The sequence below is a fragment of the Bacillus swezeyi genome (genome assembly GCF_001969815.1).
GTDB classification, from domain to species: domain Bacteria; phylum Bacillota; class Bacilli; order Bacillales; family Bacillaceae; genus Bacillus; species Bacillus swezeyi.
Genome location: NZ_MRBK01000015.1, coordinates 1 through 57,671 on the forward strand (window position 1 = coordinate 1; position 57,671 = coordinate 57,671).

General features: G+C 44.8%; 54 protein-coding genes and 1 pseudogene. 37 read left to right on the forward strand and 18 right to left on the reverse strand.

What is annotated here, in order from left to right; genetic code table 11:
• The 10 genes and pseudogenes from BTA30_RS23900 to BTA30_RS14235 form a co-directional block, all read left to right on the forward strand.
• A partial coding sequence (locus tag BTA30_RS23900; protein ID WP_142243711.1) for an ATP-binding protein occupies positions 1-657 on the forward strand: 657 nt, incomplete at its 5' end.
• Between the two features lie 58 nt (positions 658-715).
• Positions 716-1,343, forward strand: a pseudogene (rlmD, locus tag BTA30_RS14195) (23S rRNA (uracil(1939)-C(5))-methyltransferase RlmD); the annotation flags it as partial.
• A 246-nt stretch (positions 1,344-1,589) separates the two neighbouring features.
• Entirely contained in the window at positions 1,590-3,455 is a 1,866-nt protein-coding gene (locus BTA30_RS14200) for a beta-glucoside-specific PTS transporter subunit IIABC (RefSeq protein WP_076761969.1), read from the forward strand.
• 5 nt (positions 3,456-3,460) lie between these two features.
• Complete coding sequence (locus tag BTA30_RS14205) at positions 3,461-4,927, forward strand: glycoside hydrolase family 1 protein (protein ID WP_076761970.1); 1,467 nt, start codon at positions 3,461-3,463, stop codon at positions 4,925-4,927.
• 29 nt (positions 4,928-4,956) lie between these two features.
• On the forward strand, positions 4,957-5,805 hold the full coding sequence (locus tag BTA30_RS14210; protein ID WP_076761971.1) for a PRD domain-containing protein: 849 nt from the start codon (positions 4,957-4,959) through the stop codon (positions 5,803-5,805).
• 269 nt (positions 5,806-6,074) lie between these two features.
• Positions 6,075-6,236 (forward strand): hypothetical protein, encoded by a 162-nt coding sequence (locus tag BTA30_RS23905; RefSeq protein WP_239693549.1) that lies wholly within the window; start codon positions 6,075-6,077, stop codon positions 6,234-6,236.
• A gap of 517 nt (positions 6,237-6,753) precedes the next feature.
• On the forward strand, positions 6,754-8,175 hold the full coding sequence (locus BTA30_RS14220) for a sodium:solute symporter family protein (RefSeq protein ID WP_076761973.1): 1,422 nt from the start codon (positions 6,754-6,756) through the stop codon (positions 8,173-8,175).
• 47 nt (positions 8,176-8,222) lie between these two features.
• Entirely contained in the window at positions 8,223-9,380 is a 1,158-nt protein-coding gene (locus tag BTA30_RS14225) for a sialidase family protein (RefSeq protein ID WP_411813145.1), read from the forward strand.
• A gap of 47 nt (positions 9,381-9,427) precedes the next feature.
• Positions 9,428-10,174: an SDR family NAD(P)-dependent oxidoreductase gene (locus BTA30_RS14230; protein WP_076761975.1), complete on the forward strand. Its 747-nt coding sequence runs from the start codon at positions 9,428-9,430 to the stop codon at positions 10,172-10,174.
• Between the two features lie 200 nt (positions 10,175-10,374).
• Positions 10,375-11,358 carry an AraC family transcriptional regulator gene (locus BTA30_RS14235; protein ID WP_076761976.1) on the forward strand — a complete coding sequence of 328 codons (984 nt, stop codon included), beginning with the start codon at positions 10,375-10,377 and terminating at the stop codon, positions 11,356-11,358.
• On the opposite strand, the gene BTA30_RS14240 is transcribed toward BTA30_RS14235, so the two are convergent.
• From BTA30_RS14240 to BTA30_RS14255, 4 genes are all read right to left on the reverse strand, one after another.
• Positions 11,353-12,930, reverse strand: a complete 1,578-nt coding sequence (locus BTA30_RS14240) for an alpha-L-rhamnosidase-related protein (RefSeq protein ID WP_076761977.1) — start codon at positions 12,928-12,930, stop codon at positions 11,353-11,355. The genes BTA30_RS14235 and BTA30_RS14240 overlap by 6 nt on opposite strands.
• 19 nt (positions 12,931-12,949) lie before the next feature.
• The gene (locus tag BTA30_RS14245) at positions 12,950-14,314 is read right to left on the reverse strand and encodes a glycoside-pentoside-hexuronide (GPH):cation symporter (protein ID WP_076761978.1); all 1,365 of its coding nucleotides are present in this window, start codon (positions 14,312-14,314) and stop codon (positions 12,950-12,952) included.
• Between the two features lie 298 nt (positions 14,315-14,612).
• Positions 14,613-14,816, reverse strand: a complete 204-nt coding sequence (locus BTA30_RS14250; RefSeq protein ID WP_076761979.1) for a hypothetical protein — start codon at positions 14,814-14,816, stop codon at positions 14,613-14,615.
• Positions 14,817-14,938: 122 nt separating this feature from the next.
• On the reverse strand, positions 14,939-15,808 hold the full coding sequence (locus tag BTA30_RS14255; protein WP_076761980.1) for a DMT family transporter: 870 nt from the start codon (positions 15,806-15,808) through the stop codon (positions 14,939-14,941).
• Between the two features lie 135 nt (positions 15,809-15,943).
• Between BTA30_RS14255 and pdxR the strand changes: the two genes are divergently transcribed.
• The 8 genes from pdxR (at position 15,944) to BTA30_RS14295 (ending at position 25,877) form a co-directional block, all read left to right on the forward strand.
• Positions 15,944-17,380: a MocR-like pyridoxine biosynthesis transcription factor PdxR gene (gene pdxR, locus BTA30_RS14260; RefSeq protein WP_076761981.1), complete on the forward strand. Its 1,437-nt coding sequence runs from the start codon at positions 15,944-15,946 to the stop codon at positions 17,378-17,380.
• Positions 17,381-17,508: 128 nt separating this feature from the next.
• The gene (locus BTA30_RS14265; protein WP_076761982.1) at positions 17,509-18,426 is read left to right on the forward strand and encodes a DMT family transporter; all 918 of its coding nucleotides are present in this window, start codon (positions 17,509-17,511) and stop codon (positions 18,424-18,426) included.
• A 111-nt stretch (positions 18,427-18,537) separates the two neighbouring features.
• The gene (locus BTA30_RS14270; protein ID WP_076761983.1) at positions 18,538-19,257 is read left to right on the forward strand and encodes a YebC/PmpR family DNA-binding transcriptional regulator; all 720 of its coding nucleotides are present in this window, start codon (positions 18,538-18,540) and stop codon (positions 19,255-19,257) included.
• Positions 19,258-19,660: 403 nt separating this feature from the next.
• On the forward strand, positions 19,661-19,855 hold the full coding sequence (locus BTA30_RS14275; RefSeq protein ID WP_158027631.1) for a type 2 periplasmic-binding domain-containing protein: 195 nt from the start codon (positions 19,661-19,663) through the stop codon (positions 19,853-19,855).
• A gap of 111 nt (positions 19,856-19,966) precedes the next feature.
• Entirely contained in the window at positions 19,967-21,424 is a 1,458-nt protein-coding gene (gene yfmT, locus BTA30_RS14280) for a benzaldehyde dehydrogenase (RefSeq protein WP_076761985.1), read from the forward strand.
• A gap of 465 nt (positions 21,425-21,889) precedes the next feature.
• Entirely contained in the window at positions 21,890-22,291 is a 402-nt protein-coding gene (locus BTA30_RS24445; RefSeq protein WP_370510587.1) for a methyl-accepting chemotaxis protein, read from the forward strand.
• A 172-nt stretch (positions 22,292-22,463) separates the two neighbouring features.
• Positions 22,464-23,888 (forward strand): SLC13 family permease, encoded by a 1,425-nt coding sequence (locus BTA30_RS14290; protein ID WP_076761987.1) that lies wholly within the window; start codon positions 22,464-22,466, stop codon positions 23,886-23,888.
• A 99-nt stretch (positions 23,889-23,987) separates the two neighbouring features.
• A complete protein-coding gene (locus BTA30_RS14295; protein ID WP_076761988.1) occupies positions 23,988-25,877 on the forward strand; it encodes an ABC-F family ATP-binding cassette domain-containing protein in 1,890 nt (629 codons plus the stop codon).
• Between the two features lie 190 nt (positions 25,878-26,067).
• Here BTA30_RS14295 and BTA30_RS14300 read toward each other — a convergent pair whose 3' ends face one another.
• The gene (locus BTA30_RS14300) at positions 26,068-26,964 is read right to left on the reverse strand and encodes a LysR family transcriptional regulator (RefSeq protein ID WP_076761989.1); all 897 of its coding nucleotides are present in this window, start codon (positions 26,962-26,964) and stop codon (positions 26,068-26,070) included.
• Positions 26,965-27,093: 129 nt separating this feature from the next.
• Between BTA30_RS14300 and BTA30_RS14305 the strand changes: the two genes are divergently transcribed.
• Positions 27,094-27,759 carry a DJ-1/PfpI family protein gene (locus BTA30_RS14305; RefSeq protein WP_076761990.1) on the forward strand — a complete coding sequence of 222 codons (666 nt, stop codon included), beginning with the start codon at positions 27,094-27,096 and terminating at the stop codon, positions 27,757-27,759.
• Positions 27,760-27,798: 39 nt separating this feature from the next.
• Here BTA30_RS14305 and folE2 read toward each other — a convergent pair whose 3' ends face one another.
• A complete protein-coding gene (gene folE2 / locus BTA30_RS14310; protein ID WP_076761991.1) occupies positions 27,799-28,701 on the reverse strand; it encodes a GTP cyclohydrolase FolE2 in 903 nt (300 codons plus the stop codon).
• A 186-nt stretch (positions 28,702-28,887) separates the two neighbouring features.
• On the opposite strand from folE2, the gene BTA30_RS14315 reads away from it, so the two are divergent.
• The 7 genes from BTA30_RS14315 to BTA30_RS14345 all read left to right on the forward strand — a co-directional run bounded on the left by BTA30_RS14315 (position 28,888) and on the right by BTA30_RS14345 (position 36,501).
• Positions 28,888-30,090 carry a GTP-binding protein gene (locus BTA30_RS14315; RefSeq protein ID WP_076761992.1) on the forward strand — a complete coding sequence of 401 codons (1,203 nt, stop codon included), beginning with the start codon at positions 28,888-28,890 and terminating at the stop codon, positions 30,088-30,090.
• Between the two features lie 202 nt (positions 30,091-30,292).
• Positions 30,293-31,063: a 6-carboxyhexanoate--CoA ligase gene (bioW, locus tag BTA30_RS14320; RefSeq protein ID WP_076761993.1), complete on the forward strand. Its 771-nt coding sequence runs from the start codon at positions 30,293-30,295 to the stop codon at positions 31,061-31,063.
• Positions 31,060-32,406 carry an adenosylmethionine--8-amino-7-oxononanoate transaminase gene (gene bioA, locus BTA30_RS14325; protein ID WP_076761994.1) on the forward strand — a complete coding sequence of 449 codons (1,347 nt, stop codon included), beginning with the start codon at positions 31,060-31,062 and terminating at the stop codon, positions 32,404-32,406. Before bioW ends, bioA begins: the two co-directional genes overlap by 4 nt.
• Positions 32,381-33,559 (forward strand): 8-amino-7-oxononanoate synthase, encoded by a 1,179-nt coding sequence (gene bioF / locus BTA30_RS14330; protein ID WP_411813142.1) that lies wholly within the window; start codon positions 32,381-32,383, stop codon positions 33,557-33,559. Before bioA ends, bioF begins: the two co-directional genes overlap by 26 nt.
• Complete coding sequence (gene bioD / locus BTA30_RS14335; RefSeq protein WP_076761995.1) at positions 33,556-34,263, forward strand: dethiobiotin synthase; 708 nt, start codon at positions 33,556-33,558, stop codon at positions 34,261-34,263. Before bioF ends, bioD begins: the two co-directional genes overlap by 4 nt.
• Positions 34,260-35,261 (forward strand): biotin synthase BioB, encoded by a 1,002-nt coding sequence (gene bioB, locus BTA30_RS14340; RefSeq protein ID WP_076761996.1) that lies wholly within the window; start codon positions 34,260-34,262, stop codon positions 35,259-35,261. The genes bioD and bioB overlap by 4 nt, the downstream gene beginning before the upstream one ends.
• 43 nt (positions 35,262-35,304) lie before the next feature.
• On the forward strand, positions 35,305-36,501 hold the full coding sequence (locus tag BTA30_RS14345) for a cytochrome P450 (protein ID WP_076761997.1): 1,197 nt from the start codon (positions 35,305-35,307) through the stop codon (positions 36,499-36,501).
• A 43-nt stretch (positions 36,502-36,544) separates the two neighbouring features.
• On the opposite strand, the gene BTA30_RS14350 is transcribed toward BTA30_RS14345, so the two are convergent.
• The gene (locus tag BTA30_RS14350) at positions 36,545-37,381 is read right to left on the reverse strand and encodes an ion transporter (RefSeq protein ID WP_076761998.1); all 837 of its coding nucleotides are present in this window, start codon (positions 37,379-37,381) and stop codon (positions 36,545-36,547) included.
• 161 nt (positions 37,382-37,542) lie between these two features.
• On the opposite strand from BTA30_RS14350, the gene BTA30_RS14355 reads away from it, so the two are divergent.
• Positions 37,543-37,965: a MerR family transcriptional regulator gene (locus BTA30_RS14355; RefSeq protein WP_076761999.1), complete on the forward strand. Its 423-nt coding sequence runs from the start codon at positions 37,543-37,545 to the stop codon at positions 37,963-37,965.
• 60 nt (positions 37,966-38,025) lie between these two features.
• Positions 38,026-39,210, forward strand: a complete 1,185-nt coding sequence (locus BTA30_RS14360; RefSeq protein ID WP_076762000.1) for an MFS transporter — start codon at positions 38,026-38,028, stop codon at positions 39,208-39,210.
• A gap of 42 nt (positions 39,211-39,252) precedes the next feature.
• Here BTA30_RS14360 and BTA30_RS14365 read toward each other — a convergent pair whose 3' ends face one another.
• Entirely contained in the window at positions 39,253-40,809 is a 1,557-nt protein-coding gene (locus tag BTA30_RS14365; protein WP_076762022.1) for an ABC-F family ATP-binding cassette domain-containing protein, read from the reverse strand.
• Between the two features lie 150 nt (positions 40,810-40,959).
• Between BTA30_RS14365 and BTA30_RS14370 the strand changes: the two genes are divergently transcribed.
• On the forward strand, positions 40,960-42,090 hold the full coding sequence (locus BTA30_RS14370; RefSeq protein ID WP_076762001.1) for a DEAD/DEAH box helicase: 1,131 nt from the start codon (positions 40,960-40,962) through the stop codon (positions 42,088-42,090).
• A gap of 25 nt (positions 42,091-42,115) precedes the next feature.
• On the opposite strand, the gene curA is transcribed toward BTA30_RS14370, so the two are convergent.
• On the reverse strand, positions 42,116-43,132 hold the full coding sequence (curA, locus tag BTA30_RS14375; protein ID WP_076762002.1) for an NADPH-dependent curcumin/dihydrocurcumin reductase: 1,017 nt from the start codon (positions 43,130-43,132) through the stop codon (positions 42,116-42,118).
• 65 nt (positions 43,133-43,197) lie between these two features.
• Complete coding sequence (locus BTA30_RS14380; protein WP_076762003.1) at positions 43,198-43,569, reverse strand: DUF3212 family protein; 372 nt, start codon at positions 43,567-43,569, stop codon at positions 43,198-43,200.
• 196 nt (positions 43,570-43,765) lie between these two features.
• On the opposite strand from BTA30_RS14380, the gene BTA30_RS14385 reads away from it, so the two are divergent.
• From BTA30_RS14385 to BTA30_RS14395, 3 genes are all read left to right on the forward strand, one after another.
• The gene (locus BTA30_RS14385) at positions 43,766-44,113 is read left to right on the forward strand and encodes a YflT domain-containing protein (RefSeq protein WP_076762004.1); all 348 of its coding nucleotides are present in this window, start codon (positions 43,766-43,768) and stop codon (positions 44,111-44,113) included.
• Between the two features lie 109 nt (positions 44,114-44,222).
• Entirely contained in the window at positions 44,223-45,659 is a 1,437-nt protein-coding gene (locus tag BTA30_RS14390; RefSeq protein ID WP_076762005.1) for an anion permease, read from the forward strand.
• Between the two features lie 58 nt (positions 45,660-45,717).
• A complete protein-coding gene (locus BTA30_RS14395; RefSeq protein WP_076762023.1) occupies positions 45,718-46,305 on the forward strand; it encodes a VanZ family protein in 588 nt (195 codons plus the stop codon).
• A 7-nt stretch (positions 46,306-46,312) separates the two neighbouring features.
• Here the strand turns inward: BTA30_RS14395 and BTA30_RS14400 are convergent, their stop codons facing one another.
• Positions 46,313-47,095 carry an MBL fold metallo-hydrolase gene (locus BTA30_RS14400; protein ID WP_076762006.1) on the reverse strand — a complete coding sequence of 261 codons (783 nt, stop codon included), beginning with the start codon at positions 47,093-47,095 and terminating at the stop codon, positions 46,313-46,315.
• Between the two features lie 138 nt (positions 47,096-47,233).
• Between BTA30_RS14400 and BTA30_RS14405 the strand changes: the two genes are divergently transcribed.
• The 3 genes from BTA30_RS14405 (at position 47,234) to BTA30_RS14415 (ending at position 51,113) form a co-directional block, all read left to right on the forward strand.
• Positions 47,234-48,025: an MBL fold metallo-hydrolase gene (locus BTA30_RS14405; protein ID WP_076762007.1), complete on the forward strand. Its 792-nt coding sequence runs from the start codon at positions 47,234-47,236 to the stop codon at positions 48,023-48,025.
• A 210-nt stretch (positions 48,026-48,235) separates the two neighbouring features.
• Positions 48,236-49,879: a M14 family metallopeptidase gene (locus tag BTA30_RS14410; RefSeq protein WP_076762024.1), complete on the forward strand. Its 1,644-nt coding sequence runs from the start codon at positions 48,236-48,238 to the stop codon at positions 49,877-49,879.
• A gap of 133 nt (positions 49,880-50,012) precedes the next feature.
• Positions 50,013-51,113, forward strand: coding sequence for a nitric oxide synthase oxygenase (locus tag BTA30_RS14415; RefSeq protein WP_076762008.1), 1,101 nt, complete (start codon positions 50,013-50,015; stop codon positions 51,111-51,113).
• 241 nt (positions 51,114-51,354) lie between these two features.
• Here the strand turns inward: BTA30_RS14415 and BTA30_RS14420 are convergent, their stop codons facing one another.
• The 3 genes from BTA30_RS14420 to BTA30_RS14430 all read right to left on the reverse strand — a co-directional run bounded on the left by BTA30_RS14420 (position 51,355) and on the right by BTA30_RS14430 (position 52,652).
• On the reverse strand, positions 51,355-51,993 hold the full coding sequence (locus tag BTA30_RS14420; protein ID WP_076762009.1) for an SdpI family protein: 639 nt from the start codon (positions 51,991-51,993) through the stop codon (positions 51,355-51,357).
• A complete protein-coding gene (locus BTA30_RS14425; RefSeq protein ID WP_076762010.1) occupies positions 51,990-52,274 on the reverse strand; it encodes an autorepressor SdpR family transcription factor in 285 nt (94 codons plus the stop codon). The genes BTA30_RS14420 and BTA30_RS14425 overlap by 4 nt, the downstream gene beginning before the upstream one ends.
• Positions 52,275-52,379: 105 nt before the next feature.
• Positions 52,380-52,652: an acylphosphatase gene (locus tag BTA30_RS14430; protein WP_076762011.1), complete on the reverse strand. Its 273-nt coding sequence runs from the start codon at positions 52,650-52,652 to the stop codon at positions 52,380-52,382.
• 109 nt (positions 52,653-52,761) lie between these two features.
• Here BTA30_RS14430 and BTA30_RS14435 point away from each other — a divergent pair, with 109 nt between their 5' ends.
• Positions 52,762-53,412 (forward strand): MOSC domain-containing protein, encoded by a 651-nt coding sequence (locus BTA30_RS14435; protein WP_076762025.1) that lies wholly within the window; start codon positions 52,762-52,764, stop codon positions 53,410-53,412.
• Positions 53,413-53,454: 42 nt separating this feature from the next.
• On the opposite strand, the gene BTA30_RS14440 is transcribed toward BTA30_RS14435, so the two are convergent.
• The 4 genes from BTA30_RS14440 to ltaS form a co-directional block, all read right to left on the reverse strand.
• Positions 53,455-53,586 carry a YflJ family protein gene (locus BTA30_RS14440; RefSeq protein WP_076762012.1) on the reverse strand — a complete coding sequence of 44 codons (132 nt, stop codon included), beginning with the start codon at positions 53,584-53,586 and terminating at the stop codon, positions 53,455-53,457.
• A 134-nt stretch (positions 53,587-53,720) separates the two neighbouring features.
• On the reverse strand, positions 53,721-53,876 hold the full coding sequence (locus BTA30_RS23430) for a hypothetical protein (protein ID WP_094777342.1): 156 nt from the start codon (positions 53,874-53,876) through the stop codon (positions 53,721-53,723).
• 87 nt (positions 53,877-53,963) lie between these two features.
• Positions 53,964-54,716: a type I methionyl aminopeptidase gene (gene map, locus BTA30_RS14445; RefSeq protein ID WP_076762013.1), complete on the reverse strand. Its 753-nt coding sequence runs from the start codon at positions 54,714-54,716 to the stop codon at positions 53,964-53,966.
• Between the two features lie 129 nt (positions 54,717-54,845).
• Positions 54,846-56,807 (reverse strand): lipoteichoic acid synthase, encoded by a 1,962-nt coding sequence (gene ltaS, locus BTA30_RS14450; protein ID WP_076762014.1) that lies wholly within the window; start codon positions 56,805-56,807, stop codon positions 54,846-54,848.
• 259 nt (positions 56,808-57,066) lie between these two features.
• On the opposite strand from ltaS, the gene BTA30_RS14455 reads away from it, so the two are divergent.
• Positions 57,067-57,444, forward strand: coding sequence for a DnaJ family domain-containing protein (locus BTA30_RS14455; RefSeq protein ID WP_076762015.1), 378 nt, complete (start codon positions 57,067-57,069; stop codon positions 57,442-57,444).
• Positions 57,445-57,671: the final 227 nt, after the last annotated feature.

Consider the following 57,671-nt stretch of genomic DNA (forward strand, 5'->3'; position numbering starts at 1 on the left):
TTGTATGGTAATGTGATTCCTGATCATATAGATCCTTTAATCAAACGCATTCATTCTAGAATAAACAATATAAAAAAATACATAGATTTAAAAGAAAAACTTCCTGAACAAAAGTTCTTACAAATTGTATCTCTCAAAAATTTAAATCAAGATGCTAAAAAAATACTGTCATTACTTATTTCTAAAATGTATTTTGACCAACATAAACGAAATAACTTAGATAACAAAAAAAGCTTTCACTTAATTATTGATGAAGCACATAATGTCTTGTCTACTCAATCAGCAAGAGAGCATGAAAACGGGAAAGATTATAGATTAGATTTATTCGAAGAAATCATTAAAGAAGGGCGTAAATTCTCTTTTTTCTTAACACTCTCAAGTCAAAGGCCGGCTGATATTTCACCAACTATATTATCGCAAGTTCACAATTTTTTCTTACACAAGTTGGTAAATGAAAGGGATTTACAAATAATTGATAACTCTATCTCGACAATAGATAAAATTTCCAAATCGATGCTTCCGATTTTAGCACAGGGTGTCTGTATTGTTTCAGGAACAGCAATATCGATGCCAATTACGGTAAGTGTTGATTTTATTGAAGATATTCGATTAAGACCAAAAAGTGATACAATTTCACTTACCGATTATTGGACATAATCAATCATCATTTTTAAAACATGCAGATGAGCCTTTCAACGGTTGGGGTTTTTTTGTCGTTCAAGCGATCTGCAAACAATTCGGCATCAGAGCATACAATGAAAAACGTCACAAAGGCTGGCTCACTCAGACATATTATGGTCAGATACGGTGTCGTGACAGGGGGAATGATGGTCGCTTCATCATAAGAACAAGCGACTTCCCACACAAACCAAAGATTATCGAAGACTCACAGCGGCATTCCCACGTGTCCAAATCGATCGTCCAAAACATCAACCCGTAAAAAATAAACGTCATCTGGGGAGAAGAATACATTTACGACACATTCGGGGCATCAAATTCGCTACCTCCGCCAGATCGTTTTACCAAACTAACCCCGAGCAGACAAAAGTGCTTTATGACAAAGCGCTTGAAGATGCCGAACTGAACGGCGAAGAAACCATGATTGACGCGTATTGCGGCATCGGCACGATTCCTCTATTTTTGGCGAAGCAGGAAAAGAATGTCTACGGCGTTGGGATTGTCCCGAAAGCGATCGAGGATGAGAAGCGGAGACCGTGATTCCGAAGTGGTATGAAGAAGGCATTAAGGCTGACACGCTTATGGTTGATCCGCCGCGTAAATGCTGTGACGAGGCTTTGCTACGGAAGATGATTGAGATAAAGCCGAAGCGTGTAGTTTATGTGATCGCCATTGAGAATAAATTGTAGGCCATTCGACCAAGAAATTTACTTCTTTTAAAAAAACAAAATAAATGTTGACGCTTTCATAAAACCGATATATACTTTAATCAAATCCAATATTAATAAATTAGACATGTGACTGGTCATGCAGGCAGGATCTAAAACCGATAAATTTTTTAATTTGTCGGTTTAGGTCCTTTTTTTATTGCCTAAATATAGGTCTCATGTTTCAGAAAAGGGGGAGAAACAATGAATTACACACAAACTGCAAAAGACGTATTGCAGCATGTAGGCGGTAAAGAGAATATTGCCCACTTGGAGCATTGTTCGACACGACTCCGTTTTACATTGATTGATCAAAACAAGGCGAATGTACCGGCACTTGAGAAAACACCAGGTGTCATCGCCGTCCGTATGTCGGGCCAATGCCAGGTTGTAATTGGAAACGATGTCATCGAAGTCTATGAGAAATTGACCGGTCTTCTCGGCGGATCACCTTCTGGACATAATGGGTCTTCCAATCAGCCAAAGGAAAAGCGAAAAGTGGGGACTGTACTATTAGACTTCATTGTTGGTGTTTTTCAACCGCTTGTTCCAGCCATTGCGGGCGGAGGGATTTTAAAATCGTTTCTCCTCCTCTTCTCGTTATTCGGATTAATTGATGCCAAAGGGCAAACGTATCAGATATTAAATATGGTTGGTGATGCGCCGCTTTACTTCCTGCCATTGCTAGTAGCCGTGACGACAGCCAATAAACTGAAAGTGAATCCGCTTGTTGCATTATCGGCAGTCGGCGCTCTTATTCTGCCAAACATGACGGCTATGCTGACAGAAGGCGCTCAATTATTTTCATTCGATGTGAAAAATATTGCGTATGCCTACCAGGTGTTTCCGGCGATTTTATCTGTCCTGTTGTATGCACAGATGGAAAAATTGTTTACTCGTATTTCGCCAAAACCAATTCGTATCTTCTTCGTACCGATGATGTCATTGGTTATTACAGTTCCGATCACTCTCCTGTTGCTGGGACCAATCGGTTTTACAGCAGGGCAAGGCTTCACAGCACTCATCCTTGCTATGTTTGACAAAGTAGGCTGGGTTGCGGTTGCGATCCTGGCAGCAGTCCTTCCATTTATGGTCGCATCGGGGATGCACAAAGCGATGGTGCCATACGCTGTAACGACAATGGGCAATCTCGGAAAAGAAGCACTCTACTTGCCTGCATCACTTGCACACAATATCGCTGAAAGTGGGGCGTGCTTCGCAGTTGCCCTTCGTACAAAAGATAAAGTGCTTCGTTCAACTGCCATTTCTGCAGGGATTTCAGCATTTTTTGGCATTACCGAACCGGCATTATACGGGGTGACATTACAAAATAAACGTGTGCTTGGCAGTGTCATGATCGGTTCTTTCATCGGCGGTATCTTCATCGGACTTGTCGGACTTCAAGCGTTTGTTCTTGTTGGACCTGGTCTTGCAAGTATGTCGATGTTTATATCTGACGAGCTTCCACGCAACTTCATGTTTGCAGTGATTGGTTTTGCCATCTCATTTGTTGTTGCGTTTGCTGCTGCCTTTATTTTAGGAAAGGATCGAAAGACAGAAGAAACGGAAAAAGAAGCAGAGCAAGGTGCTTTCGCTGAAAAACTTGGCGAAGATGAGACATTCAAAAGTCCAGTCATCGGTCAAATGATTTCACTATCTGATGTAGAAGATGACATATTTTCTTCAAAGGTAATGGGAGAAGGAATTGCCATTATTCCTTCAAAGGGTGAACTATATGCACCGGTAGATGGCGAGGTTTCCCTTCTCTTTGAAACAAACCATGCGCTCGGTATGAAAACAGCAAACGGAGTTGAGGTTCTTTTCCACATTGGAATTGACACCGTTCAGCTAGAGGGCAAGTTCTTTAAACCATTGGTGCAAGCAGGAGATCAAGTCAAAGCAGGTGATCTGCTCATTCAATTCGACCTGGAAAAAATCATAGAAGCAGGTTATGATCCAGTTACACTAGCAGTTATTACGAATACGGATCAATATGATATAAAAGTAACGCAATTAAAAGAGGTCAATCGTCAAGATATGTTGATGGTTGTCACAAAATTAGGAGGGTAATCATAATGACAACGACAAAAGGATTTCCGAAAGATTTTTTATGGGGCGGTGCGATTGCCGCAAACCAGGCAGAAGGAGCTTGGAATGTTGATGGAAAAGGACCGTCTGTTGCAGATATTGCCATGTACCGTTCGAATTTGAGTGTGGAAGATTATGAAGGACACCTTGCTGTTTCTTCTGAAAACATTGAACGTGCAATGAAAGACCCAGACGAGAAAAAATATCCGAAGCGCAGAGGTATTGACTTTTACCATCACTATAAAGAAGATTTGGCTCTCTTTGCAGAAATGGGTTTTAAAACATTGCGTATATCGATTGCATGGAGCCGAATTTTCCCGACGGGAGAAGAAGCTGAGCCAAACGAGAAAGGTCTTCAGTTTTATGACCGTCTGTTTCAAGAAATGAAAAAACATAACATTGAACCGATCGTGACTCTGTCACATTATGAAATGCCATTAGCACTTAGTGTGAAATACAACGGATGGGTTGAAAGAAAAGTGATCGACCTCTTTGTGAAGTTCGCCAATGTGTGTTTTGAACGCTATAAAGATGTTGTGAAATATTGGCTTACCTTTAATGAAATTGACAGTATACACCGCCATTCTTTCATTACAGCGGGAATCATTCCTGACCGCTGTCCAGAGGGGAAAATAGAAGAAACTGTTTATCAAGCATTGCATCATCAATTTGTGGCATCCGCTCTTGTGACAGCAGATTGTCATCGCATCATTCCAGACAGTCAGGTGGGATGTATGCTAACGAAACTTACGACATACCCGCACACTTGTCATCCGAATGATGTTGAACGCGCACTGAAGCAAAACCTAGATAACTATTTCTATGCAGATGTTCAAGTGTTTGGCGAATATCCGCCATTGATCAAACACATGCTAGAACGAAAAAATATCAATATTAAGATGGAAGCGAACGATCTTGCCATTTTGAAAGAAAATACGGTAGACTTCATTTCATTTAGTTACTATATGTCCCTGACAGAATCTGCACAGGAAGGGCTGGAAAAAACAGATGGCAATACGATTCGCGGTGTGAAAAATCCATATTTGCCTGCAACAGATTGGGGTTGGCAAATCGATCCGGTTGGCTTAAAGATTTCGCTCATTGAATTGTATGATCGCTATCAAAAACCTCTCATTATTGTGGAGAACGGCATGGGTGCTAAAGATGTTGTCGAAAGCGATGGATCTATCCATGATGATTATCGTATTAACTATTTCAGAGAGCACTTCCGTCAGATGAAAGAAGCCATTGAAGAAGGTGTTGATCTCTTTGGATATACCAGCTGGGGATCCATTGACATTATTAGTGCGGGAACATCTCAAATGTCCAAACGATATGGGTTTATCTATGTTGATCAAGATGACGATGGCAACGGGACATTGGAGCGCTCACGCAAAGATTCATTCTACTGGTATAAGAAAGTGATTGAGACAAATGGAGAAGTGTTAGACTAAAAAACCGCATTCATGAAAAGGTGATGGCGATGTTTAAAATAAAAAAAGTTTTAAACTCGAGTGTGGTACTGGCTGTAGATCAGAACCAACAGGAGATGGTTTTATTCGGCAGGGGCATCGGTTATGGGCAAAAGCCAGGGAACAGGATTGAAGAAAAACAAGCTGATCAAGTGTTTATGCCAGTAGACAATATGAAGGCAAAGGAATTTCTCCAACTGTTGGATTCAATACCGCAAGAATTTATTGAATTGACACAGCAAATTGTTCATTATGCAGAAGAAAAGTTAAAAACAAAGCTAAATTCCGGCGTATACTTCACATTAATGGATCACTTGAATTTTGCAGTAGAACGTTATAAAAAGAACATCAATATTACAAATCGTGTCTACTGGGAAATTAAAAACTACTATACGGAAGAGTTTGAGGCAGGGAATTATGCGCTACGGCTCATCAATGAAACAATAGGGATCCAATTACCGAAAGAGGAAGCGGCAAATATTGCATTCCACTTAATTAATGCATTAGGTGAAGAAACAGAATCAAAAAATGGAATGAAGTATGCAAAAATGATCGGGAGTATTGTGAATCTTGTCCGTTACACATTAAACATGAAATGGGATCAAGAAAATATCCATTACAGCCGATTTATCACACACGTTAAATTTTTTGTTGAAAGATTTTACGCTGATAAACTGCTGGCAGATCAGGAGAATGAATTGTTTGAGCAAATTGCTAATTTATATCCGCAAGCAATGGATGTAGCTTTCAAAATTAAGGATTATATCAAGCAGGTACACGGAAACGTCATTCCGAATGATGAACTAACGTATTTGGCTGTCCATATCCATCGATTGATTTCTTATCAACAATTAAAATAAATGATAATAGAACCACTTGCCTTTGTGGAAGGCGAGTGGTTTCTTGTTTTTGAAAAGAAGGAGCGTTTCCTGTTTATGTTCCAATAGGGCGTTCCGAAATGCCTGTGTCAGTTATGATTGAATAATGTGTATCCTGCTAACATGAAACATAACATCCTTTCATATTTGAGAGTCCTTCCAATAGTTTTAAGCATATCAAAACTTTAACATTTGGAGGGGGAAATATCATTTATGAAAACGTGAAGAGCATTAAAGACGACATCTATTCGTTGGACGAGATGAATGATTTAGACGGTGTTTATGACCTTGCTTTGCTCATATCAAATCATTTTGAAAGCATAGGAGAAGGAAGTATGGCTGCTTCTCTTATTCAAGATGAAAAGTGTATGTTGGATATGGGAACAGGCGGCGGGAGTTTTTATCTAAATTAAGTAATTTCAAAAGAAATTGACAATTCGTTTTGAAAAACGCCTTTTTGTTAAAGGATGTCCTTGACATAAAAATGATGGGAAAATCAGTAAGTCAATTGAGGATCAGAATCGAGGTGTTTCATTTTAAAACACCTATTACATTTTCATGGGTTTTTAAAATTTTTTCACCATTTAGTGTTGATAAAATAAACACAAAGGTTATATAATCATATTTGAAAGCACATACAAAAATAATGTGTTTTAAAAATAAACAATTGAACTGGCTTAGGAAAGCGGACGGCATACTTGCGGATTTAATAAGACCGAAAAGTCACTTAAGGGGGGGAAAGCGATTGAATCTATGCGCTAAGAGCGAGCGTGAAAAACCCGGATTGTGGATATACATAAAGCTTATCATAGGGCAAGATTGAAAGCGCTTTATTCGGAGGGCGCATCAGCAACCGTAATTCAGTTGTTAAATATTCAGTGATTCTTAGACTAATCGCTTTGTTGAATTGCAACCAAAGGGGGAAACGTAATGGGAGGATTAAGTACTTCAAGCATCACGTTTATATTGGCGGTCATTGTCGTGTATATCCTGTTTACAACGTGGCTGACGTTCAGGCTTCGTAGCAAATCGAATGCGGAATTTAATAATGCGGCAAAATCGCTGCCTGCGATTGTAGTCGGGATTTTGTTGATGTCTGAGTTTATCGGCACGAAGTCGACGGTCGGTACGGCCGAGTCGGCTTTTACTGAAGGGATTGCTTCTTCGTGGTCGCTTGTTACTGTGACAATCGCATTTTTTCTCTTTTCTTTCTTTTTAGTCAATAAGTTTTACGGAACCGGAAAGTTTACGATATCCAGCATCATCGAACAAAAATTTGGCAAGTCGACGAAGGTGGTCGTATCCGTCATTATGATCGGCGCCCTCCTGTTGGTGAATCTAGGAAACTATCTCAGCGGGTCTGCCGCCATCTCTTCATTGCTCGGTCTTCCTCTTATGACATGCGCCATCATTACGGCTATCGTCAGCACGTTTTACTTTGCATTTGGCGGGATGAAGGGAATGGCATGGGTAACCATTCTTCATTCACTTGTAAAATATGCCGGTGTGATGATAACGGTTGGGATTGCGCTGTATCTTTGCGGCGGTTTCAACCCGGTCATGGAAAACCTTCCAAAGCATTATTTTACTTGGGATGGAACGATCGGCGCGGGCACGATTTTCGCATGGCTGATCGGCAATATGGGCGCTATCTTTTCAACTCAGTTTATCATTCAAGCCATCACTTCATCGAAAAGCGCCAAAGCGGCTAAAAAATCAAGCATGTATGCTGCGCTCCTATGTTTGCCGCTTGCGCTCGGCATCGGAGTGATCGGGGTGTGCGCCCGTTATTTATACCCTGACATTGATCCGATTTATGCGTTCCCTATCTTTATGCAGCATATGAACCCGATTTTGAGCGCGATTGTGGCGACGTCTTTAGTAGCCTCGATTTTTGTAGGCGTCTCAACGGTGGCATTGGCAACGACGACATTAATTATCGAAGATTTTTATGTTCCAAAGGCCAAGCCGACACAAGAAAAACAATTGAGAATGACCCGGATCATCTCAGTTGTTGTCGGCATTATACCATTGGTCGGCGTAGCTTTTGCCCCGGAATTGTTAGCGCTGTCATTTTTCACACGTGCGCTAAGAACATCGATTGCCGTTGTAGCAGCCATGGGATTCTATCTTCCGTTTTTCAGTTCCAACAGAGGAGCGACTATAGGACTCGCTGCGTCAGGGATTGGTACAACGGTGTGGTGGCTGCTTGATAACCCGTTTGGCATCGATAATATGTACATTGCTGTGATTACGCCATTTATCGTCATGATCATCGACCGAATGATCGGCGGAAAGAAAATTTCTCAAAATGATGCCATTCAAAACAATGAATCGGCGGAAAGAAAATAAGCGTTTCCAGCTTTTAAAAATCTTAAGGAGTGGTTCAAGTGGATAATCTGACATTTGACGGAAAAATAAAACAAGCAGAAGGTGATGCCCTTCGCATTGAAGCGTATCTTCCATCTGATTGTGTGCAAAATCATGCAGCCAACCTGCTGCCATTAGATAACGGCGATTTATTATGCGTTTGGTTTGCAGGGACACAAGAAGGCATTTCAGACATCCATATATACATGTCAAGGCTGAAGAAAGGAGAAAAAGCGTGGAGCAAAGCCGTAAAAGTCTCTGAAGATCCAACCCGGTCTGAACAAAATCCTATTTTATTTACTGCGCCGGATGGAAAACTGTGGCTGTTATACACAGCGCAAAAGTCGGGAAATCAAGATACGGCGATAGTGAGATATCGCATTTCAGAAGATAATGGACATACTTGGGGGCCGATCGGCACGTTGTTTGACACACCGGGAACTTTTATTCGCCAGCCGCTTGTTGTCATGGATAATGGGGAATGGCTGCTGCCTGTTTTTTATTGCCGTACGTCCAAAGGGAGAAAATGGACGGGTGATCAGGACGTCAGCGCCGTTAAGATTTCCAAAGATCAAGGGGAAACATGGGAAGAATACGAAGTGCCTAATAGTTTAGGCTGTGTTCATATGAATGTTGAAATGCTGGAAGATGGGACGCTTTTGGCATTATTCCGCAGCCGTTGGGCTGACAATATTTACAGCAGCTTTTCAACCGATTATGGAAGAACATGGTCTGAGCCCGTTCCAACAGAATTGCCTAATAATAATTCTTCCATTCAATTCACAAAGCTGAATAATGGCCATCTGGCTTTAGTTTTTAATCATATGAACGCTGAGAACTGTACTGAACGCAGGACATCATTATATGACGAGATCGAAGATGAAGATGATCACAGTGCTGATATGAATGAAAATGCTGAGGAGGGACGGACGGCTTTCTGGGGGGCGCCAAGGGCGCCTATGACAATCGCTATCTCAGAAGACAACGGCAAAACATGGCCTTACATTAAAAATATAGAAGTTGGCGATGGGTATGCGATGACAAATAACTCTAAGGATGGGTTAAATAGAGAATACTCTTATCCTGCGATCAAACAAACCCCGGACGGAAAAATTCATGTTGCATTTACGTATTTCAGGCAAGCCATTAAGTATGTCGCCATTACAGAAGAATGGGTGAAAGCTTAATACCTAGTTTAATAGAACGGCAAAATGTCATAAAAGGGGGGATCGATTTGTTGCTGAGAGGGACCGCGGCGATCGTAACAGGCGCAAGCAGGGGAATCGGGAAAGCTGTTGCATTGACATTGGCTGAACACGGTGCATCACTGGTCATCAACGGAACAAATGCTGAATTGTTGAATGATTTGGCGTTGCAGATTGAAGAGCTTGGACAAAAATGCGTCATCCACATTGGAGATGCCGCCAGACCGGAGACTGCCGCACAGGCTGCGGAGGCGGCGATGGAACAGTTCGGACGAATTGACATTTTGGTCAATAATGCAGGGATTAATATGCGGAGTTCAACATTAGAGATGAAAATAGAGGATTGGCAAACCGTTTTGGATGTTAATTTAAACGGTACGCTATTTTTTTGCAAAGCTGTTTTGCCCTATATGATGGAACAAAAATCCGGGAAGATTGTCAATATGAGTTCGACAACAGCAAAATCCGCCCATCGGAATGCCGCTCCATCATACGGCGCTTCAAAAGCCGGCGTTAATTATTTGACAAGGCATCTCGCTTTGGAAATGGCGGCAAACAACATATATGTCAACGCTGTTTGTCCCGGACCTATCGAAACGGACATGAGCCGGCAGTGGTCTGACGAATACCGGCGGGAAGTTACAGCCAGAATCCCTTTGCAAAAGCTGGGCACAACGAAACATGTAGCAGATGCCGTCTTGTTTTTGGCTTCAAGCATGTCTGACTTTATAACAGGTGAAACCATTAATGTGAATGGCGGGACATATATGAATTGAGGACCGGGTGCTATGAGAAAAGAAAATATAAATACAAAAGAGCCTTTTGACATATAAAAAGGCTCTTTCTATTTCTAAAGCAGGATTACCGGGAAGGAAGTCGAATCTTTTTAGTTAAAGGCATATACGTTTGAGAATCCATTCCTTTTGTCCGCCCCGAATAAGATACCCTCGCCGTACAAACCAGGGAGGCAGCCGCCATGAATCACCGCCAATTAGACCGCTACCTGCGAAAATTAGACCCGATTGAAAAAATCCAGATCAAGACGGGGGAAAATGTTCCCGATTTTGACGGAAAGGAGCTGTTGGTTGAGAACGACAGCGATATTCCCCGTTTGCAGGAAAATTATTTTTTTGATAAAGGGCCGATTTTTATCAGCAAGCATCACCGTTTTGCAGATATGCCACTCCACATGCATTCCTTTATCGAAATCAATTATATTTACTCAGGCGAGTGCCGGCAGATTGTGAACGGGCAGGACATTAAGCTGATGGAGGGGCAGGTTTGCCTGCTTGATCAAGATGTGCCGCACAGCATACCGGCGCTTGGCGAAGATGATATTTTGGTGAACATCATCATGAAAAAAGAGACGTTTTCATCGGCTTTTTTAGGTCTTCTCCATAATACCGGGATCGTTTCGAATTTTTTGGCGAATGCCGTTTTGGAAGATCAATCCCATGACCGCTATATTTTGTTTCACTCGCAAGACAACGACAATTTGCAGTATATCTTAAAAAATATGCTGTGCGAGTTTTTTGATTCGCAGGATTATTCGTTTGAGATGCTGAATTACTATATTCCCGTAATGTTTACCGAATTGATGCGGGTGTATCAGGTCGATAAAAATTTTGAGCTCACCCTTACAGGAGGTAAACGCAGCATCATCGAGATTCTGCATTATATTGAACGGCATTATCGCGACTGCAGCCTGACGACGCTGGCAAAAGCGTTTAATTTTAATCCGAATTATTTAAGCAATATGCTGAAAGAGCGTACAGGCCAAACGTTTGTCGAGCTGGTGCAGACTCAGCGGATGATCCGCGCAGCCGCGATGCTGAGAAAAACCGGGAAAACGATCGATGAGATTGCTTATCAGATCGGCTATGAAAATTTAGGTTATTTTTATCGGACGTTTAAAAAGCATTTTGGAGAGACGCCAAGCCGCTTTCGAAAAGGCCTATAAGCGGTACTTCCTGATGAAATAGGCCGGTGTGCAGCTCCAGGCATGGCAGTAGCTGTTGATTAGCTGGCTTCCGTATGGAGAAAATGCTTTGTCGTTTGGGTCGTATGCCTCCCAAAATGCATCTGCTCCGTCTTTCATCATTTCTCCCCAATAGCCTTTGATATGGCTGATGGCTTTTTCCTTTTCGCCGACAAGGATAAGCGCTTCGACCAAGTAATGATGCATATACGGTGTTGTGAGGCCGATGGCCGGCTTTTCTGACAAAAGCCTCTGCATGAGCCGGCGATTTTCCGCCGGAGGCAGCACTTCCGCCAATCCCATCCAAATCTGGCTCGCCCATGAGATCTGTTTTTCCTGTCCGCTGACGAAAAACCCCTTTTCTTTGTCCCATAAATGAGCAATTGCTGCTGATGAGATCTCTTGCAGCCGCTTATTTAAACATTGCCGCTTTCCGCTCTCCAGAACCTCTGCAAGCTTCACCGCCTGTTTCATTGCATAAATTAAGATGGCCTGTGAAGATGCCTGCTTGTTAAGTTTTTCATGCCAGTCAATAAATGAATACCATGAATCATCGTCCTGGACGATATCGCGCTCGTCTAAACGATCGAGTGCAAGCTCGATTTGCCGGTATGCGGTCGGCCAAAGATCAGACAGCGTGCCGCGGTCATTTGCGGCAAAATAATAATCATATAATGTGCTGACAAACAGCAGTGAATAGTCAAAGAAATAAGTGTCATCCGCAATATATTCGGGCGCGGTAAATAAATTAGCCGCTACCTGCCCTTTGGCATCGGGGAGCCCCGCAAATAAATACAAACAGCGCTTCACAAGGTCATAATTCTGAAAGGTCTCATAATCTGACAAAGCTTGCAGGCGCAAATCGCCCAGCCACAAACGCCGATCGCGCTTCGGCCCGTCTTCGAACACATCCTGCATGCAATTTTGCAGTGTTTTCATACTTACCTTGTCAATCTCACACATCATTTGATCCTCGTGAATGAGCGGTTTGACGCGCGAGCTGTCGGCAGAAGTCACCGTCCTGCATGTCACTTCGTCAAAGGCGACGCGGTATTTTGGCGAAGTATCCAGGATGTCGAACTTCAGATAACGGAAGCTGTAGCGGCGCGGCAGCTCAACCTGCCCGGGCATCATATCTATATAAATCGTTTCTTCTTGCAGCCATGAGCTGCTGATCCAGCCGTTATATTCAGAGAACGGCTCTGCCATTTCAACAGGCATTTCGCCAAAGGTCAGCCGCAGGCGAAGCGGAGCATCGGGCGGACTTCCGATTGGTTTAATGTACATGCTCACGTATCCGACAAGGTGTGTGCCAAAATCGAGAATAAATTGATCGCCTTTTCCGTAATCACCGCCGCCAAGCTCTTCGGCGGGAGAGACAGCCATTGCCCGCCAGCCATGTATCGCAAGCCGATCTGCAGAAACGACGGCTAAATTGTCCGGGCGCACGGTCGTTTGCAGCAGCTGCGGTTTTAATTGTTCTGCTGTGTTAATGAAATATTCATTTCGTTTAATGGCTCTTTTATTTGTTTGGATTTTCGGTTTATTTTTCATTGATATCCTCCATTTCGAGCTAGAGTGCGGTCTGATGGTCGTCCGTTTCGTCTTTTTGGTAGCGCTCGTCAAGTTCGGCCCGTATTTTAGGATAGATTTTATCAAGGTTGTAGAAGCACATCGTCACCATTGATAAAACGACCAATACAGCCGGGATGATTAAATAGCCTAATTTAATCGCAAACAACGCAGAGTCGGGCTGGGCTTGATTCGGAACGTAACGGCCCCATGTCAGGAGCAGACCTGATAATGCCCCTGCAAGCGCAAACGTTAATTTTCCCATAAAACCGTTCAGCGCCATCATCAGGCCTGATGCGTTGATGCCTGTTTTCCATTCGCCGTAATCGACAGGATCTGCCTGCATCGAAAAGTAAATGGCCTGCCTTAGTCCATAGCCTGATGCCGCAATGACAGCACCGATGATCAAGCCCGTGACATTCACATTTGAGATGAGCATGACAACGATTCCGGCGAGATTGACCGCGCTTGCGATCATGAACAATGTGCGTTTGTACATCAGGCGCGCGAAAAACGGCGTCATCAGCGTGCCGAAAAGCGGGACGAATGAACTGATCGTGGCAATGATGCTTGCCAAATCGGCACGGCCGATATGATAAGTAAAAAAGTAGATTAAGGTCGCCTGCTGCAGAAAATATGAACCCCACATAAAAATGATATTGATCATGAAGATGTACCACGGTTTATTCCCTTTTAAGCCGGAAAATGATGTCTTCAAGGTCACTTTTTGCCGCTTGATCTTGACTTTTTCCTCCACATTTTTAAATGTGAAAAAGAACAACAGCATCCCGATGACAGCGAAAATCAGCATCGTCCAGAAGAACCCTTGTGCTTGAGAGCCGCCTCCCAGCGCATTTACCATCGGAAGCGTGAGCGCGCTGACTGCCGTTGCCCCGATCAGCGAAAAGATAATCCGAACCGTTGCAAGAGTTGTCCGTTCATTGGCGTTGCTTGTCAGACTAGGCAAAATCGAAGCCATTGGAATATTGACCATCGTATATGCCGCAGACAATCCAATATACGTGATATAAGCGTAAATCAACTTGCCCGTCTCTCCCACATCAGGCACTAAAAACGTCAGTACAGCCAAGAGGCCGAATGGAATTGCGCCGATTAAAAAGTACGGACGCGATTTGCCCCAGCGTGTATTCGTTTTGTCAATGGCAACACCCATCAGGATATCTGTGATTCCATCCACAAACCGCGTCAGCAAAAAAAGCAGGCTGACATGGGCAGCCGCCAATCCTGCGACATCTGTGTAATAAAATAAGAGGTAAAGCGTGATCATCTGCCATATTAAATTGCAAGAAAGATCTGCGGCGCCGTATCCAATACGCTGCCGCCATATCATTGCTTTTGAACCCATCTGAATTCCTCCGATCACTGTCTTTTCATCAGGTGGAAGGATTCATGGCGCCATTTATTCTCCCAATATCATTAAAGCGCTTACAATTCAGATTAACAATGAACTTATTACAGAATAAATTACGTTTTTTACAGGTTTAGCAGCGTCGATTGGGAATTTAAAATGAGGAAAAGGCGGAAAAAGGGGGGACAGCATGCAGCAATCTCTGTTAAATACGAATTTGAAAAAAACCTGAAATCCTATCCTCGCCAGAACGTTTACACTGCCTGCTATTAGATGATTTTTTGAATGGGGTGGATCAGGAGGCACATGGTTCAAAAAGGATGGCGCCGCCAGCGGAGGAATCAGTCGATCTTCTGATTTTTCCATAAAGGATGAGACGAGAAAGCAGGATAGATTGCGCAGTTCGACCTGTGTGCGCGTTAATGACTGCTTTCATCAAGGCGCGCCGTTCCAAATAAAAAGGATGCCCCACCCGCGGGACATCCCTGATTTTATTCACTCAACCCATTACTCCCAATCACACTTTGATACCTCTAAAAACTCCGTTGCCGTCATCGTCCTGGATACTGATTTTTTTAAAAGATATAGGGCAAAAGATGGTTAAAGGCATTTATCTATCATTCATGCTGGTGTTTTCCGATAGGTGAACAATACACCCGCTATCGTCACCATCCCTCCGAGCAGGGAAAAAAAAGCAGGAACTTCCCCAAACCATATCCATGAGATGATGAGCGTTAAAGCTGGCGTTAAGTAAAGCGAAACCGCAGCTTCTGCAGCTCCTACGCGCGAGGTTATATATGCAAGGGCAAAATATGGCACAACTGTCGGCAGCAAACCTAGATAGACGACACTGGCAGTCGATTGAATGGATGCGTTGCCAAGCTCTTCAGCCATTCCTGGCAGGAAGAACAGCATTGGAATTGTTCCGCCCCAAATCGTATATGTAACAAATGGGATAAAACCATACTTTTTAATATGGCGTTCTTGAAAAACGAAATAGAGGCTCTCTGAAATCGCAGCTAATAAGATGAACAGGATGCTCGCTGCCGAGTGTGCAAAGTTTCCAGTACCCAATGAAATGAGCCCGACGCCTAAAAAGCTGATACATGATCCAATCCATTTAGCTGCACCAAATCGTTCTGCAAAAAACAACCGGGCTAATAATGCTGAAAAAATAGGTGTAGTCGCGACAAGCAGGCTTGCCATTCCGGCGCTAACCGTTTCCTCGCCCAAATTCAGCAATGTGTGGTAGGCAGAAAAGCCTAAAAAACCGAGTAATAAAATAATGGGAATGTCTTTTGCATGCGGCAGCCGCATCCGGATCGCAGCAGCCATGACAACTAAAGCTGCGGAACCCGACAGCAGACGAAGCAATGTGAGATGCTGCGGCGCATAATCCTCCAGGCCCGCACGAATTCCCGGAAAAGCTGAAGCCCAAAGAAAGATCATAAGGCAGTATGACATCCTGATGTAAATCGTCTTTTTCTCCATGAATTTCGCAATCTCCTTTTCAAAAAACCAACCAGTTCATATGTGTGTATCCATCTTAATGTACATTTGATAAAATGACTTCAACCAGTTTATGAAATGTTAAACCAACCACTTTTCTGCCTAGGAGACAAATTGATGAGGAATAAGAAAACAGCAAAACTTCCGAAATACAAACAAATTATCGAATTTATAAAAGAGAAGATCGCAAATGGCGAATGGCCGATCGGCAGTAAAATTCCCAGCCAGCGAACATTGGCAAAAACCTTTCATGTCAACAGAAGTACGGTGATTACAGCATTGGAAGAATTAATGGCTGATGGATTAATTGAAGGCAAAATGGGGAAAGGCACGGTCGTCATCAGCAATACATGGACATTGTTGGCCAAAAATTCGGCGCCTGATTGGGAGAAGTACGTAGCCGCGGGATTTCAGCAGCCCAGTCAGAAAACGGTTCAGGAGATTAATCAATCGGAAGCAAATGCAGAGCTGATACAGCTCAGCAAAGGCGAGCTTTCAAATGAAATGTTTCCGCTGGATTTAATGAAGGAGATGATGGGGAAGGTAGCCCAAAACATGAATGCCTTTGGTTATGAGGAGCCAAAAGGCTATTTTCCTTTAAGAGAGGCGTTGAGCCGCTATTTACAAACGGCCGGCATCCACGCTTCCCCGTCTTCCATCTTGATTGTTTCAGGCGCATTGCAAGCATTGCAGTTAATATCGATGGGGCTTTTGCAAAGCGGATCAACCGTTTTTCTTGATCGGCCTTCTTACCTTTATTCTTTGCATGTGTTTCAATCTGCAGGGATGAAGCTGACGGGCCTGCAAATGGATGAAGAAGGCCTGATGCCGCAAACCATCCGGATGACGCCAAACATGCGGGGCAGAGCGATTTTATACACAAATCCTTGTTTTCAAAACCCGACCGGAATGTTAATGTCTCAAAAGCGGAGGGAAGAGATTTTGGCATTCAGTGAACAAGAGCAGCTTTCTATTATTGAAGATGATATATACCGTGAACTATGGATAGATCATCCGCCGCCGGACCCGATGAAATCGGATGATAAACATGGTCGTGTCTTATACATCGGAAGTTTTTCGAAAACGCTCAGCCCGGGCTTAAGAATTGGCTGGATCGTCGGTCCGGAGCCGGTCATTGAACGCTTATCGGATATTAAAATGCAGACGGACTACGGCTCAAGCTCGCTTTCGCAGCGAGTCGCAGCAGAATGGCTCACCACCGGCCATTATCAGAAACACTTGGAAAACGTCAGGGAGCAGCTCAAATCCAGGAGAAATTTCGTCTTAAAAGTTTTAGAAGCAGAGCTGGAAGGGCTGGCCGCATGGAACGCTCCAAAAGGCGGATTTTTTATTTGGCTGAAGATCCTGCCATCCATATCGCTGAAATCTCTTTATGCAAAAGCATTATCCCATGGGCTGCTCCTTAATTCCGGGAGCATATATGCTCAAGATAACGGCAATTACATTCGGCTGTCATATGCTTTTGCTTCCTGCGAAGATCTTAAAAAGGGGATTATACTGTTAAAGCGCTTGATCAAGACGCTATCAAGCTGAGGATGCCTATTTCTTTTTTGTATTTATTAGAAAAAACTGAAAAAATATAATAAATGCCACCTTATTTTTGATAAACTATATAAATATGAAAACTAGATTTAAATACATATAGACAGGGGAAAAACTTAATGCGGAATCAACTTGCTGCATACACATCAATGGCGCTCGCGATGGCGATCGTCGGCAGTTCGGTCGTCATCGGCAAGCTGATGGTGGAAACCATTCCGGTGTTTCTGTCGTCAGGCATTCGTTTTTTGATTGCGGCGGTCGTCTTGGTCATCTTGCTGTTTTATTTTGAAAAGGGCTTTCCCGCTCTTACGAAAAAAGATGTCTTTGTTCTCTTGATACAGTCTTTTACAGGCGTTTTCCTGTTCAGCGTCTGCATGCTTTATGGCGTCAAGCTGACGACGGGAATGGAGAGCGGCATTATTACGAGCACCACGCCGATGGCTGTCGGTGTTTTGGCTTTCTTTTTATTGAAAGAAAAAATCGAAAAGCGAATGGCTGCCGGCATAGTGTTGGCCGTGATCGGCGTGATGACGATCAACCTGTTCGGTGCAGGCAGCCAAGGCGAGAACCCTTATGCTTTAATGGGGAATCTTTTAATCGCGGCTGCGGTCATCGGTGAAGCGATGTTTACACTAATGGCGAAGCTGCTGTCACCTCATATTTCCGCATTGGCGATATCGACGTTTGTGTCGCTTTTTGGTTTTTTATTTTTTCTCCCGTTTGCTGCGATTGAAGCGCTGTCGTTTGATTTTGGCGCGCCGGGAATTCTTGACTGGTCATATGTGATATATTATGCGCTGATTGTAACTGTCCTCGCCTTTTTCTTATGGTACAGCGGCGTGACAAAAGTGCCCGCAGGTGTGTCCGGGATTTTCACTTCGGTTCTCCCCGTTTCAGCTGTTGTGCTGTCGGGCCTCATTTTGAAGGAGCAATTTACCTATATTCATTTGATTGGCATCGTGTTTGTCATGGCAGGCATTTTTGTCACAGTCTTAAAGAAAGAACCGCAGAAGGATAGCAGAAATCTCGCGTCTTAAGGGGATTTCCAAAAAAATGTCGCAAATTCGATGCATCAACATAATGAATTCGCCCAGGGCTGCGGTATAATAGATTTTGTGAATTCAATGTTGAAAGAGAGTGGTTACATCATGGGCCGTAAGTGGAACAATATAAAAGAAAAGAAAGCGTCAAAGGATGCGAATACAAGCCGCATCTATGCGAAGTTTGGACGCGAAATATATGTGGCGGCAAAGCAGGGAGAGCCCGATCCTGAATTAAATCAGGCGCTGAAATTCGTGCTTGAGCGCGCCAAAACATATAATGTCCCGAAAGCGATTATCGAGCGGGCGATTGAAAAGGCGAAGGGCGGTTCTGAAGAAAACTATGACGAGCTTCGCTATGAAGGCTTCGGACCGAACGGAGCGATGGTGATCGTCGATGCGCTGACGAACAATGTCAACCGGACGGCGGCGGATGTGCGCTCCACATTTGGCAAAAACGGCGGAAATATGGGTGTGAGCGGATCTGTCGCATACATGTTTGATCCGACGGCCGTCATCGGCTTTGAGGGCAAAACGGCCGATGAAGTGCTCGAATTATTAATGGAAGCGGATATCGATGTCCGCGATATTATAGAAGAAGATGACGCGGTGATCGTCTATGCCGAGCCTGATCAGTTCCATGCCGTGCAGGAGGCGATTCAAAACGCCGGAATTACTGAGTTTACTGTCGCGGAGCTGACAATGCTTGCGCAAAACGATGTCGCGCTTCCGGAAGATGCGCAGGCGCAGTTTGAAAAGCTGATCGATGCGCTGGAAGATTTGGAGGATGTGCAGCAGGTTTATCATAATGTTGATTTAGGCGAGTAATCACAAACCACCCGTGATTGAAATCATGGGTGGTTTTCTTGCAAAAAAATCCCTAGTGTACTGAATGGGGAAAATGCTATTCTACATCTTTTAGTATTGCTTTAATTTTATCGAGACGCTGCTTGGTATCCTTTATTTCCTCTTTTCAAGTTTAAATGTCTCTTCACTTAAATATCTTTTGACAACCTTTGTTAAGGCTACGAGCCTCACGATGACAAGCGCAGCCATTGCTACTTAATATATAGGTATTAAAATTGTGATGTCTCCTTACAAGCTAAAAAACAAGAGTTTATCGATCAAGTTAAGTATGCTAAATAAGAAAAATGCCGTATATCAAAATGACAAATTTACTGAGTGATGACGCTTTAAATAGTGGTTTGAAAATATAATGGGCTTAAGCAGAATGGTCGTGTCAGATGCGGAGGATATCACAACAATTCCTTTGGATGAAGAGGTCATTCCTTATTTTTACGTGTCGATTTGCTTTAACAAAAACCATACGCTAAGTGAAGAAGAAAAATTGATCATCGAATTGTTTAAAACCCATAAGAAAAAGAGTTTGACGGATCAACCGGATTTTACCGATATCGCGCGGTAAAATCTTTTTTTTATGCCTAAAGCCCTGCGAGATTGAATTTTTTTGAAAGAATGCCGATACTTATATTGAAGTCTAACTTTTCCCAAAATTGTTTGATAGGAGATGGCCCGAATGATTCAAATATCTGATCTCAACCGTCAATACATAGGAGGGGAATGGAGGGACGGCCAAAGCGGCAATATGTTAGCCGATCTAAATCCATATACCCATAAAACGATTACATCTTTTCGCAAAGCAACGCCTGATGATGTCGACCAAGCCTACAAATCGGCTTTGGAGGCGAAGAAGAAATGGGATCGCGTCGGTCCATATGAGAAAAGAGCGATTTTCGAAAAAGCCGTCGCTTACATTGAAGAGCATACAGAAGCGATTGTGTATCTCATAATGGAGGAGCTTGGCGGCACAAGGTTAAAAGCTGCTTTTGAAATTGATCTTGTCATCAATATGATCAAAGAAGCTGCGGGCTTCCCGCTCAAGATGGAAGGGAAAATTCTGCCTTCGCCGGTTGATGGAAAAGAGAATCGGCTTTACCGGATTCCGGTCGGTGTCGTCGGAGTCATCAGTCCGTTCAATTTTCCGTTCTTTTTATCCGTCAAATCGGTTGCTCCGGCGCTTGGCGCGGGAAATGGCGTTGTGCTGAAGCCTCATGAGGAGACGCCGATTTGCGGGGGCACCTTGATTGCAAAGATTTTTGAAGAAGCCGGACTTCCGAAGGGTCTTTTGAATGTCGTTGTGACTGATATCGGAGAAATCGGAGACAGCTTTGTTGAACATCCGATTCCGAGAATCATCTCGTTTACCGGTTCAACAAAGGTCGGCAGCCATATCGGACAGCTGGCGGTGAAACATTTTAAAAAACCGCTGCTTGAGCTTGGCGGCAACAGCGCCCTGATCGTTCTTGAGGATGCCGATTTGGAGTATGCGGTCAATGCGGCGGCCTTCAGCCGATTCACCCATCAGGGGCAAATTTGTATGTCGGCCAACCGGATTCTCGTGCAAAAAGAGGTCTATCCGCAATTTTTAAAATTGTTTTGTGAAAAGGTATCCGCGTTTAAGACAGGAGATCCGATGGATCCTGAAACCATTATCGGGCCTGTCATTAATGAACGCCAGGCGGAACATTTAAGAAAGGCGATTGAAAAAGGAATTGCCGAAGGCGCCGTCCCGCTTATCAAGGGTGAAATCAAAGAAAATCTCGTCGAACCGACGATTTTAACCGATGTTCAGCCTGACATGTCCATCGCCCAGGAAGAGCTGTTTGGTCCGGTTGTATGCGTCATGCCGTTTCAGACAGAGGAAGAAGCGATTAAGATTGCCAATGATACAACATTTGGCTTAAGCGGGGCCGTACATACAGGAAATGTGGAACGCGGCGTTGAAATCGCCAAACAGATTGAGTCGGGTATGATCCATGTCAATGACACAACGATCAACGATGAATCGCATGTCGCTTTCGGAGGAGAAAAGCAATCCGGACTCGGGAGGCTGAACGGCGAGTGGAGCCTTGAGGAGTTTACGACATTAAAGTGGATCTCTGTCCAGCACCAAAAGAGAGTTTTTCCATATTAAAAGGAGGTTTGAAACATGAGTGAAGCAGTAAAAACAGACATCCATCCTCTCCTGGATGCTTTTGTGAAGGTTGCGCCTTTCCTGAATCAGCTGATTCAGGATGATGTGACAGTCGGTATTTATGATACAGAAAAGCTGATCATCAACATTCCGGGTAAGACATTTTCCCTGAATGTAAAACCGGGCGATCCTTTGCAGGAAGGGGACATTATTACAGACGCCATCCGTCAAAACAAAAAGAAAGTCAGCATGGTGCCAAAGGAGCTGTTTGGCTTCCCGCTTGCCGCCAGAGCGATTCCGCTGAATGACGAGAACGGCCGGGTCATCGGCGGCGTCGGACTCGGCACAAGCCTGGAAAAATCAGACCAGCTTCACCGCGTGGCAGAGAGCTTGTCCGTCATCGTTGAACAGACGGCGTCAGCCATTCAGGACATCGCCGGGTCTGTCAGCGGATTTTCCGGCCAAATGTCCGATATCTCCAAGCAGGCGAAAGAAGTAAGTGAGAGCGCAGGTGAAATCGAAAAGATTTCCGTCACTGTTAAAGGCATTTCAGATCAAAGCAACCTGCTGGGGCTGAATGCGGCAATCGAAGCAGCCAGAGCCGGAGAATCGGGAAAAGGATTCTCTGTTGTGGCAGACGAGATCAGAAAGCTTGCGACACACTCAAAAGAAAACGTCGGCCAAATTGACCAAATCACGAAAAAGATCCACGCCTTATTGAAAGACCTTGAACATTCGATTGAAGTCATCAATGAGCATACAAGCGGCCAGGCCGCCGGTGTTGAACAAATTTCCGCGACCATGCAGGAAATCAGCAGCAATGCGCAGAACCTCGCAAAAATGGCGGAACACCATTTTGAAGACTAGATATATAGAAAAGGAGAAGCTGTCCGGCAATGCCGGCGGCTTTTTTTATGAATCAGCCGCCCCCAGCCAAATCCCAATAATTAAAATTTTATTTTAAATTTTTTAGAGGATTTTTCCCCGCCCAAATCGAAAGTGATAAACGGAAACCGCTTTCAAAGGGAGGAAGGGATATATGAGAGTATATACATTAACAAAACTGACCGGATTACTGTTGGGGCCGATCGGTTTTTTGCTGATCTTTGGCTTGATACCGGAGTCGGAGCTGGCTTATGCACCGCGGGTCGTTCTTGCTGTGACGGCATGGACGGCCGTCTGGTGGATCACGGAAGCCGTGCCGATTCCCGCAGCATCGCTGCTGCCTATCATTCTTATGCCCACATTAGGCGGTTTAGATATGGAAACGACGGCTAAGGCATACGGCGACCCGATTGTTTTTATGTATATGGGGGGCTTTATCATTGCGATCGCGATTGAGAAATGGAATCTTCACAAGCGGATGGCTTTGCATATTTTAAAGCGCATCGGGGCGGAAAGCCATCGGGTTGTGCTGGGGGTTATGCTGGCGACAGCGTTTTTATCGATGTGGATTTCAAACGCCGCCACCGCCTTGATGATGCTTCCTGTCGCGCTCGCTATCATTAAAGAAGTGCAGGAAAAAGAGATTTTAAAAGGGGATTCCCTGCAGAAATTCAGCAAAAGCATCTTGCTGGCCGTCGCATATGCTGCGTCAATCGGAGGGCTCGCCACTTTGGTCGGCTCTGTGCCGAACGCGGTGTTTGCGGCGATGTCCAGAAAGATGCTGAATCAGGATATTATGTTTTTTGAATGGTTTTTGTTCGGATTTCCGGTTTCTGTTCTTTTTCTGATCATTCTATATGTTTATTTAACGAAGGTGAAGTTTAAAGTCAGCCGCTTTGAAGGAAAAAAGCCCGGGTTTATCGATCATGATCTGAAGGCGCTGGGGGCGATGACAAAGGAGGAAAAATCGGTATTCGCCGTTTTTTTGGTGACCGCATTTTTATGGATGTTCAAATTTCTCCTTCCATTTGCGGTATCAGATACGTCAATCGCCATTTTTGGTGCGGTCCTGCTTTTCTTAATTCCAAGCACAAAGGATGAGCGGATTTTGGAGTGGAAGGATATGCAATCGCTGCCGTGGGGCCTGCTTCTCTTGTTCGGGGGCGGATTGTCGCTTGCATCGGGTTTTTCAGCAACGAACTTAACGGCATGGATCGGCGGCAAGCTTAAGCTTCTGGAAGGCCATCCATACTTGCTTGTTGTGGTCGTGTTAACGGCGTCGATTTTATTTATGACGGAGATCATGTCCAATACGGCTGTCGCCAATATGGTGATCCCGATGACCGTCGGCCTTGGCACCGCGCTGCAGGTTGAGCCGTACGGGCTGATGGCCGCAGCTGCGCTCGCATCATCCTGCGCCTTTATGCTACCGATTTCCACCCCGCCGAATGCGGCTGTATTCAGCGCCAATGTATTGAATATGAAGGATATGATCAGGGCGGGGTTCTGGCTGAATATTGCGGGGATTTTGATCATCGTGATCAGCGTCTATTTTTGGCTTCCGGCCGTCCTTCAGTGAGATTCAGCCGTTTTAAGAGCTCACAAACCTCTCACTAGTTTTCTTTCAAAAACTGCTTTAAAATAAAGGTATGACATTACGTTAGGATTGGTAGAATACATGAGCATTTTAAAAGCTGAAGGTTTATATAAAACATACGGAGACAAGACATTATTTGATTATATATCGTTTCATATTGAAGAAAATGAGCGAATCGGCTTAATCGGACCGAATGGAACCGGAAAAAGCAGTTTGCTTAAAGCGATAGCCGGCTTTGAATCAACGGAAAAAGGAGAGATCACGAAATCGGGCAGCCTTCAAATCGAGTACCTGCATCAGGAACCGGATTTGGATGGCTCTGAAACGGTGCTGGAGCACATTTATTCAGGCGATTCCGTGATGATGCGGACGATGAGGGCGTATGAAAAAGCATTGCAGGAATTGAATGCGTCTCCCGACGATCAGAAGAAGCAGGAAAATCTTTTGGCCGCTCAGGGCAAAATGGATGAACATGGCGCCTGGGATGCGAACACGGCGGCAAAAACGATTTTAACAAAGCTCGGCGTCGCCGATGTGGCAAAAGAAGTCAGGGCTCTTTCCGGAGGTCAAAAAAAGCGCGTGGCGATTGCCAAAACACTCATCCAGCCAGCAGACCTTTTGATATTGGATGAGCCGACGAACCACCTTGATAATGAAACAATCGAATGGCTTGAAGGCTATTTGAGCGGATATCCCGGTTCAGTCGTACTCGTCACACATGACCGCTATTTTCTAAACCGGGTGACAAACCGGATCTATGAGCTTGATCGCGGCCACCTGTACACGTATAAAGGGAATTATGAAGTGTTTTTAGAAAAGCGCGCTGAACGGGAAGCGCAGGCTGAACAAAACGAAACGAAGCGGCAGAACCTGCTCAGAAGAGAGCTCGCTTGGCTGAGAAGGGGAGCCAAAGCCCGTTCGACAAAACAGAAGGCCAGGGTTCAGCGGGTGGAAGAACTGAAAGAGCAGGATGGGCCTGAAGCGGGTTCATCCCTCGATTTTGCGGTCGGCTCCCACCGCCTCGGCAAGCAGGTGATTGAGGCTGAAGGCGTTGAGATCAGCCGCGGCGGAAAACAGCTTGTCAGCTCATTTGATGAACTGATTATACCCGGAGACCGAATCGGCATTATCGGACCGAACGGCATCGGCAAAACGACGCTGTTAAACGCGCTGGCCGGGCGCTTCGAGCCTGAAGCGGGCCGCATTACGATCGGCCAGACCGTCAGAATCGGCTATTATACACAGGATCACAGTGAAATGAATGATGCGTTGCAAGTGATTGATTATGTCAAGGAAACGGCCGAAATCGTCAAAACGGCCGACGGCCAAGTGATTACCGCCGAACAAATGCTGGAAAGGTTCCTCTTTCCGCGCCGTACGCAGCACAATTTTATCCGCAAGCTGTCGGGCGGTGAGAAAAGGCGTCTGTATTTGCTGAAAGTGCTGATGGAGGAGCCGAATGTCCTGTTTCTCGATGAGCCGACAAATGACCTGGATACTGAAACGCTTGGGGTTTTGGAAGATTATTTAGAGCAGTTTCCAGGTGTTGTCGTGACGATATCCCATGACCGCTACTTCCTTGACCGGGTCGTCAGCCGCCTGCTCGTGTTTGAAGGGAACGGATCCATCTCGCGCTTTCACGGCTCATACAGCGAATATATGGAAAAGCAAAAGGAAATCATCCGCGAGAAACCTTCCCAGGAAGCGGCCGAGACTGTGAAACCCGAGAAAAAGAAAAGGAAAAAGCTTTCGTATAAAGATCAGCTGGAATGGGAAAGCATCGAAGACAGAATCGCAGGCCTGGAAGAAAAGCATAAACAGCTTGAAGAAGAGATCGCCGCTGCGGGCAGCGACTTTGCAAAAATCCAGACACTGATGGAAGACCAAAAGAAAACAGCGGAAGAGCTTGAAGAGGCGATGGAGCGCTGGACCGAACTGTCGCTGATGATCGAGGAGCTTGAACAATCATAATGGACGGCTGCCCGGAGAGTAAACGGCAAACAGTAAGCAGCCTGCTGATGGCTGGTGGTGCATCCACGCACGTGCTGCAAAGAACTTTATGATTTTCGGTTTTACCTGCTGCATCCCGCTCATCTGCAAATGAACGATTTTTTTATAAAAAGCTAAGCCCAGCATAAACGTTGCTGGGCTTTGTTTTTTCTCAACAATTGGACGAAAAATACCCGGACACTCTTGCCCTGAATAACGATGCTGCCAGACCGAGCTCCCTGTCTTTACGGACAATGAGCCCATGCGTGGAAACAATCGGCGCTGACAGCTGCAATAGCTCGAATTGACCTGCTTCAAGTTCTTGTTTGACGGCGATTTCCGGAATGAAGGCAAAGCCGATCCCGCATCTTACAGCCTGTTTGATCATTTCGATGCTTGGGTATTCGAGGGCGCTGTTTCCTTCGATTCCGGCTTCCTGCAATAGCCGGCCCGCTTTTGTATGGTACACACAGCTTGTGCCGAAACTGATAAATGTTTCGCGGCTCAGGGCGCTCAGGCCTTCAGATTCAACTTTTTCAACCAGGTCATGGGATGCGATAAATACCAGCTTTTCTTCGAGCAAAGGGACGAACAGGATATCTGGCCGATTTGGATTTTGCGGTACAATCCCGAAATCGACGGCATGATCCAGCACCTGCTGAACGATATCTTGCTGAAACCCGCTTTCCAGTTTTAACCTGATGTTTGGATGATCTTTTGAAAATTCTTGAATCATAGTCGACATGCGCGTGAGGAAAAACGATTCCTGCATTCTGATGTCAACATTTCCTTGAGGCTGATCCAGCTCATTCATCGCTTCTTCTAAAGATCTTCCTAAATGAATAAATTGATAAGCAAATGCAGCAAGCTTCAAACCGGCCGGAGTCGGTTTCACCCCTCTTGATAAACGCTGAAACAACCTTTGCCCGCAAGCTTGTTCCAAAAGCTGAATATGGTTGGTGACGGTTGATTGTACATACCCCAGCCGATCAGCAGCGCGGCTGAAGTTTTTTTCTTCCATCACGGCAATGAAGGTATTGAAAAATTTCCCCTCTAACATCTCAATCATAAAATGGTCATCTCCTTGATATCGATAAATAAAATGGTTTGTATCGCAATCATTCATAAGTAAAATGGATATCTTCATGATATCGTTATTTTTGTAAGGATGAAAGAGATATGGAAAGGGAGGAAAACAATGAACAAAACGAGAGGATTCAGGCTTGGTGTGTATATTTTCAAGGATGCTGAAATCATAGACTATGCGGCTCCGTACGGGGTGTTCTCAGTGGCGAGGCGGCTTGATCCCGAGCTGGACGCCTTTCTTGTGGCAGATGCGATGAAGCCGGTTCAGACTCAGGCAGGACTGATCGTTCAGCCGAATTATAGTTTTCAAGACCAGCCTGATATGGATGCTTTCTTAATTCCGGGCGGATTCGGCACACGGCAGGAGACAAATAACAAACGGCTGCATCAGTTCATCCGCTCTCTTCCTGAGACAACTTTACTGGTCAGCGTATGTACGGGGTCATGGATTTTCGGGCGAATGGGACTCTTAGACGGGGTTCCCGCCACAAGCCGCAAAGAACCGGATCGGCTGGAGGCGTCGGAAATGGGGCAGGTGCCGATCGACCGTTTAGCTGACATCGCGCCCGCCTGCAAAATCAGCCGGGCAAGAATCGTTGACAGCGGCAGAATTGTAACCGCCGGAGGCATCGCTTCAGGAATGGAAATGGGCTTTCACTTGCTGAGAAGGGCGGGTTATGATGAAAAATTCATTGCTGATGCAGCCCGTATTATGGAATATAAAGAGGGATACAGCCAGTATAAAGATGATATTGAATATGTGCAGGAAACGAAGTAGCCAAAAAAGCTCAGCCGAAAGGTGCTGAGCTTTTTTTCATTAGCTCTTGGAAAATGACAGCCGGGCCACGGCATCATGCATATGAATCGATTCTTCATTCCGGCATTCGATGTCAAAGGCCGAGATCCAATCCATTTCGTATAAATCAGCGGCTGTTAGGCGAATGATGTCTTCTACAAATCTCGGATTCTCGTAGGCCTGTTCAGTCACCCTTTTTTCGTCGGGCCTTTTTAAGACGGGGTGGAGCTTTGCGCTTGCATTCGTCTCCGCTGCGGCGAGTAGCTCTGTTTTAAAATCGTCAGGCATTTCCGCCTTGTCATGAATGTGCGCGGTGATGGAAATGATGCCGCGCTGATTGTGGGCGCTGTATTCGCTGATTTCTTTTGAACATGGACAAAGAGTCGTCACATGTGAAGTCATCCCGACGGTTTGTGCCCAGCCTGTGTTTTCTTTGTAAGAAACTTTCATATGGATATCGGCATGCATCAGCCCGGGCAATTCGGTTTCAGGACTGCGGCGTTGAAAATACCAAGGAAAAGAAACAGAAACCGAGGCGCTTTGCTGTTCCATATTGTCTGCAAGTTCCTTCGTGAAATCTTTCAGCGTATTCAGATCAACGGTCCAGTTTTTCTCATGATAGCGCTGCAGCTGCTCTGTCAGCCGGCTCATATTGATCCCTTTGCGGCTCTTGTCGAGGTTTGTTGTGAAAGAAAATGACCCGATCGTCGTCTGAGTATGCGGTATGGCGGAAGATTCGATCTGAATCGGGTGTGAAACGTTTGAGACGCCGACATGATCAATATTAAAAAAATAATCGTTCGGCATATTTTGAAGATCTGACATGTTTTCTTTATCAGTCGGCTTTGTTCCTTTTATCGCTTCGACTGATCCGAAGCGGCGGTGGCGTTCCGGTTTTGCGGGTAAGTGAAGTTCATGTTTCATTGGTGAGACTCCTTTCAACAAACAAATCGTAATTATTCCTATTTATTTTGAGGGAATGCTGTGATAAAATCAAGTGGTCATGTTGTGAAAGAAGATGATTTTGCATTTGTATCCCGGATATGATGAAATATAACATATAAATCGTAATAATTACGATTTATAAAAATATCAAAAAGGAGAATGAAAATGAGCAAAACGATTCCTGTAACAGTATTAAGCGGCTACTTGGGAGCGGGCAAAACGACTCTGCTGAATTACATATTGCAAAATCGCCAGGGGATGAAAGTCGCCGTCATCGTCAATGACATGAGCGAGGTGAACATTGACGCCGGACTGGTTAAACAGGGAGGCGGTCTTTCACGGACAGATGAAAAACTGGTCGAAATGTCAAATGGCTGCATTTGCTGCACACTCAGGGAAGATTTATTGGTTGAAGTAGAAAAACTGGCGAAACAGGGGAATATCGATTATATCGTCATTGAGTCAACAGGCATCAGTGAACCGATTCCTGTCGCGCAAACTTTTTCTTACATCGATGAAGAGCTGGGCATTGATTTAACGCGGTTTTGCCGCCTGGATACGATGGTGACAGTGGTCGATGCCAATCGTTTTTGGCATGACTTCCAATCTGGAGACAGCCTGCTCGACAGAAAAGAAGCAATCGGTGAAGAGGATGAACGCGATATTGCCGATCTGCTTATTGATCAAATCGAATTTTGCGATGTGCTGATTTTGAATAAATGCGACCTTGTCTCTCAAGAAGAGCTGGCCAAACTGGAAAAAGTGCTGAGAACGCTGCAGCCTAAAGCTAGCATCATTCGGGCGGTAAAAGGTGAAGTCGACCCGAAGGACATTTTAAACACAGGCTTGTTTCAGTTTGAGGAAGCAAGCAGGTCAGCGGGGTGGATTAGAGAATTAAATCAGGGACATCAGGAGCATACGCCTGAGACTGAAGAGTACGGAATCTCATCTTTTGTATATGAAGCCCGTCGACCTTTTCACACAGAGCGGTTTTACAACTGGATTCATTCGCTTCCGGAAAACATTGTCAGGGCGAAAGGGATTGCATGGTGTGCGACGCGCAACAGCCTTGCTTTATTAATGTCCCAAGCGGGCCCGTCCGCCAGTCTGGAACCGATCTCTTACTGGGTTGCCGCATTGTCTAAACAAGAGCAGGAGCAAATTTTACGGCAGAATCCGGAGCTTTTAAAAGAGTGGAATGCTGAATTTGGCGACCGCCATACAAAGCTTGTTTTCATTGGAATCGATCTTTCGCCAAAAGAGATTGCGGCTGAAGCGGATCAATGTCTGCTGACAGATTCGGAGATGGCCGATGACTGGTCGCTTCTGCCCGACCCGTTTGATTGGCAGATTGAAAAAGCAAAGTAAACAGAATCATATCAGCTGAAAAAAGACAGAAGAGGACACCCTCTTTTGTCTTTTTTATTTTTCAAGAGAAACCCGCTTTGGCATATCTTGTTGACATATTAGAGAAGGAATACTAATATTCTATTTGTAATGTTAACTCATAATAATTTAAGGTTAACATTTATGCGCGGTCGGTCTTCATACATTAAAAAGAGGGGGAAATATGAAGGGAGAAACATACTATAGTGTAAGAATGAGAGCGTCCCAAAATGGGCGTCATGAGGATGGCGGAAAACATATTTCCGGAGGAGAGAAGCTCACGCCTTTCGACGGTTTGAAGCATACGGTCAATGCCTTATTGGAAAAAGGTTTATCTCATTCAAGAGGTAAACCCGACTTTATGCAAATTCAGTTTGAACGTGTAAACGAACCGATCAGGACGATTCAGCCTTTGCTAATTGAAACAAATGAAGCTGATTCAGCCGAAAAAGGACAAGAACTCGCGAAGGAGCTTATCAGCCAAGCGGGTGTTCCTCGAGACATGATTGAAAAAGCGTTTCGGGAAATTGCCGAATACTCGAGAGTAAGGGGCGCGGTCTTGTTTGATATCCATTCAGGCCGGCGGATTGACGGGAGAAAAGACAAGGGTGTGCGCGTCTCACGAATGGATTGGCCGGAAACAGGTTTTGAAGAGTGGGCAGCCGGATGCGGCATGCCGCCGAATCCGCGAATGAAGGAGGCGCTTGCAGTTGCGGCAAAGGTATCTGGGCACCCGGCTGTAGTCGCTGAATTATGCTGGTCTGATGATCCTGATTACATAACGGGCTATGTTGCCGCTGGAGAGCTGGGCTATCAGCGGATCACAAAAATGAAAGAGTATGGAGACGAAAGCGGCTGCCGAATTTTTTTTGTTGATGGATTGATAGATATGAAGAACTGCATAGACTATTTGGAAAAACAGCCTGTATTGATTCAGTCGGGGGGAGAAGGATGAACCAATCACTAATTGAAAAAAGCAAACAGCATTTGTGGCTGCCTTTTACACAAATGAAAGACTATGATGAACATCCATTAATCATCGAAAGCGGAGAAGGCATTAAGCTAAAAGATATAGACGGCAAGGAATACTATGACGGATTTTCTTCAGTGTGGCTCAATGTACACGGACACCGCAAAACGGAACTAGATGAGGCGATTAAAAAACAGCTTGGGAAAATTGCGCATTCTACGTTGTTGGGGATGACGAATGTTCCAGCGACAGAGCTTGCCGAGATATTAGTCAAAATAAGCCCTGAAAAGCTGACGCGCGTTTTTTATTCTGACAGCGGGGCCGAAGCCATGGAAATTGCTTTGAAAATGGCATTTCAATATTGGAAAAATACAGGGAAGCCGGAGAAGCAAAAATTCATTTCGATGCGAAACGGCTATCACGGCGATACGATCGGCGCTGTCAGCGTCGGTTCAATCGAGCTTTTCCACCATGTATACGGCCCGCTCATGTTTGACAGTTTCAAGGCGCGGGTCCCTTATGTATACCGTTCTGAAAGCGGCGACCCTGATTTGTGCCGAGATGAATCCCTGGAAGAACTCGAAAAACTGCTGATCGAGCATCACGGTGAGATCGCCGCGCTTTCGATTGAATCGATGGTCCAAGGAGCGTCCGGCATGATCGTGATGCCTGAAGGATATTTGGCAGGTGTTCGCCGGCTTTGCACAAAATATGACGTTTTAATGATTGTTGATGAAGTGGCGACAGGGTTTGGCCGCACCGGAAAAATGTTTGCCTGTGAGCATGAAAACGTTCAGCCTGACCTAATGGCCGCGGGGAAAGGAATTACCGGAGGATATTTGCCGATTGCCGTTACATTTGCCACCGAAGAGATTTACAAAGCATTTTACGATGACTATGAAAAATTAAAGACGTTTTTCCACGGCCACTCATATACGGGAAATCAGCTCGGCTGTGCGGTTGCGATAGAAAATTTGCGCTTGTTCGAATCAGAAAAAATCGTAGAACAGGTCGCTGAAAAATCAAAAGCGCTTCATTTGCTTCTTCAGGATCTTACATCACTCCCTCATGTCGGCGACATCCGCCAGCTCGGTTTTATGTGCGGGATAGAGCTTGTTCAGTCAAAGAAAACGAAACGATCCTTTCCGCCTGAACAGCGCGTTGGGTATCAGGTTTCTTTAAAAATGAGAGAGCTTGGCATGCTGACAAGGCCTTTGGGGGATGTTGCTGCATTTCTGCCTCCGCTCGCCAGCACGACCGAGGAACTGGAAGCGATGGTTTCGATCATGAAGGAAGCGATACATGAGGTCACAAGCCGTGAATCTTGATGGATGGTTCACCAGCCGGCTGGACAGAACGAAAGCGGCCGGGCTTTATCGGACGCTCCCCCGGACGATGAGCTCTGAAGCAGAAGCAGATGATCAAAAACAAGTGATTTGGTCGTCAAATGATTATTTAGGCATGGCAAATGACAAACGATTGATTGCAGCCGCTAAAACGGCGCTCTGCCAATCCGGAGCGGGGAGCACCGGTTCGCGGTTAACGACGGGCAATACAGACTGGCATGGGAAGCTTGAGCGGAAAATCGCAGATTTTAAACGGACGGAAGCGGCCCTCCTGTTTTCAAGCGGGTATTTAGCCAACATCGGTGTGCTTTCTTCATTGCCTGAAAAAGGAGATGTCATTTTAAGTGATCAATTGAATCATGCCAGCATCATCGACGGCTGCCGCCTGTCAAAAGCTGACACGGTCGTTTATCACCACATTGATATGCGTGATCTTGAAGAAAAACTGGCAGCGGCGCAAGGATGCGAGCGGCGCTTTATTGCAACAGACGGCGTATTCAGCATGGACGGTGCGATTGCGCCGCTTGATGAGATCATCGCACTTGCCGAACGCTATCAGGCCTTCGTTATTGTCGATGATGCACATGCAACAGGTGTTTTGGGAGAGGCCGGCAGAGGGACGAGCGAATATTTTGGCGTTTGCCCCGATGTTGTGATCGGCACCTTAAGCAAAGCCGTTGGTGCGGAAGGGGGTTTTGTCGCGGGTTCTAAAGCATTGATCGATTTTTTGCTGAATCATGCGAGAACGTTTATTTTTCAAACAGCGATCCCGCCAGCTAGCTGTGCGGCTGCATATACAGCCTTTGAGATTATAGAAGACAGTCAAGATAAACGCCGGCTTTTGCATTCATCTGTGAGAACGGTGAAAGCCGGTCTGGAGGATATGGGATTTACGGTGAAAGGAGGGCGGACGCCGATTGTACCTGTGATGATCGGAGATGCTCAACAAGCGGTTTTATTGGCAAAAAGCCTTGAGGAAAAGGGAATTTATGCGCCGGCCATTCGTCCGCCAACGGTAGCTGATGGAGAAAGCCGGATCAGGCTGACAGTCACAGCAGACCGCAGCTTAAGAGAAATAGACGATTTGTTAAAGGGATTTCATTTAATCGGAAGAGAGTTGAACATGGTGAAATGAAGGGTTTTTTTGTAACAGGGACAGATACGGGAGTTGGGAAAACCGTCATATCATGCGGCCTTGCCGCTGTATTGAAAGAGAAAAAGATCGATGTCGGGGTGTTTAAGCCGTTTTTGAGCGGGATGCGGAGCACCCACCCGCAAAGTGATACAGCTCTGTTGAAGCAAATGTCGCAGACATGTCTCTCCCACGAAGACATTACACCTTTTGAGTTTAAAGAGCCGCTTGCTCCATACATCGCTGCTGAGCTGGAGGGAAAGGCCGTCAGCTTGGAAGAGGCTGTGAACCATTGGAAAAAGATAAGGATTCAGCATGATTGTTTTATCGTTGAAGGAGCAGGCGGAATCGCAGTGCCGCTGGGAAAAGATTATTTGGTCAGTCATTTCATAAAAGCTTTGGAATTGCCGGTTGTCATCGTAGCAAGGCCGAATCTTGGAACGATCAACCATACCTATTTAACCGTTCAATATGCGAAAGGGATAGGGCTTGAGGTAATCGGTATTGTGATCAATGGAACCAGCAGCCGTCCAAGCCTTGATCAAGAAACCAACCCAGACATGATTGAAGAATTATGCGGTGTGCCGATTTTAGGCGTTACACCGAAGCTGGAACATGCAACACCAGAAAATATTCACAACATGATAAAGGAACATGTCGATGTTTCCTTCATCATGAATCAAATGCAAATGGGGGCTAAAAAGTGAATCAGTGGATGGATCTTGCAGATAGAGTGTTGGGGGGAGCGGAAGTAACAGACAAAGAGGCGCTTTCCATTTTGGAATGTCCGGATGAAGATGTCCTCTTGTTGATGCATGCTGCTTTTCAAATTAGAAAACGTTATTACGGAAAAAAAGTAAAGCTGAATATGATTATGAATGCAAAATCCGGCCTTTGCCCGGAAAACTGCGGCTACTGTTCCCAGTCAGCCATATCAAAAGCACCGATCGATTCTTATCGGATGATGGACAAAGGAACACTTATTGAGGGCGCAAAGCGCGCACATGATTTAAATATAGGAACGTACTGTATCGTGGCCAGCGGGAGAGGGCCGTCAAACCGGGAAGTCGACCAAGTTGTCGATGCTGTAAAAGAAATCAAAGATACCTACGGCTTAAAAATCTGTGCCTGTCTCGGACTGTTAAAACCGGAGCAGGCGCTGCGCCTAAAAGAAGCCGGAGTCGACCGCTACAACCACAATATCAATACATCAAAAAGCAATCATTCAAACATTACAACTTCACATACGTACGATGACAGAGTCAATACAGTGGAGACAGCCAAACAATCCGGGATGTCCCCGTGTTCGGGTGTGATTGTCGGCATGAAAGAGACAAAGCAGGATGTACTCGACATGGCGAAAAGTTTAAAAGCGCTTGATGCCGATTCAATCCCGGTTAATTTTTTGCATGCGATCGACGGTACTCCATTAGAAGGGATAAATGAATTAAATCCGCTTTATTGCTTAAAAGTTTTGGCTTTGTTCCGTTTTATCAATCCGACAAAGGAAATCCGCATTTCCGGCGGCCGGGAAGTCAATCTTCGTTCATTGCAGCCATTGGGGCTTTATGCCGCCAATTCGATTTTTGTCGGAGATTATTTAACAACGGCAGGACAGAATGAAACAGAAGACCATAAGATGCTCCATGATTTGGGATTTGAAGTCGAATCGGTAGAAGAAATGAAAGCCAGCCTGCAGCAATAAACGGCAAGAAAAAAGCAATGGGCTGACGAGACGGAGGGATGACATGACAACAGATTTTCACGCGGCAAAGCCAAGCCTGCTTGCTGATTCAGATTTTTGGAGAGACCCTTATCCCTTTTATGATAAACTGAGGTCCGTTCATCCTGTTTATAAAGGGACTGTATTAAAATATCCGGGCTGGTATGTAACAGGATATGCTGAAGCGGCAGCGATTTTGAAAGATGCCAGATTTAAAAACCGCATTCCTCTTCCTGAAACGGGGACAAAATACGAAAATCTTAAAAATGTACAGCAGGATATGCTGTTATTTAAAAACCAGTCTGACCATAAACGAATGCGTACGCTTGTTGGCAAAGAATTGACACCGAAGATGGCAGACTCCTTTCGTCCTTATATAAAAGAAGCCGTTCATGAATTGCTGGATCAAATTCAAAGGAGAGGAACGGCGGACATTGTTTCAGAGTATGCCTTTCCTTTGGCAAGTCTTATCATCGCCAAAATCCTTGGAGTGCCGGAAGAGGAGAGATATCGATTCAGACAATGGACGGCCCGCTTAATCCAGACGATCGATTTGACCCGATCAAGAAAGGCGTTGGCAAAAGGCGGCGATGCCGTCTTCCAGCTGACGGCATATTTTAAAAGCTTGATTCAAAAGCGAAAAACGCGTCCTCGGGAAGACATGATCACTAGATTCACCATGCACGAACAGTTAACAGAAGAGGAAGTGCTTGCAACATGTATATTGCTTGTTATTGCCGGACATGAGACGACGGTCAACCTTATAAGCAATGGATTGTTTTCTTTAATAAATCATCCTGAAGAGCTCGGCGCACTGAAGGAGGAGCCCCAGCTTATTGAATCCGCTGTCGAGGAGTTTTTGCGCTATGAAAGCCCGACACAGCTGACGGCGCGCACGGCTTCAGAAGACTGCGAAATCAACGGGGACATCATAAAAAAAGGAGAACAGGTATATATCCTTTTAGGTGCTGCCAATCGTGATCCGAACAAATTCAAGCATCCTCATCTACTGGATATCTCCAGAAAACCGAATCAGCACCTAGCCTTTGGATATGGCGCTCATGTCTGTCCAGGTTCCTCATTGGCGCGCCTCGAAGCACAAATTGCCATTTCTGCATTTTTGGAGCGGGCGCCCGAGCTTCGGCTGGCTGCATCCAATGTTCAATACCGCAAATTAATTGGTTTTAGATCGCTGATCGAGCTGCCTGTTGCCCTCGGATGAAAGTGAATATAGGAAAAAGGGCTGGTTTAGATGCCAGCCCCTTTTAGTCTTTCTTTTCATTTTGTGTGATATAGGTTGTTAAAAGCGCCTTGAGCTCTTTGATTTCTGCCCTCAATTCTTTTATTTCTTTTGTATCCTCTTTTAACTCGCCTGTTTCATCTTCTATTTCCTGAGAAATTTTTTGGGCGTTGTTGACGATTTCCCCGACGATCAGATTGATCATAATAAATGTCGCAATGACGATAAATGAGATGAAATACAGCCATGACCAGCCGCTTTCGGCAAAGATCGGCCTGAATATGCCGCTTGCCCATGATTCAAGTGTGAACGTCTGAAACAGCGTTATAAAGCTGAGCTGCAAGTTTCCGAAATATTCCGGTGCAATATATGAGAAGAACATCGTCCCGATGACGGCGTACACGTAAAAAATGATCGTCATCAATAATATGACGCTGCTGATTGTCGGAATCGCCATAAACAACGCATTGACGATACGTCTTAATGACGGAACAGAGGTGATCGTCCGCAATACCCGGAGCACCCGGAAAATTCGGAGTACACTGACGAAATTGGTGTTATAAAGAACCAAACTGCCGACGACGATAATAAAATCAAAAACGTTCCAGTTGTTTTTAAAGAAATGGAGTTTTTGCACGAATAGTTTAAGAGACAGTTCAATGACAAAAATCGCTAAAAACAGACAGTCTAAAATAAAAAATACGTTTTGATAAGGCTTAAAAAATGTATAGGTCTCCAAGCCGATGGAAATCGCATTTACAATAATGACAAACGTAATGAAATACTGAAACATGCGGCTCTCGACGAGCGCAGAAACTTTGGTTTTAAATGATAAAAATCCCTTGTTTTGATGAGTATTCACCCTGTTTTTTTATCCTCCCGTTTTGTTTTCATTTCTATGATACGTTACATAGACTAGAGGCTGTCAAGCAAGTTATTTTTTATCGGGTAAACTTAACGTTTACGTAAACATTCGATAATGATATAATAAAAAAATCAAAGAAGATCAGGGGGGATATGGACGTGGACTGGATGAAGATTGATCAAATAGCAAAGCGAAGCGGTTTGACCAAAAGAACGATACGCTTTTATGAAGAAATCGGTCTGCTTTCTTCACCAAAGCGAACAGAGGGCGGTGTCCGCCTTTATTCTGAAGACGATCTGGGAGAGCTTGAAAGAGTGATAAGCGCGAAGGAAGTTTTAGGATTTTCTCTGCAAGAGCTTCAGCAATTTATGGAAATGAGCAAGCATCTTGAAATGAATAAAGAAGGCTATCTTTTATCATTGGATAAAGTGGAGCGAAAAGAAAAGCTTGAAGATATTCAAAACATGCTGAATGAACAGCTGAGAATGATTGATGAAAAGATCGAAAAGTTTCAATCATTCAAAAAGCGTCTGGAGGGTATGCAACATAAGGCCCGACATGCGCTGAGTCATATTGATTAAACAAAACAAACGCTATTTTGATAGCGTTTGTTTATTTTTGGAAGGAAGGTCTGATTTGTTATGAATGAGCAATCATCTAAGAACTCAAGTATACTTAAACAGCCAAAAGCAGTGTGGGCCGTAGCATTTGCTTGTGTCATCTCTTTTATGGGAATAGGGCTGGTCGATCCGATCCTGCCGGCGATTGCTCAACAGCTTCATGCTTCCCCCAGCCAAGTTTCACTTCTGTTTACAAGCTATCTGCTTGTGACAGGCTTTGCGATGCTTTTGTCAGGCGCCATCTCAAGCCGGATTGGAGCAAAGCGGACATTAATATGCGGTCTTATTTTAATTATTATTTTTGCGGGGCTGGGCGGATTTTCACATTCCATCTCCCAGCTTGTCGGCTTTCGGGGCGGCTGGGGGCTCGGCAACGCCTTGTTTATCTCAACAGCTCTTGCTGTTATTGTAAGTGTTGCATCAGGCGGAAGCGCAAAAGCGATTATTTTATATGAGGCGGCGCTGGGATTGGGGATTTCAGTCGGTCCCCTTGCAGGCGGAGAGCTTGGAACCATATCATGGAGAGCGCCGTTTTTCGGAGTATCTGTTTTAATGGCGGTTGCTCTGCTTGCGATTTCCGTTCTTTTGCCGCGGGTTGCGAAACCGCAAAAGAAAATTTCCGTCAGCGCTCCGATAAAGGCGCTGCGTTATAAAGGATTATTCACACTGTCTGCGTCCGCTTTTTTGTACAACTTTGGCTTTTTCACTTTGCTTGCTTATTCGCCATTTGTTCTTGATTTAAATGAAAGAGGCCTCGGCTATGTCTTTTTCGGCTGGGGACTGTTTCTTGCAGTCACATCCGTTTTCACCGCTCCGGCTGTACAGCGCGTCTTTGGAACCGTCCGTTCTCTTATTCTGCTGTTTATGTTGTTCGCAGCTGATTTGTTAGCGCTCGGCATTTGGATGGAGCATATGGCTTTTGTTATCGTGTTGATTATCATAGCAGGCGGTATTTTAGGAATGATCAATACGATTTTGACAACCGCGGTGATGGAAGCAGCACCTGTCGAACGATCAGTCGCTTCATCGGCCTATAGCTCAATCCGGTTTATCGGCGGCGCGATTGCACCATGGATTGCCGGTGTGTTGGCCGATCATTTCAATCCGAATATCCCTTATTTCGCCGGGTGTGTAGCGGTGCTTGCCGGCATGGCTGTTATTATAGGCGGCCGCCGTCATTTGGCTGGCATCAAAGTCGGGCATTAAATAAAAAAACTTGTTTCCCTGCAAAGGAAACAAGTTTTTTTATTATAAGACCTTCGTCGTCCATGATTCACAGTTCCATGTATCTGTTGCGATCTCCATATAAAACTCCGGTTCGTGAGAGATGAGGAGGATTGAGCCTTTGTATTCTTTCAGGGCTCTTTTTAACTCTTCCTTAGCTTCAACATCCAGGTGATTTGTCGGCTCATCGAGCACGAGCAGGTTTGTTTCAGAATTAATGAGCTTGCACAGTCTGACTTTCGCTTTTTCCCCTCCGCTTAAAACGGAAACCCTGCTTTCAATATGCTTTGTCGTCAGTCCGCATTTTGCAAGGGCTGCGCGGATTTCGTACTGAGTAAAGGACGGAAAGTCGTTCCACACTTCTTCAATACATGTGTTGCTGTTGGCTTCTTTAGCTTCCTGTTCAAAATAGCCTATATGAAGGTATTCCCCCCGTTCGACTTCTCCTGACAGCGGTGAAATTTCGCCGAGCAGGCTTTTCAGCAATGTCGTTTTTCCGATGCCGTTTGCCCCGTGCAAGGCGATTTTTTGCCCGCGTTCCATCCTCAGGTTTAACGGACGGGAAAGCGGTTCGTCATAGCCAATGACGAGATCTTTTGTTTCAAAAATCAGCTTTCCTGATGTTCTCGCCTGCTTAAAGTGAAATTCCGGCTTCGGTTTTTCAGAAGGGAGCTCGATCATATCCATTTTATCAAGTTTTTTCTGCCTGGACATCGCCATATTGCGCGTACTGACCCGCGCTTTATTGCGGGCCACGAAATCTTTAAGCTCGGAAATTTCCTGTTGCTGCTTTTTATAGGCCGCCTCAAGCTGCTGCTTTTTGGCCTCATACACTTCGCGGAATTGATTGTAATCACCGACATAGCGGGTCAGCTCCTGATTTTCTACATGGTAGATCAGATTGATAACACTATTGAGGAACGGAATGTCGTGTGATATCAGAATAAACGCGTTTTCATATTCCTGCAGATAGCGCTTGAGCCATTCGATATGCTGTTCATCCAAGTAGTTTGTCGGCTCGTCAAGCAGAAGGATGTCGGGCTTTTCCAGCAGCAGTTTGGCTAGCAGCACCTTTGTCCGCTGGCCGCCGCTTAAATCTGTGACATCCCGATCAAGTCCGAGGTCATGAAGCCCGAGCCCGCGGGCGATTTCTTCAACCTTTGCATCAATCGCATAAAAATCATTGTTGGTCAGAGCGTCCTGGATCGTCCCGACTTCTTCAAGAAGCTTTTCAAGCTCTTCAGGATCGGCCTCACCCATTTTGGCGTAGATCGCATTCATTTCTTCTTCCATCGCAAATAAATAATGAAAGGCATTTCTCAGTACATCGCGGATCGATTGTCCGCGTTCCAGCACTGTATGCTGGTCAAGGTAGCCGACCCGGATTTTTTTTGACCATTCCACTTTGCCCTCATCAGGTTCAAGTTTTCCTGTAATGATATTCATGAAGGTTGATTTTCCTTCGCCATTCGCTCCGATGAGACCGACATGCTCGCCTTTTAGCAGGCGAAAGGAGATATCATGAAAGATCGCCCGGTCGCCAAAACCGTGGCTTAGCTTTGTTACCGATAATAAACTCATGTTTTGCACCTCTAATGTATAGTAAAAAACCATTTCTGTATCCTATAAGATTATATCGAACTTCTCGGGAACAATAAAAGAAAAATTGCGCTGCAGCTTCTGTTTTGAGATACTAGGTGCAGAACCAACCTGAGTATAAAGGAGAAAAACATGACAGAAAGATGGCCATTTTTAGATAAAGCAAAACCGTTTATTAAAGAAAATTGGGAGGCGGCAGGCTTTCTCGCACCGACGAACGTTCAAAAAAGCACGGCTGAAATGATTTTGGAAGGGCGTGACGTGATCGCCGAGTCGCCGACGGGAACGGGAAAAACGCTCGCTTACGTCCTGCCGCTCCTGGAAAAAATAAAAGCGGATGAAAAAAACATCCAGGCTGTGATCCTCGCTCCTTCCCGGGAGCTTGTCATGCAGATTTTTGATGTGATCACAGAGTGGAAAAAAGGCTCAGATATCAGAGCCGCATCTTTCATCGGAGGAGCAAACATTAAAAAGCAGCAGGAAAAGCTGAAAAAACATCCGCACATCATTGCGGGCACACCGGGACGATTGAATGAGCTTATCAAAATGAAGAAGCTGAAAATGCATGAAGTAAAAACGATTGTCCTTGATGAAACAGATCACCTGCTTACCCCGGAGCACCGCGGCACGATAGGAAACATCATCAAGTCGACGCTTCGCGACCGGCAGCTTCTCTGTTTTTCCGCAACTTTAAAAAATGATACCGAGCGCGAGCTCCGTGAGATGACGAAAGAGGCCGAGCTTTTCCGGATTAAAAGAACAAGTGAAGAATCCGCTAAAGTCAAACATCAATATCTCGTCTGCGACCAGCGGGATAAAGTCAAAATTCTGCAAAAATTTTCAAGGCTGGCAGGCATGCAGGCGCTGATCTTCGTGAAAGATATCGGCAATTTAAGCGTATATGCGGAAAAGCTCAAGTTTCATCATGTGGATGTCGGCGTCCTTCACAGCGAGGCGAAAAAAATCGAGCGGGCCAAGATCTTGCAGGCGTTTGAGGCAGGGGAGTTTACATTGCTTTTGGCGACTGACATCGCGGCGCGCGGGATCGATATTCAAGATCTCCCATATGTCATTCACGCCGATTTGCCAAATGAAGAAGGCTATATCCACCGTTCAGGCAGAACGGGAAGGGCCGGAAATGAAGGAACAGTGATCAGTCTGGTCAACCGTATGGAAGAGGAAAGGCTGAAAAAACTTGCGAAGAAGCTGGGGGTTCATCTTCAGCAGATCGTCTATGAAAGAGGACGAATCATTGAAAAATAGGAGGAGGCTCTTTGAGCCTCCTTTTTTATTCGGGTTCAGATACTTTAATCAGCTGTTTTCCAAGGTTTTTTCCTTTAAACAAGCCTAAAAATGCTTCCGGAATTCGTTCGAAGCCTTCTGTAATCGTTTCTTCATATTGAATCCGGCCGCTTTTCAGCCATTCGGCAAGCTGTTTGGCGCCTTCCGGAAAACGGTCGCGATAATCATTGACGACAAATCCCTTCATCAGTGCGCTCGATTTAATTAAGGCCGTTTGAACGCGCGGTCCCATGTCATCCTTTGCGCTTTCGGCATTATAAGAAGAAATCGCACCGCACACCGGAATCCGCGCAAATTTGTTGATGAGCGTGAGCACGGCATCTGAAATGCTGCCCCCGACATTGTCAAAGTAGACGTCGACCCCGTTCGGGCATGCTTTTTCAAGCGCTAAAGCGATATTTTCAGTCGTTTTATAATTGATCGTTTCATCAAACCCGAGCTGTTCTTTCAAATACGCGGTCTTTTCATCAGAACCGGCGATTCCGACGACCCTTGCCCCTTTGATTTTGGCGATTTGTCCGACGGCTGAGCCGACTGCCCCCGCGGCCCCAGAGACAACAACCGTTTCTCCGGCTTTTGGGCGGCCGATATCAAGAAGACCGAAATAAGCCGTCAAGCCGGTCATGCCGAGAATTCCGAGATAGGCAGTGACAGGGGCGAGTGAAGGATCAATTTTTTGCAGATTTGTTTCAGGAACCGCAGAATACTCCTGCCAGCCCAAGTTTCCTACAACGATATCTCCTTTTTGAAGCTTGTCCCCTTTTGATGAGATGATTTCGCCGATGACTCCGCCGGTGATGACCTCATCAAGGGGAAAAGGTTCAACATACGATTTCGCATCCTGCATTCTGCCCCTCATGTAAGGATCTACAGAGACATAAAGCGTTTTGACAAGCACTTCTCCGTCTTTTGCTTCCGGAATTTCTGTTTCTTTTATGCGGAAATCTTCCATGACAGGAATGCCTTGCGGCCGTCTTGCAAGTTCAATTTGTTTTTGCAGCATAATGACTCCTCCTTTTATCCATAACCTTATCATTTAAAATAGAAACTTTGCAAAACATGAGCCGGTTAATGAAAGGTCTTCTGGAGAACTGAATCCGGAAGAAAAAGATGATAAACATCGGCATTTCTTTCGTTTAAGAGATATTGATTGGCATTTTCCCTGGAGTCTTTGATCATGTCTTTTGTAATGAAAGGAAGCAGTGAAAAAAGATACGAGGCCAGGATGTCCTCTGTGTTGCTTGCCGTTCTCTTCTCCGGATCACCGATATTCATGATGATCGAAAAGACATAATCAATATTGATGCCGAACTGCCGGGCCGCAAAGGATTCAAGAAGATGCGTATCGACTTCTTGATGACCTTTCCTTGACAAAATTTGTTTAGTTAAATCACAAATGATCCATGCGTTGTATTGTTGTTCTGGTGAAAAATAATTCAAGCTAAAATCACCTCATTTCAGCCTTGTCTTTTTTAAATGTACCTGAAACGGCAGACCTCTTAAACAAAATGTCTGAATATTTATAACGATTGTAATATTGAAATAAAAATGTCATGAGAGCACATTGATTTGTTTCAGCTTCCCAGACCGAGGGGTATTTCATAAATACAGCATTCAAAAAGAGGAGGAGATTCACATGAAACCGGTAGTAAGAGAATACACAAATGATGAGAAGCTCTTGAAGGATGTTGAAGAGCTCAAGAGTATTGGCGTCGCGAGAGAAGATCTTTATGTTCTTTCACATGATGATGACAGAACGGAACGGATCGCGGATAACGCGGAGGCCAATACGATTGGAGCGGAGGAGACAGGCCTCAAACATGCAGTCGGCAATATCTTTCATAAAAAAGGAGACGAACTCCGCAATAAAATTCATGAGATCGGCTTTTCAAAACAGGAAGCGGATCAGTTCGAAGAGCGGCTTGATGAAGGGAAAGTGCTCCTGTTTGTAACCGATCATGATAAAGTGAAATCCTGGGTGTAAAACAGACTGCCGACTTAGTCGGCAGTTTTTTTAGTAAAATAAAATTTGAATGGCATATATAAAGGAGTAGAATAATAAATGAAAACGATATGAATAGGAGGAGAAACTAGTGGCTACAGAAAAAAACACAGACCAAAAACCAGCACTTCAAATCCTTCCTCTTGCAGTCACGATTTTAGTCGGAGCGGTTATTTGGTTTATTCCGCAGCCTGCCGGTTTAGATCAGAAAGCATGGCACTTATTCGCAATTTTTGTAGCAACGATTATCGGCTTTATATCTAAACCGTTGCCGATGGGGGCAATCGCGATATTCGCATTGGCTGTGACGGCCCTTACCGGAACCTTGTCAATCGAAGAGACGCTGAGCGGATTTGGAAACAAGACGATTTGGCTGATCGTCATTGCTTTCTTTATTTCACGGGGGTTCATTAAAACAGGATTAGGCGCGAGAATCGCCTATTTATTTGTGAGGATGTTCGGCAAAAAAACGCTCGGACTTTCATATTCGCTGCTTGTCAGCGATTTGATTTTGTCGCCGGCGATACCAAGCAATACAGCAAGAGCTGGCGGGATCATTTTTCCGATTATCCGTTCGTTATCTGAGACCTTTCAATCGACACCTAAAGATGGAACTGAACGCCGCATCGGAGCGTTTTTGCTGAAAGTCGGCTTTCAGGGTAATTTGATTACCTCAGCGATGTTTTTAACAGCGATGGCTGCAAACCCGTTGATCGCAAAGCTTGCCCATGATGTGGCCGGCGTTAATCTGACATGGACAAGCTGGGCGGTAGCGGCAATCGTTCCTGGACTTGTCAGCTTGATCATAACGCCGCTTGTCATTTACAAGCTGTATCCGCCCGAAGTTAAGGAAACACCTGATGCCGCGGCGATTGCGACAGAAAAGCTGAAGGAAATGGGTCCGTTCAAAAAATCAGAGCTCTCCATGGTCGCGGTCTTTCTGCTCGTCCTTTTTTTATGGGTCTTTGGCGGAAACCTAAAAATCGACGCGACGACAACGGCCTTGATCGGTTTAGCTGTTTTGCTTTTGACCCAGGTTTTGACATGGGAAGATATTAAGAAAGAGCAAGGCGCGTGGGATACGCTGACATGGTTTGCGGCGCTCGTCATGTTGGCGAGCTTCTTGAATGAGCTTGGAATGGTCGGCTGGTTCAGTGATGCGATGAAGTCGTATGTCTCCGGGTTCTCCTGGATCAGCGCATTTCTTATTTTAATTGTCGTGTACTTTTATTCACACTATTTCTTTGCGAGTGCAACCGCTCATATCAGTGCGATGTATTCGGCTTTTCTCGCCGTTATCGTCGCCGCAGGCGCACCGCCGCTGTTAGCGGCTTTAAGCCTCGCATTTTTCAGCAATCTTTTTGCTTCGACGACACACTACGGGGCTGGAGCCGCCCCCGTCTTTTTTGGAGCAGGCTATATACCGCAAGGCAAATGGTGGTCGATCGGCTTCATTTTGTCGATTGTTCATATTGTGATATGGCTTATTGTCGGTGGATTATGGTGGAAATTGCTGGGTATATGGTAAGATAAAGGAGGCAGGAGACATCCTGCCTTCTTTTTTTAGATTGAAAGGTGTGGTTTTAATGTTTTGGTCGCTTGATTTAATGGTGCCCGGTTTTATATGTGCTTTTATTTATTTTTTGTATGATATTATGAAAAACCGAAAAAGAACGAGTTTTTTTAGAAAACTTGTTTTTGCCAGCTTCCTTGTTTACTTATGCGCCGTCTTTCAATTGACGATAGGCGACATTCATTTTCCAGATCAGGAGTTCGCTTATCTTGATGTTCAGCCCATCCCTTTTTATTTTGTGGGTGATTGGCTCGAGATGTATGAGCAGGCCGGATTAGATTGGTTTTTTTGGAATTCTGTCAGGCTTACGTTTTATAATGTATTGCTGCTCTTTCCTTTAGGCGTTTATCTTTCATTTCTATGGAGAAAGACTACGCTAAAAAAAGCGGCTGTTCTTGTGTTTTTGACGAGCTTTCTCATTGAAAGCCTGCAGCTGGTATTATCTGCTTCAGGAATCATCATGGCACGAATGTTTAATGTTGATGACTTAATATTAAATACTGCCGGCGGCGTGATCGGATTTTGCCTTAGTACATATGTGCTTCATACAATCGGAAAAGGCTTCCGTGTGAAAGGTCTGCATATTTCAGATAAAGCGTAAACGGAGGCTAAAACTGAATGCTGAAGTTTTTAAATTCATGGATGCCTGTTCCGTGCCTTGCCAGACCATGTGTCTTTAAATAATGTGCGGCGCTTTCGGTTTCCTTTAAAATGCCGGGATCAAGACCAAGCTGATGGTGTCCTCCAAAAACTCTCCTTACACCTTTAATGGCGGAGATTTTTTCAAGGGAATGGACTAGGTCCAGAGGGTTTGTCGTCGGGTAGAAAGCATAGACTGGCGCTCCGGTATAAAGCAGGTCGCCAGTGAACAAATAGCCTGCCGTCTGATCAAAGATGCAGATATGCCCCGGAGAATGTCCTGGTGTATGGTAAATGACCAGCGGTCTTGAATGGCTGCCGATTATGTCGCCGTCTTTAAGAATGCCTGCTGGTTCGCCTTTGTACGGCGTATAGCTTTCAGGAGAAAATGTATCTGGGACTGGTTTTGTGATATCGCGTGAAACATCGCGGCGTATCTGTTCAATTGGCAGTCCTTTGATTCCGTCTGTAAGCCATTCCTTCTCAGCTTCATGCACATAAATGAAATCATATTCACCATGGCTTCCGATGTGGTCCCAGTGCACATGGGTTGTCATTACCTTGATCGGCAGGCTTGTCAGCCTGTCCGTGATTTTTTTCATACTGGCAATGCCAAGGCCTGTATCGATTAAAAATGCCTCTTCTCTTCCAAGAAGCAAATAAGAGTGCACATTTTCCCAATGGCCGTATTCACTGATCGCAAACGTATCCCCACCCAAGTCAGTAATGGTAAACCACTTATCATCAATCATTTGCTTCCCCCTCAGGTCACGCATTATTTCAAATGTATCACGCTGCTTCTACTGCCGGCAAATGAAGAAAAAACTCATAAATGTTTGCAAAAAAGCGCACACTAGTGAATGCAAATGATAAGTAAGTGTGGTGACATGATGAGTGATCCTTATATGCCGCTGACTTCTATTAAAAGCGGGGTCTTGAAGGAATATGCCAAAGGAGTTTACGGATTAACCGTTCAAATTGTGAATGTATATTTTATTTTCGATCCTGATTCGCGTGAAGCCGTGTTAATCGACGCGGGTATGCCAAAATCTGCACCTTTCATTTTAAAAGAAGCAGAAGAGCGGTTTGGCGGTGATTTTCAGCTGAAAGCGATCGTTTTGACGCATGGGCATTTCGATCATGTCGGCGCATTGGAGGAGCTTCTGGAAAAATGGCCGGTCCCCGTTTACACTCATCCTGAAGAAATGCCGTATTTAACGGGGAAAGCGGATTATCCGCCTGCAAAACCGGATGTGAAAAGCGGACTGGTGGCAAAGCTTTCTCCATTATTTCCGCGGCATTCAATCGATATTTCATCCCATGTAAAGCCGCTTAGTGAAGACGGCTCTGTTCCTTTCCTTCCCGGCTGGAAGTGGACGGACACGCCAGGCCATACACCAGGGCATATTTCGCTTTTCCGGGAGTCGGACAGAACCTTGATCGTCGGGGATGCCGTTACAACGGTAGAACAGGAATCTCTTTTTGAGGTGGCGATTCAAAAACAAGAGCTGAACGGTCCGCCTGCTTATTTTACGATGGACTGGACAAAAGCGGCAGACTCGATTCGCAAGCTGGCTGAACTTAAACCGGCATCACTGTTGACAGGCCACGGCGTGCCGATGATGGGGGACGATTTTTCACAGGAACTGCTCAGTCTGTCCAACCGCCTTCCCGTTTCATAGCCAGAAGCAAGTGTTAGCTGAAACATTCGGTTCGCCTGAATGTTTCTTTTTTATGAGAGTGCGAGTGAAAAATGAACCATTTCTTTCATAGCGTTTGTTCCAGTTTCCAGCTGTGTATGTGTACCAATTGATTCATTTTCTGAAATTTTAGACAAAAAATGCGCGCGTTTCATTTATAATGCAGGTATGCTGGAAAGGAGCTGAGGAATGATGAATGTGCAAAAAAGGGTGCAAGCTTTGCTGGGGATCACAATTTTATTTGCCGGACTGCTGTTCTTCGATGTGGCGCATGCCGCTGAAACCCCTTATTACGGAAAAAATTACGCTCAGCCAGAACCATTATCTTCATTATATCCAGAGCCTGAAGAAACATTTAAAACGCCTGCTTTCGTAAAAAAGGGGGAAGCCTTTACGACACAGGAAGAAATGATGAAGTTTATCAACAGTCTGACAAAAAAAAGTCCGTACGTCAAAATGAAAAATATCGGTTTTTCGATTGAAAAAAGAGAAATTCCTGTGCTTTATTTTACAAAAGATGACCGTATACGGTCGATATCCAAAAAGCCGATTATTTGGCTGCAGGGACAAATTCACGGAAATGAACCGGCTGCCGGGGAAGCGACTTTGGCAATGGCCGAGAAATTGGCCGGGCCATACGGGGATAAAGTCCTCGATAAGGTCAACGTGGTCATTGTCCCGAGAGTTAATCCTGACGGCTCTTATCACTTTAACAGAAGGCTTTCAAGCGGAATCGACGGAAACAGAGACCATGTGAAGCTTGAGTCTCCCGAAGTACGCGCCATCCATAAGGAATTCATTCAATATGCTCCAGAGGTCGTCATTGACGCACATGAATATGGTGTGGGCCAAAACGAATTTCAACATATCGGTGAAAAAGGGACATTGAAATACCACGATATTTTAGTTTTATCAGGAAAAAATTTAAATATCCCGGAATCCATCAGGAATGCCTCTGACAGCCTTTATGTGAACGGCATCAAAGCAAAGCTTGATCAGAAAGGTTTCTCAAATGATTCCTATTATACGACTGGAAAAAGCAAGGACGGGAAAATCGAAATCTATGAAGGCGGCACAGAAGCGAGGATCGGACGCAATGCCTTTGCTCTTCAGCCTGCTCTTTCCTTCCTTGTTGAAAGCAGGGGAATCGACATCGGACGCGAAAATTTCGCAAGAAGGGTCGCTGCTCAAGTGGCGACACATGAGACCATCATGAACACGACGGTCAAGCATGCAGCTGAAATCAAACATCTTGTCGCCGCTGAAAAATTAAAGCTGATCCAACAAGGGGCAAAAGGAAATGACAAGGATCAGGTCGTCATTACAAGCGACTTTGCCGGGCCGTTTGCAGATACGCTGAAAATGGCGGATATTGCTTCAGGACAAGCAGTCGATGTCCCCGTTCAATATTACAGTGCGAGCCAGGCTGTACCGACCCTGTCGCGAACACGGCCGAGAGCCTATCTTGTCTTGCCGGGACATCAAGATATCGATCAGAAATTGAAAGACCAAGGGCTAAAAAGCGTGACGCTGAAGTTTAAGAAAAAACTTTCAGCAGAGGCTTTTCAGGTTGTCTCTAAAGAAACGGCGGGAGAATCAGAAGGCCGTCCCGTCATCAAAGTAGAAACAAAGCTTAAAAACAAGAAAAAAGAGTTTCCAAAGGGAACAAAAATCTATTTTACTGCCCAGCCGCAGAGCAATCTCTTATCGATTGCGCTTGAACCTGAATCAGTTGACAGTTTTGTAAGCACAGGCTATATTTCTTCTGAAGCGGGGAAAGAGCTTCCTGTCTATCGCTTTATGTTCGATCAAAAGACGCTTCATATTCAAGAATAAAAAAGAAGGCATCCGACCCTTTGGCGGATGCTTTTTTAGAGGTTTTTTGTCTTTTCATACAGAAAGGTTTTAAACTGTGCCGGAAACTTATACAATAAATATCAACCTAAAAGCAGGAAAGGAGAGAATTCGGTTGGAAGCACATGAAGAGCGATGGAATGAAGCAAAGGCCTTCATTGAGATATGCTTCGGAGAACTGTCAAAATCCGAAGAGGAAAAAAAGCTGCGTTTACATAACATACGAGAAGAAATCAAGAAAACCGGCACCTATACACATACAATGGAAGAAATCGAACATGGAGCAAGAATGGCTTGGAGAAACAGCAGCCGCTGCATCGGCAGGCTGTTTTGGCATTCTCTTACTGTCCTGGACAAAAGGGACGCCCGGACGGAAGAAGAGGTGCGGGATGCGCTGTTTCAGCATATTCGATTAGCGACTAACAGCGGAAAAATAAAACCGTTCATTACTATATTTCCTCCAGAACAAAACGGGGAAAAGAAAGTCACCATTTGGAACCATCAGCTGATCAGATACGCGGGATATGAGACGGAAAACGGCGTTGTCGGCGATCCGGCTTCAACAGAGCTGACAAAAGCGTGTCAGGCGCTTGGCTGGAAAGGAGAGGGGACGCTTTTTGATCCGCTGCCGCTCGTTTTTCAAATCGCAGATCATCCTCCTGTCTGGTATGACCTGCCCAAGGATATCGTAAAAGAGGTGCCGCTCATACACCCTGACATTGCAGCTTTTCAAGATTTGGGGCTGAAATGGTATGCCGTTCCGATTATTGCGGACATGAAGCTCGAAATCGGAGGAATCCATTATAATGCCGCACCTTTTAATGGATGGTATATGGGAACAGAAATAGGCGCGCGCAACCTCGCTGATACAGACCGCTATAATGTGCTGGAAAAAGTGGCGGCCGTTATGGGGCTTGACACAGAGCGAAATGCCTCCCTGTGGAAAGACAGAGCGCTTGTTGAGCTAAATACGGCTGTGCTTTACTCTTATAAAAAAGCGGGTGTCAGCATCGTTGACCACCATACAGCGGCAAGCCAATTTAAACGGTTTGAGGAACAGGAAGCTGAAGAGGGGCGGGAGCTCTCGGCAAGCTGGACATGGCTGATTCCGCCGTTATCACCGGCATCGACCCATATATTCCACAGCTATTATGAAAATAAGCCGGTAAAACCAAATTATTTTTATCAGGAAAAGCCTTATCTCGGGGATTACTAAAGAGGAAAATCGGAGATCAAAAGAAAATACTTTGTGCCATGCAGCGTGTTCGCTGTTTTTTGCAATGCTTACATATAGCAAAGATGCAAAAATCTTGCTCTGTCATACGGCAGGCGAGATTGCCTTTATTCATAGGCCTTACCCAAAAAACAGGCTCGATGACGTTTTCTTATCAAGATCGCCGGCGCATGAATCATCAATGAAAGGCTCCGTATCGGAGCCTTTTTCACTGATCCTCATGTCAGCTCTTCACATCCATTTCTTTTCGATAGAGAACATAGGAATAGATATAGGGAGCAAAAACCGTGATCAAAATAATGGGCAGCATCATACCTTCGCTTATTGAAAACAACCCGTCCGCCGCTATCAGAAGTCCTGCGGCAGTAAATACTTTCGCCGCAAATCTGTGGGTCTTCTTCCAAATCGCATCACTGCTCAATGTCCAAGGATTCTTAATTCCGAAAAAGAAATTGGAGCGGACTCTCGGAAGGTAATTGCCGATCACGATCAATAGAACGCCCACAAGCACCGGAACGATGCTTCCCGTCGGCAGGTCATAGCCGAGCCCTGTCATGACTACTAGCAGATTGATCAAGAAAAATAACAGCAGCATTGCATTTATGAGAAGATGATATGTTTTTGAAAAAAGCTGATAGTTCTTTCTGCGCGGATCCAGTTTTGGAGTCAGGATCATCATGATATACAGAAAGACAAGCAAACCCATCATGGTCAGCATCGCTTCCATTTTTGAAGCATATCTGTCAACTTCGCCTGAGGACGACCAATGGATGGGCACTTGATCGGATATGTGCGGATAAGCGATCGCCCACATCAAAAGATTAGCTAAAATAATAGATAGTGAAAATATGTGCTTCTTCATTTTGTATCCCCTTCGTTTTTGCCGGTTTGTTCAGTAAAACTGAAAGCCCAGCTGATAATGTCTTGAAACATGGTTGTATTCAGAGAGTAAATGATGAACTGGCCTTTTTTTTCATCTTGTATTAATTCGGCCTGTTTTAAGATTTTCAAATGCTGTGAAATACTGGGTTTTGACATTTGGAAGTGCCCTGAAATTTCACCAGCGGTCAAATCCCGCTCTTTCAGCAGATTCAAAATCTTTCTTCTTGTCGGATCAGCTAAGGCTTTAAACATTTGATTCATTTGTAAGCATCCCTTAATTCGAAATTTAGTTATTTAACTAAATACTAAAATTAAATACGGAATAAGTCAAGGAGCAATTAAAAAATCCGCCGTCAGCGGCGGATTTTAATAGCTGATATTAAATTTTTGATATCCGTCGAGTTGTTTTGTTTCTTCTACTTTCACATTCGTTACGTTTGAGAACGGACTGCCTTTTTCTACTGCTTTCAAGAAGTGTTTCAGGCTTTCTTCCGGGCCTTCGGCACGAATCTCCACAGCGCCGCTGTCGAGATTTCTCACCCAGCCGGTTAACTTGTGTTTGTCTGCTTCCATTTGAACGAAGTAGCGAAAGCCCACACCTTGGACACGCCCATCTATAATGATTCGATATTGAAGCATAGAGAACACCCCTTCTTCTATGCTATCATATTTCCCATTTTAAGATCATGGGATAGACATAATCTAAAGGAATCGTTAAAATATGAAAATAAAGGAAGGACGTGAAGTTTTGGAAAATCGAAAGTATGAGATTTTTTCTATTTATGTCGGACATCCGGACACATATGACTTTGAAGGAAAGAAGGTAGAGACGGCGATTTTCAAAGAGCCCGTCGATAAGCCCGTGTATTTAAGCCGCACAAACTTTGAAGGAGACAGGCAGGCTGATCTCGTCCATCATGGCGGAGCGGATAAAGCGGTTTGCGTCTATCCGGCGGATCATTATGGATACTGGGAAGACGTCCTGAAGAAAAAGCTTCCTGAAGCGGCATTCGGAGAAAATTTGACGGTTAAAGGCTTAACAGAAAAAGGTGTGTGCATCGGGGATACTTTTAAGCTGGGAGAAGCTCTTGTTCAAGTAAGCCAGCCGCGGCAGCCGTGTTTTAAGCTTGCCAAAAAGTTGAATGAAAAAGATATGGTATTGAAAGTGAGAGATACAGGCTACAGCGGATTTTATTTCAGAGTATTGGAAGAAGGGATCGTTGCGCCGGATGCGCAGCTGCAGTTCGTTTCCCGTGATGTGAATGAAGTGACCGTTTCATACGCCAACCATCTGATGTATCATGACAGGGATAATCAGCCCGCCATTCGCAAGATCCTTGAGGTCGATGCTTTGTCAGAAAGCTGGAGAGCGTCCTTTTTAAAACAGCTGAGCGCTTAAAAATAAGCCGTGCCGAAAGCGGCACGGCTTAGAATGAGTGGTTTATTTTTTTACGCTTTCTAGCAGATTGGCTAAAAAGTGCGCTTTATAGCTTTGAAGCTTTCTTCCTTCATACTTCGTCATTCCGAGCTTTTTCAGTTCCTCTACATACCAGCCTTTGCTTCCGTAATGCATGGCAGAAAACCCCCTTCTATTATTCGATGCAATTGGCATTCTAACATCTATAGAAAAACGTTGAAAAGGGGTGGGCGAAAATTTTCCGAAACTGAGTCTTTCGTCCTGGTTCGGGAGTTTGACCATGCAGAATTTCAGCTGTGTGTCAGGCTCGTAATGATCATGACAAGGATTGAAATGCTGAGAACAATTCCGATGTATTTTAAATAGCCGTTCTTTTTTTTATGAGCATATACGATTAAGAACACGCTCTCAATTAAAAAGATCAGCCCGATAATAGCAAACAGCATAAGAAAAAGGGCTCCTTTCGGATACATTCTGTTTTATATTTTAACATAAAAGCCCGGACTTGCATGAGTCCGGGCTTTGAATGAAAATCAGTCAAGCTGTGTTAAAATAATCGGTTCGTTTTTCGTGATGACGATCGTATGCTCGATCTGTGCGACGAAGCTTCCGTCGGGCGTTTTGAAAGTCCAGCCGTCTCCGGATTCTATAGTATGTTCGGCTTTTGTTGAAACAAAAGGTTCAAGAGCAATGACTGTTCCGTTTTTAAACAGCGCATTATCAAACGGATCATAGTAATTTAGAATATGGTTCGGCGCTTCATGAAGGTTTTTTCCAATGCCGTGTCCAGTGAGGTTTTTAATGACGGTAAATCCGTTTTCTTTCGCCTCGTTGTATACGGCTCTGCCGATCTGATTTTGTTTTTTGCCGGCCCGCGCCTGCAAAAGGCCTTTTTGAAAAGCGCTTTCGACACATTCGCAAAGCTTGTGCAAGGTCTCATCGCCTGTGCCCAATACGAATGAAATGCCGGTGTCTGAGTAGTAGCCGCCGAATTCCGCGGAAATGTCAATGTTGATCAAATCGCCTTCCTTTAAAATGGCGGATTTGCTTGGAATTCCGTGGGCAACCTCATGATTTACGCTGATGCATGTTGTTCCAGGGAAATCATATTCCTTCTCCGGAGCTGATGCTGCTCCATAGGCTTCAAGCACTTCTTTTCCAATGAGATCAAGTTCTTTTGTACTCATGCCTGGAGCTGCTTTTTTCTTCATTTCCTCCCTCGCCAAAGCGACGATTCTGCCGATTTTTTTGAGCCCTTCAAGCTCTTGGTCATTCGTTACAATCACGATTCATTCCCGCTTTCTTTTTTTATATTCCAAATCAAGCTTACCATATCTGTTCCCGAAAAAGGAACAGCGCGGCTTCAAGACGAAAAAACACCTGCCTTCCGTCAGGAAAGCAGGTGCTGCCGATTGTTATTGCCCTGAATCTGATTTCGTTGTTGACGCCGCATCAGATTCAGATGTTTTCGGGTTATGGTTGGTGTAATCATAATCGCTCGGATCAATTGCTTTGAATCCTTTCGGTTTATAGAATCGCAGCAAGTCTCCGTCAACGATTTTATCCGACATCTCGAGCTCTTTTTTGACCGATTCTTCGATGGTCGGATCAATGTCTTTTTCGTTCAGAAGCTCTCCTGTCTTCGTATCATAGTAGTTTCCGTTCGTTTTCGTGTACTCCGGAGAAACGAAGTCGCCGTTTCGGAACGGAATCACTTCACGATGTTCAGGTGACAGAAGGTCAGAACCGCTCATCAGGTAATCCTTCGTATTCACGCCCATCAAATGAAGCAGGGTAGGGGCTACATCGACTTCGCCTCCGTATTTATGGGATTTGACTCCCTTGACCCCAGGTGCATGAATGAACAGCGGAACCCGCTGTAATTGCGCGTTTTCATATGGTGTGATGTCTTTGCCTAATACTTCGGACATCGCATTGTTGTGATTTTCCGAAATGCCATAGTGGTCCCCGTACATGACAACAATCGTATTATCATATAATCCGGCCTTTTTCAGATCGTTGAAGAATTGTTCAAGCGCCTGATCCATATAGTTGGCCGATTGGAAATAGTGATCGACAACACTGTCGCCGGTATCACCGGCAGGGAAGTCTGTATCGCCTTCATCCATCTCAAACGGGAAATGGTTCGAGAGCGAAATAAACTTCGTATAGAACGGCTGTTTCAGGCTTTTCAACAGCGGCATTGATTCTTCAAAGAACGGCTTATCCTTCAAACCGTAGTTTTTCGTTTTATCCTCGCTCATATCGTAATACGTAGCGTCAAAGAATTTGTCATAACCGATGGTTTTATACATTTCATTGCGGTTCCAGAACGTTTTGTAGTTGCCGTGGAACGCCGCTGATGTATAGCCTTGGGGTTTCAAAATGGCCGGCGCCGACTGTAGCGTGTTTTGCGCTTTATTGATGAATACTGATCCTTGTGCTAAAGGATACAGCGAGTTGTCCATCATAAATTCGGCATCTGATGTTTTCCCTTGTCCAGTCTGATGGAAAAAGTTATCGAAATAGAATGTCTCATCATCATGGGCCAGTGAGTTTAAGAACGGTGTTACTTCTTTGCCGTCAAGCTTATAGTCAATCAGGAACGTCTGCAGTGATTCCATTGAAATGTAAACGACGTTCATGCCTTTCGCTTTTCCGAAGTATTCGGCATTCGGTTTGTCCTGATTGGCTTTAATATAGTTCTCAACTTCCGTCACGTCGCTGGAGCTGGCCAGGGCGCGCTGGCTGTTTGACTTCACATTCTGCACCGCATCATAGATTGTGAAGTTGTATGTTCCCAGATATTTCACAAGATAGTTGCGGTCAAAAGAGCGGGTGAGAAGCTCTGGACGATCCATCTCTGCTACTGCAAGATTGGCGAGAAAGACCAGGATGCTTGCCCCCATCACAATTTTAAACGGCCGTTTCGTAGTCGTTTCAGAAGGTCTGTTATAAAAGACAGCCAATCCGATTAAAATGATTGTATCGATAAAATAAAACACATCGAGAGAGTGCATTAATGAGAAAATGCTGTCTCCGAGCTGCCCTCCGTTTGTTTTTGCCTGCATGATCGTAGGCAGTGTGATAAAGTCGCTGAAAAATCTGTAGTATACAACGTTTGCGTAAAGTAAAAAAGACATTAAAAAATGAATCACTATAATCGCTGTCTGCTGTATTTTTTTCTTGAAAAGCAGTCCCAATCCAAGAAAGAACAAGCTTGAGCTAATCGGATTCACAAAAAGCAAAATCTGTTGTATCGTGTTGGTTATTCCTAAATTAAATTCAATTACATAAGCAGCATAAGTTTTTAGCCATAACAAGACGACGGCTATCAGAAAAAAGGCAAGGCCTCTTTCTTTTATAAATCTTTTCATTGTTACACTCCTTTTTTCCGGATCAGTATAAAACCATCGGAACGAAAGAAAAAACGAATGTATAAAATATACCATGAAATACCGATTTAGAAAAGCGGAAACTAAGGCTCTGAAAAAAGTCGTGAAACGCCCGGTAAATGAAGGTTTTTTCACCCTTTAACAAGAGGGTTGGAAATATTTTGTGTATGACTGATATTGGCAGTCAAATGTTTTTATGGCAGACTGATTTTAATATATGAAAGAAAGGGGGATTTAGACCATGGATTTTTCGAGCATCATATCCGAGGATAAGATTAAGCAGGCGATCAAGGACGGGGAATTTGACGGGCTTCCCGGAATGGGCAGGCCGCTTAAAAAAGATGAAGCTGCACATATTCCCGAGAATCTCCGCATGGCATACCGGGTCATGAAAAACGCCGGTATGGCAGGAGACGAAGGTGCCCTGAAAAAAGAGCTGATGACGATCGACGACTTAATATCCAAATGCACGGACGAAAATGAGCGCGAGCGTTTAATGAGAAGAAAAACGGAAAATCAGCTCAAGCTCGACAGGCTCGCCGGAAAAAAAGGGATGTTTTCCAAGCCCGCATCGGCTTTTTATAAAGATAAAATCTATAATCGGCTGGGCCGAAAATAAAAGGCAGCCGTTTTTTCAGGGCGTCTGCCTTTATTTCATGCGGAATGGAGAGCCCCACCGATTTTTGAGCCGAGAAATCAATGCAGTAATCCTTTCCCGAGCAGGTCGAATGATTGTCACCCCCAAGTAAGCAAGCTGCTCCGGCACCTGATGATGGAAAGTCAAATAGACTTGAGCCGAAGGAATCAGGCGGCAAGATGACGAACCCTATTCTATAAAACTTATGC

Bases quoted from the DNA above. Each gene is read 5' to 3' on its own strand.
- BTA30_RS14200 (WP_076761969.1), top strand. From the start codon at position 1,590: ATGAATTACACACAAACTGCAAAAGACGTATTGCAGCATGTAGGCGGT.
- BTA30_RS14205 (WP_076761970.1), top strand. From the start codon at position 3,461: ATGACAACGACAAAAGGATTTCCGAAAGATTTTTTATGGGGCGGTGCG.
- BTA30_RS14210 (WP_076761971.1), top strand. From the start codon at position 4,957: ATGTTTAAAATAAAAAAAGTTTTAAACTCGAGTGTGGTACTGGCTGTA.
- BTA30_RS14220 (WP_076761973.1), top strand. From the start codon at position 6,754: ATGGGAGGATTAAGTACTTCAAGCATCACGTTTATATTGGCGGTCATT.
- BTA30_RS14235 (WP_076761976.1), top strand. From the start codon at position 10,375: ATGAATCACCGCCAATTAGACCGCTACCTGCGAAAATTAGACCCGATT.
- BTA30_RS14240 (WP_076761977.1), bottom strand. From the start codon at position 12,930: ATGAAAAATAAACCGAAAATCCAAACAAATAAAAGAGCCATTAAACGA.
- BTA30_RS14245 (WP_076761978.1), bottom strand. From the start codon at position 14,314: ATGGGTTCAAAAGCAATGATATGGCGGCAGCGTATTGGATACGGCGCC.
- BTA30_RS14255 (WP_076761980.1), bottom strand. From the start codon at position 15,808: ATGGAGAAAAAGACGATTTACATCAGGATGTCATACTGCCTTATGATC.
- pdxR (WP_076761981.1), top strand. From the start codon at position 15,944: ATGAGGAATAAGAAAACAGCAAAACTTCCGAAATACAAACAAATTATC.
- BTA30_RS14265 (WP_076761982.1), top strand. From the start codon at position 17,509: ATGCGGAATCAACTTGCTGCATACACATCAATGGCGCTCGCGATGGCG.
- BTA30_RS14270 (WP_076761983.1), top strand. From the start codon at position 18,538: ATGGGCCGTAAGTGGAACAATATAAAAGAAAAGAAAGCGTCAAAGGAT.
- BTA30_RS14275 (WP_158027631.1), top strand. From the start codon at position 19,661: ATGGTCGTGTCAGATGCGGAGGATATCACAACAATTCCTTTGGATGAA.
- yfmT (WP_076761985.1), top strand. From the start codon at position 19,967: ATGATTCAAATATCTGATCTCAACCGTCAATACATAGGAGGGGAATGG.
- BTA30_RS24445 (WP_370510587.1), top strand. From the start codon at position 21,890: ATGTCCGATATCTCCAAGCAGGCGAAAGAAGTAAGTGAGAGCGCAGGT.
- BTA30_RS14290 (WP_076761987.1), top strand. From the start codon at position 22,464: ATGAGAGTATATACATTAACAAAACTGACCGGATTACTGTTGGGGCCG.
- BTA30_RS14295 (WP_076761988.1), top strand. From the start codon at position 23,988: ATGAGCATTTTAAAAGCTGAAGGTTTATATAAAACATACGGAGACAAG.
- BTA30_RS14300 (WP_076761989.1), bottom strand. From the start codon at position 26,964: ATGATTGAGATGTTAGAGGGGAAATTTTTCAATACCTTCATTGCCGTG.
- BTA30_RS14305 (WP_076761990.1), top strand. From the start codon at position 27,094: ATGAACAAAACGAGAGGATTCAGGCTTGGTGTGTATATTTTCAAGGAT.
- folE2 (WP_076761991.1), bottom strand. From the start codon at position 28,701: ATGAAACATGAACTTCACTTACCCGCAAAACCGGAACGCCACCGCCGC.
- BTA30_RS14315 (WP_076761992.1), top strand. From the start codon at position 28,888: ATGAGCAAAACGATTCCTGTAACAGTATTAAGCGGCTACTTGGGAGCG.
- bioW (WP_076761993.1), top strand. From the start codon at position 30,293: ATGAAGGGAGAAACATACTATAGTGTAAGAATGAGAGCGTCCCAAAAT.
- bioA (WP_076761994.1), top strand. From the start codon at position 31,060: ATGAACCAATCACTAATTGAAAAAAGCAAACAGCATTTGTGGCTGCCT.
- bioF (WP_411813142.1), top strand. From the start codon at position 32,381: ATGAGGTCACAAGCCGTGAATCTTGATGGATGGTTCACCAGCCGGCTG.
- bioD (WP_076761995.1), top strand. From the start codon at position 33,556: ATGAAGGGTTTTTTTGTAACAGGGACAGATACGGGAGTTGGGAAAACC.
- BTA30_RS14345 (WP_076761997.1), top strand. From the start codon at position 35,305: ATGACAACAGATTTTCACGCGGCAAAGCCAAGCCTGCTTGCTGATTCA.
- BTA30_RS14360 (WP_076762000.1), top strand. From the start codon at position 38,026: ATGAATGAGCAATCATCTAAGAACTCAAGTATACTTAAACAGCCAAAA.
- BTA30_RS14365 (WP_076762022.1), bottom strand. From the start codon at position 40,809: ATGAGTTTATTATCGGTAACAAAGCTAAGCCACGGTTTTGGCGACCGG.
- BTA30_RS14370 (WP_076762001.1), top strand. From the start codon at position 40,960: ATGACAGAAAGATGGCCATTTTTAGATAAAGCAAAACCGTTTATTAAA.
- curA (WP_076762002.1), bottom strand. From the start codon at position 43,132: ATGCTGCAAAAACAAATTGAACTTGCAAGACGGCCGCAAGGCATTCCT.
- BTA30_RS14385 (WP_076762004.1), top strand. From the start codon at position 43,766: ATGAAACCGGTAGTAAGAGAATACACAAATGATGAGAAGCTCTTGAAG.
- BTA30_RS14395 (WP_076762023.1), top strand. From the start codon at position 45,718: ATGTTTTGGTCGCTTGATTTAATGGTGCCCGGTTTTATATGTGCTTTT.
- BTA30_RS14400 (WP_076762006.1), bottom strand. From the start codon at position 47,095: ATGATTGATGATAAGTGGTTTACCATTACTGACTTGGGTGGGGATACG.
- BTA30_RS14405 (WP_076762007.1), top strand. From the start codon at position 47,234: ATGAGTGATCCTTATATGCCGCTGACTTCTATTAAAAGCGGGGTCTTG.
- BTA30_RS14410 (WP_076762024.1), top strand. From the start codon at position 48,236: ATGAATGTGCAAAAAAGGGTGCAAGCTTTGCTGGGGATCACAATTTTA.
- BTA30_RS14420 (WP_076762009.1), bottom strand. From the start codon at position 51,993: ATGAAGAAGCACATATTTTCACTATCTATTATTTTAGCTAATCTTTTG.
- BTA30_RS14425 (WP_076762010.1), bottom strand. From the start codon at position 52,274: ATGAATCAAATGTTTAAAGCCTTAGCTGATCCGACAAGAAGAAAGATT.
- BTA30_RS14430 (WP_076762011.1), bottom strand. From the start codon at position 52,652: ATGCTTCAATATCGAATCATTATAGATGGGCGTGTCCAAGGTGTGGGC.
- BTA30_RS14440 (WP_076762012.1), bottom strand. From the start codon at position 53,586: ATGCATTACGGAAGCAAAGGCTGGTATGTAGAGGAACTGAAAAAGCTC.
- BTA30_RS23430 (WP_094777342.1), bottom strand. From the start codon at position 53,876: ATGCTGTTTGCTATTATCGGGCTGATCTTTTTAATTGAGAGCGTGTTC.
- ltaS (WP_076762014.1), bottom strand. From the start codon at position 56,807: ATGAAAAGATTTATAAAAGAAAGAGGCCTTGCCTTTTTTCTGATAGCC.
- BTA30_RS14455 (WP_076762015.1), top strand. From the start codon at position 57,067: ATGGATTTTTCGAGCATCATATCCGAGGATAAGATTAAGCAGGCGATC.